Raw genomic sequence first — 57,008 nt, 5'->3', positions numbered from 1 at the left:
CTGGCCGGAGGCGGAGCGGGAGGCGCTGCGGGCCCAGCTGCAGCGAGCCGACCGGGAGCGTCCGGCCGAGGACCTGATCGCCGAGGCCGCGGCGGCCGACGTGGACGGATGGGGCTTCGACTGGCTCACTGGCCGCGCCACCGAGGAGCGTCCCGAGTGGGGCTACGCGCGTCTGCTCGCGCGCGCCGTGGCCGGCGCGGAGGTGGCGATCGACCTCGACACCGGCGGCGGGGAGGTGCTCGGCGGGTGCCCGCGCCTGGCCCGCGATCAGCACGTCACGGAGTCCTGGCCGCCGAACGCGGAGCGCGCGAGGCGACGGCTCGGCCCGCGCGGGGTGATCGTGCACGAGACCGCGCCCGGTGCCCCTATCCCGCTGCCCGACGGCGCCGCGGACCTGGTCACCTCCCGCCATCCCGTCACCCCGGACTGGCCGGAGATCGTCCGCGTGCTCGCACCGGGCGGGCAGTACCTGGCCCAGCATGTCGGCCCCGGCTCCGCCTTCGAGCTGATCGAGGCGGTGCACGGCCCGACCACCGAGGCGCAGCGTCGCGGGCGCCATCCGGACGACGAGGTCGCCGCGGCGGAGGCGGCGGGACTGGAGATCCTCGAGCGGCGCGAGGCGCGGCTGCGGATGGAGTTCTTCGACATCGGCGCGGTCGCCTGGATCCTGCGCAAGTGCCCGTGGTGGGTGCCGGGCTTCGGGGGCGACACCCACCGCGAGCAGCTGCTCGAGGTGGACCGGATCATCCGCCGCGACGGCGCCTTCGTCGCCCACTCGACCAGGCACCTGCTGCGCGCGCGGAGGCGGTGAGTCCCGCCCACCCCGTCGGCCTCAGCGGTTCCTGGCTCCCGCGCCGAGGGTGGACTCCCCCGGGGCGAGCGCGCCGACGACCCTGTGCGGGACGTAGGGCGCCTCGAGCGCGGCGATCTCGTCGGCCGTGAGCTCGAGGTCGAGCGCGCCGAGCGCCCCGTCGATGTGCGAGGTCCTGGTCGCGCCGATGATCGGGGAGACGACCGGGTTCTTCGCGAGCAGCCAGGCCAGCGCCACGTGGACGCGCTCCACGCCGCGGTCTGCGGCGATCTTCGCGACCTGCTCGACGATGGCGCGGTCGGTGTCCTCGGTAGTGTCGTACTTCGACTTCGCCGTCTGGTCGGTGCGGGCCCGCTCGGTGTCCGCGTCCCAGTCGCGGGTGAGGCGGCCGGCGGCGAGCGGGCTGTACGGCGTGGAGGCGACGCCGAGCTCGCGCAGCAGCGGCATCATCTCCCGCTCCTCCTCGCGGTAGAGGAGGTTGTAGTGGTTCTGCATCGAGACGAACTTCGTCCAGCCGTTCACCTCGGCGACGTGCTGCGCCTGCAGGAACTGCCAGGCGAACATGGCCGAGGCCCCGAGGTAGCGGACCTTCCCCGAGCGGACCAGGTCATCCAGCGCCTGCATCGTCTCCTCGATCGGGACGGTGTGGTCCCAGCGATGGATGATGTACAGGTCGATGTAGTCGGTGCCGAGCCGGCGCAGGCTCGCCTCCGCCTCGGCGAGGATCGCCTTGCGGGAGAGCCCGCCGCCGTTGGGCCCCTCGTGCATCGTCCCGTGCACCTTCGTGGCCAGCACGATCTCGTCGCGGTTCGCGTAGTCGACCAGGGCCTTGCCCACGATCTCCTCGCTGCGGCCGATCGAGTACACGTTCGCGGTGTCGAAGAAGTTGATGCCTGCGTCGAGGGCGTGCTTGATGACGGGGCGGGAGTCGTCCTCCTCCAGGACCCACTTGTGGACCCAGCGCTCGGCGCTGCCGAAACCCATCGTGCCCAGGCACAGCCGCGACACGTCCAGTCCGGTGCGGCCCAGCTTCACGTGCTCCATGCGGTGCTCCTCCTGCTGCGATGATGCGGGCGTCGCCCGCCCGACGAGTCCATGCTGGCCTGTGATCCGCCGGGGTGGGAGGACCTGTCAGAGCACCCCTCCCGCGGCCGACGAACAACGCCCCGCTGCCCGCCCGGTCGACGAGACATACCGCAGCCGGCCCAGTTGTTCGACGTCCGGTACCAAAAAAGCGGTACGGGACGTCGAACAACTCCGGATGCGGGCCCGGACAGCGCCGTCGCAGACGCACGGCAGAGCTCCGCTATGGCGATCCCGGAGTTCTTCGACGAAACGTGCCACGGCCTGACCAGTTGTTCGACGGGCGGTACCAGAAAAGCGGTACCGGAGGTCGAACAACTGCGCCACACCGCGTCGCAGGTGGTACCGGAGGTCGGACAAATCCTCTCGACACCCCGCCGTCCGCCGCGCCGCGCTGTCAGCAGCCGGTCAGCTGCACTTGCGGAAGGTCTTGCCGCCGGGCATGCCGTAGCGCTTGCCGGTGTAGCCGCCGTCGTCCGAGTAGGGGATCTCCGGGCCGTAGGGCTCACAGCCGGACTTCCCGCCACCGGACTTCCCGCTGCCCGAGCTGCCGCCGCCGGACGAGTCACCGCCGGAAGCGCCGCCGCCCGAGTTGCCGCCGGAGTTCGAACCGCCAGAGCTCGAGGACCCGCCGCCGGAGCCCGATCCGTCCCTGCTGCGTCCGTCGGACCCCGATCCCGAGCCGCCGGAACTGGACTTCCCGTCGGACCCCGAGCCGCTGCCGCTGCCCGAGCTCGTCGCTCCGGATCCCTCCTCGTCGGACGGCACTGCGGCCGGCGCCGCCTCCCGCTCGCGACGCTCCTGCTCCTCGCGCTCCTGGCGCTCCCGTTCCTCGCGCTCCTTCTGCTCGCGCAGCCGCTGCTGCTCCTCATCCCAGTCGTCCTTGAGGCCCTGCACCCGGTCTCGCCCGTCGACGGCGCGCTCGCGCACCTCATCGGCGGCCTCCCGCTGCCCGTCGAGGAAGGGGGCGGCCAGCGGCAGGGCGAGAACCGCGTTCGGGCCGGTCGCGAGCACGTCCGCGTCGAGGGCGTCGACGAGCGCCTCCGCGTCCTCGACCAGCGTCGTCGCGTCGGCGAGCGCCTGGGCGGGGTCGCCCGCGACCGTCTGCGGGATCTCGTCGGCCGCGGCGCCGAGGGACTCGACCTGTGCGGGGACGGTGCACTCGGTCGCGGCGGAGAAGAGGCCGAGCCCCTCGGACTGCGCGGTCGCCGCGGCCTCCTCGACCTCGGGCAGGAAGCGGTCGTTGGGCTCGAAGTAGACCGGCACGCCGAGTCCCTCCACGGCGATCTCGGCGTTCACCAGCGAGCCCGACTCGTACACACCCGCGAGGGTGCGGTCGTAGCGGTCCAGCCGCTCCTCGTCGTACTCGAGCTCGATCTCGGTGCCGGCCGGTAGCCGCTCGGCGAGGAAATCCGTCGCCTCGGGGCCCAGGCACTGCACGGGCAGGTCGGGGTGCTTCGTCTCGGGGGTGTCGATGTTGAGCAGGCGGATCGTGGTCTCCTCCCCGGCGACGACCGCGACCAGGGTGTCGCCGTCGACCACGCGCACCACGGTCCCCTCGCCGCTGCCGTCGTCGCAGCCGGTGAGCAGGCTCCCCGCGAGCAGGGCGCCGAGGGCGAGGCCCAGGCTCCGCGCACGCAGCGGCCGACGCCCCTCCTCTCCGACGCTCGCGATCCGACCCCGACGCGACCCGCTGGACCTGCCCATGACCACCTGATTCGTTCCTCTCAAGAGCACCTGCTCGTCAATGCTTGAAGCATCTCCGACCGGTGCGAACCGCACCTCGGAAAGACGCCCAGTCACCGAGATCACACGGGGTCGTGCCACCCTGGAGCGAGCCGCGAAGGAGGACCCATGACCACCGCCCCCGACCACCCCGCCGAGCTGGGCCGCGCCCGGCAGCTCGTCGCGATGCTCTCCGCCGAGAAGCTGCGCCGCGGACTCGGACGCCTGCTCACCGGGGACGGACCGGCCGAGGACCCCTCGGCGCGCGGGCCGCTCTCGCGCCTGGACTGGCTCGGCGAGGCCGGCACGGCGGACGTCCCGGCGCTGCGTCGGATCGCGGACTCGCTCGCGCTGATGCGCTCGGACAAGGCGATCCTCGAGGTGCCGCGGCTGGACGGCATCCCGGTGAAGACCGAGGAGTCCCGCGAGGTCAGCGGCCGGATCGCGCGGATCGTGTTCGAGCGGGTCGGGTCGGCGCGCAGCCTCGGCGAGGCGGAGCTGAACGCCGCGATCGCGATGTTCGCGGCCGATGTGGCGCTCGTCCGGCGCGACGCCGTGGACTCGGGCGTGCTGGAGCGCTCGGCCGACGGCGCCTGGTACCGCCTGGCCGGCTGACCTCGCAGCCGTCTGATCCGTCGGCCGCGCAGCCGACCTGCTCAGCGCCGTCCCGGCCCGTCGACCGACCGGCTAGGCGCCGTCCCGGCCCGTCGGCCGACCGACTCTCCGCCCGGCCGGCCGCGGCTACTTCCGGAAGGACTTGATCACGTTGGCCAGCATCGGAACCAGCACCACGAGGGCGATCCACCCGAAGCTGAAGTTGTCGCGGAAGAACCCGTTCCTGGCGAAGAACCCGAAGAAGATGACGAGGAACACGACGATCGGGATCGCCTTGACCAGGGCCTTGCCCACCTCGGCCGCCCGATTGCGGACCTCGGGATCGGGCCGGCCGCCGGACTCCCACTCCTCGTACCGGCGCTCGGCCCTCTCACGAGCGTCGTCCCCGAACTCGCCGAAGCGCGGCCCGGAATGCTGCGGGGCCGGGGAGTTCGGGCCGAAGTCCTGGTCAGCGCGGCGGGACGAGCTGCGCGAGTCGAAGTCCGAGGACCAGGTGCTGTCCCCGCTCGGAAGCGGCCCGGACCTGCTCTCCCCCGTCCCGGCACCGTCCGCCCCCGTGCCCGGTCCCCCGCGGTCCTTGCCCCCGAGCCACGACGGATCCCCGCCCGGCCCGTGCTCGTCGTTCCCCCACCGATTCATCATGTTCACAGGGTAGACATTCTTCGCACGACGGTCGCCCCGGTCCCGCACCCCGAACGCGGCACGGACCCGCCCCGCGATACCGTCGAGGCGTGATCCACCTCGACGACGCCCAGGTCAGCACGCTCCTCCCCACCCCGGCCGATCAGGTCGCACTCATGCGCGAGGCGCTGCTCGCCCTCGCCGACGGCTCCGCCTCGGTGACGCCGAAGACCCAGGTCGTCCACGAGGAGGGCGGCTTCGCCAACGCGATGCCCGCCGCCTGGCAGGAGCGCGGGCTGCTGGGCATCAAGTGGGTGACGGTCACCCCGTCGAACCGCGCGCGGGGCCGGGAGATGATCGGCGGGCTGATGGTGCTCTCCGCGGCCGACGGCTCGACCCGCGCCACGATGGACGCCGCCGAGCTCACCGCCCAGCGCACCGCGGCCGTGACCGGCGCGAGCCTTGCGCTGGACGACCGGCCGATCACCTTCGTCGGCACCGGTGTGCAGACCCGATCCCACGCCCGGGTGATCGAGGCGCTGGGTCGGGGCCCTCTGGCCGTGTGGGGCCGCCGCCCCGAGGCCCTCCGGGAGCTCGCCGCCTGGTGCGCCGAGCACACGCCCGGCCTCGAGCTGCGCACCACGACCAACCGGGCCGAGGCGCTCGCAGGCGCGGGCGTCGTGATCAGCGGCCTGCCGATCGGGCTGACCGATGCGGCGCTGCGCCCGGGCGACGTCGCCGCCGACGCGACGCTGCTGCCGATCGACTACGCCTCTGTCGCGGGCGCCGAGATCTCCCGCACCGGCACGGTCGTCGCCGACGACGCGGAGCAGTTCGAGTCGCTGCGGCCGCTGAAGCACGGCGAGGACTACCCCCGGGCGACCGGGTCGACCGGCGACCTGCTGCGGGACGGTCGCCCGGGCGGCCTGGTCGTCGCGCAGAACCTCGGCTCCGGCCTCGGCGACGTGGTGCTCGCCGACGCCGTCGCCCGCGCCGCCGGGGCCTGACCTCCACGACGCCGGCGGCCCGGTGCGGCGCGACCTCCGGGCATCTCCGATCGACCGCCCCACACTCCCGAGACTTCCCTCGCCTGCTCCTCCCACGTGGAGCGGGCACGTCAGGCCCTCGAGGCCTGAGCGCCCGGTCGCACGCATCCCCGCTGATCCTCCGTGTGCCCGGCTCGCCGAGACGTGGATAAGTGTCGGTACAGCCCCTGATACCGACACCTAGCCACGTCTCGATGCTGCTCCGGGGCGAGCCGTCAGGCGCCCAGGCCCGATGGCCGCCCCGGCGCAGGGTCAGGCGGCGCGGATGTGCTGGGCGCGGCGGAGGTCGAGCTCGGCGGAGGTGGACCAGCCGCTGAACAGCGCCTCGCCCGGTTCGAGGTCGCGGCCGGCGGCGAGGGCGCCGAGGTGCACGGGCTCGTAGCCGAGACGGTGCAGCAGCGCGGTGACGAGCTCTGCGGCCCGGTCGTCGTCGGCGGCGAGCGCGATCGCCCTACGGGACGGGTCGCCGTGATCGCGGCCGTGCTCCTCGACGTCGTGGTACCCGATGTGGTTCAGCGTCTTGACCACGTGCGCACCGGGCAGGCGCGCGGCGAGCAGCTCGCTCGTGGAGAGCTCGCCGACGTGGTCGCCGAGCTCGGCGCGGGCGGCGTCTACGGCGGCCGCATCGGCCTCGCCCCAGGGGTTGGTCGCATCGACCACGACCGCGCCCTGCAGGGCGCCCTCCTCGAGGCTCAGCGCGACGTGCAGCGGCAGGGTCAGGGCGATGACGTCGCTGGTCGCGGCGAGATCTGGGAGGCCGACGTGCAGAGCACCGGGCAGCTTCGCGGCGAGCGCGGGCGGGGCTGAGCGGCCGGCGACGGAGACCTCGACCCCACGGCGCAGCGCCGTGCGGGTCAGCGCCGAGCCGATCTTGCCCGGGCCGAGCACGCCGAGCCGCGGGGTGTGCGGGGCGCGGACGGCGAGATCCGCGGGGAGCCGGAAGGGCGCGACAGCAGTGGCCGACGCATCTGACGCAAGTGCGACCTGTGCCGAAGCGGCGGCGGGCGCGAGCACCGGGATGCCGCCGTCAGCGTCCTCGCCCCCGTGCTGCTCGGCCTCCGGCCGGGGCGCGTGCCCGCGCAGCGCGGTCTCGAGCAGCTCGCGGGCGAGGGCGTCGTTGCGGCGGTGGCAGGGGGCGTTGGTATGGGGCCGGGCGAAGGCGCCGATAGGCAGCTCCGAGGTCCAGGGCCCGATCGCCCACAGCCGCTCGCGCGGCGTGCCGTCGGGGCCGAGCACGCGGTGGCGCGCGTCGACGTCGAGGGTCCCGGGCGAGGAGGCGGACTCTCGACCCACGGCCTCCCCGCCAGCTGTCTCCGCACCACCGGCGACGAGATCGCGCAGCAGCGGGTTCGTGGACTCCTCCAGCGAGGGCTCCGGCAGGAAGGCGTCCACGAGCGCGCCGGTCGCGATCTCGATGCCGGTGGCGCCGCGGGCGCGGAACCGGCCGCTGGCCTCGTCGGCCGTGACCCGCAGGCCCGGTCCGAGGAAGCGGATGATGCCCGCGCGCTCGAGGGCGAGCAGCTGCTGGAGGCGGTGCGGGGGCGGGCCGGAGTCGACGAAGCTGAACAGCGAGTGCCACCAGCGGGGGTAGTCGCCGCGGGCGCCGCCGCGCAGGCGGGTCGCAGGCAGCTGGTCCACCAGCACGCCGTGCAGGCGCAGCAACAGCTGGAAGAGGGTGCGGGCGGCGGTGACCTCGCCGCCGATGCGGTCGCGCAGGTCCGCCTCGATGTGGCCGACGACGGCATCGCGCGTGGCCTGTTCCGCGAACTCGGGCAGCGTGGTCGCGCCGAGATCGGAGAGCGGCTCGTCGAGCCAGGCCAGCGGCTCCTCCCCCTCCTGCGCGAGAGGCGCTCCGGGGACCTGGTGGGCGATCTCGGCGGCGATCAGCGGCAGCACGTCGGCGCGGAAGTCGAGCAGGCCGTGCTCGTCCTCACGGGCGCGGAGACTCGCGGGAGTGACGTGCACGAGCTCGCCGAGCCCGGTCGGGGCGCCCTCGTCGCGGACCTTCGAGTGGTAGGGGACGCCGCGGCGGGAGCCGACCCAGAGTCGGGGCTCCTCGCCGGAGGGGAGGTAGTCCAGGCGGCCGCGCAGCTCGGCGGCCGCGTCCTCGCCCGCGCTCTCCGCCTCGGCGGCGGGCACGAAGCGGCCCCCGCGACCCTCGGTCAGCAGCGCCATGAGGTCCACGAAGGCGAGTCCCATGCCGCGCACGATCACGTCCTGCCCGGCGCCGAGCAGCTCGACCTGCGCGTCGGAGGCCTGGGAGGGGCCGAGATAGGTGCCGCCGTGACGGCGGGCGAAGGCGGCGAGCTCGTGTCGGGCCGCGTTCGGACGGGCGTCGGTGTGGCCGGCGGCCAGCAGCAGCAGGTCGGCGCGCAGAGGAGAGCGGTCCTCGAGATCGACGCTCCAGGTCGCGGGCCCGTCGCCCGCGCGCACGGCGGTCGCGGTGGTGCGGTGCACGGTCACGGACACCGTCGAGGGCAGCGCCGCGAGCACCTGCCCGAAGAACCACTCGAGGTAGAGCGCCTGGACGCGGCGGGAGGCGAAGTCCGTGGGCCCGAGCGCGTGGATCTCGGCGAGGCGGGCGGTGCCGGCCGTCGGCGCGGCGATCGTGCCGCGACGGATCCCGTCGGCCCATTCGGCCAGCGACGGACCGGCGACCACGGGCCCCTCGGCCTCGACGGTCTCGTCGGTGAAGATCGAGACGTCCGCGGCGCGGGAGTTCATCAGCAGCAGGGGGCTCTCCTCGGCCCGCCAGATCCGGCCGGCGCCGGGCATGTGCGGGTCGACGATGTCCACGTGGAGCGGCGTCTCGGCGAGGCGCTCGGCCGTTCCGGGCACGCCGGCGTTCGCGCCGAGCCGCTCGAGCACGCCGATCGCGCGCGGCCCGCCGCCGACCATCACCAGGCGCATCGGGGCGCCGCGGCGGGCGTCGTCCGTGCTGGTGGGGGTCAGTGCGCTGTGCCGAGAGTTCATGCGTGCGGGTCCCTTCCGAGGTTCCTCTGTGTCACAACGTGACGCGTCATAGTCGTCACCTTGCATCTCCATTAGATTCGCTTATAACGTCGAGCCTCGCAAGCCTCGACCGGCCTGCGGTTCACGTTCCGTCACGGAAGGCACACCATGACCTCCTCCGTCGTCACCCACGACACAGCCCGCCGCGCCGACGCGCCCGGCGCCGCCTCGGGGACCGACATCATGTCGTGCCCGCCCGGGACAGGCACCGAGGATCGTGCGTCGCTCGGCCCGATCAGCGATGAGGAGCTCTCCCGCCTGCGCGTCGTCCCCGCCCGACACCCGGGCCGGATCGTGCTCGCGGTGCTGGTGGGCCTGCTCGCGGCCGCAGTGCTGTGGTCCTTCGTGACCAATCCGCGCTGGGAGTGGGGCGTGGTCGCGCAGTGGTTCTTCGCCGAGTCGATCATCCGCGGGCTGCTGGAGACGCTGAAGCTCACCGTGCTCGCCGGCGCCGTCGGCTTCGGGCTGGGGCTCGTCCTCGCCCTGATGCGCCTGTCGAAGTCCTCGCTGATCTCGTCGGTGAGCTGGACGTTCTCCTGGATCTTCCGCTCCACGCCGCTGCTGGTGCAGCTGCTGCTGTGGTACAACCTCGGCTACCTCTACGAGAGCATCACGCTCGGCATCCCGCTGACCGACGTGACCTTCGTCGACACCCGCACCAGCGACCTGATGACCCCGATGCTCGCTGCGATCCTGGGACTCGGCCTGCACCAGGCCGCCTACGCCGCCGAGCTCATCCGCGGCGGGATCCTGTCGGTGGACCAGGGCCAGATCGAGGCCGCCAGCGCCCTGGGCATCCCCGCCCGCGACCGTTCCCTGCGGATCGTGCTGCCCCAGGCGATGCGCGCGATCCTCCCCACCGCGTTCAACGAGATCATCGGGCTGGTGAAGGGCACCTCGATCGTGTACGTCCTCGCGCACGCCGAGCTGTTCTTCACCGTGCAGCTGATCTACGGCCGCACCCAGCAGGTGCTGCCGATGCTGCTGGTCGCGACGGTCTGGTACGTCGTGATCACCTCGCTGCTGTCCATCGGGCAGTACTACATCGAGCGCCACTACTCCAAGGGCGCGGTGCGCACCCTGCCGCCCACCCCGCTGCAGCGGCTCCGCGCCCGCCTCGGCCGCCGCCCCGTCACCGCAGGAGCCGCCGCATGAGCCCGCTGACCTCCCTGCTCCGCCGCCGTTCGGCCGGGGTGCAGTCGACCCTCGACGCCCGTCCGGCTGACGCGACCAGCCCGTCGGCCGCCCTCCCCTCCCCGTCGGCCGACGGTCCCCGCGGCGGTCTCGTCGAGATCCGCGGGGTGCACAAGTCCTTCGGCGACCTCGAGGTGCTGCGCGGCATCGACCTCACGATCGCGCCCGGCGAGGTGACCGCGATCCTGGGCCCCTCGGGCTCCGGCAAGTCCACCCTGCTGCGCTCGATCAATCACCTCGAGCCCGTCACCAGCGGCCTGATCAGCGTGGACGGCGAGGTGATCGGCTACCGCCGCGACGGCGACCTGCTGCACGAGCTGCGCGAGCCCGAGGTGCTGCGCCAGCGCACCGCGATCGGGATGGTGTTCCAGTCCTTCAACCTCTTCGCCCACATGACGGCGCTGGAGAACATCACGGAGGCGCCCCGTCGGGCGCTCGACGTGAAGCGCGCCGAGGCGGAGGCGCATGCCCGGGAGCTGCTCGCGCTGGTGGGCCTGTCCGAGAAGGCGGGCGCCTATCCGCGCCAGCTCTCCGGCGGCCAGCAGCAGCGCGTCGCGATCGCCCGCGCGCTCGCCCTGCGCCCGAAGGTGCTGCTGTTCGACGAGCCGACCAGCGCCCTGGACCCCGAGCTGGTCGACGAGGTGCTCGCGGTGATCCGCTCCCTCGCCAGCGCCGGGACCACGCTCGTGATCGTCACGCATGAGATCTCCTTCGCCCGCGACGTCGCCGACACCGTCGTGTTCATGGACCAGGGTCGAATCGTCGAGCAGGGCCCGCCCGCCCAGGTCATCGACTCCCCCACCCATCAGCGCACCCGCTCCTTCCTGCAGCGGGTCCGCACCGACTCCCCCACCGCCACCACCGACGAGGACCTCTCATGACCCTTCCCCGCCCCGCGCGCCCCACCCGACGAACCGTCGCCGCAGGCGGCCTGCTGCTGCCGCTCGGCCTGCTCGCCGCCTGCTCCGACCCGGCCCCCGCCGCGACCGGCGCGGCCGAGGGCTCCGGCTCCGACGCCTCCGACGGCGGCGGCTCCGGCCCCTCCATCGACACCTCCGGCACGCAGGAGCTGATCCGCGCCGAGGCCGACGAGCAGGTCGCCGCGCTGCTGCCGACGGAGATCGCCGAGTCCGGCGTGCTGCGCGTGGGTATCAACGGCACCTCCTCCGCGCCGCTGAGCTTCCTGGCCGACGACAACCAGACCTACATCGGCTCCGAGATCGACGTGGCCCGGATCGTCGCCGACAAGCTGGGCCTGGATTTCGAGCTGAAGCTCACCACCTGGGAGAACTGGCCGCTGAAGCTCGAGGCCGGGGAGTTCGACGCGGTCCACGCCAACATCGGCATCAACGCCGAGCGCCTGCAGAAGTTCGACTTCGCCTCCTACCGCGCCGCGTACATGTCCTTCCTGGTCAAGAAGGGAGCCGAGGGCTGGCTCGAGGACGCCGACTCGCTGTCCGGGAAGATCATCGCCGTCGGCGCCGCGACCAACCAGGAGCGGATCCTCACCGACTGGAACGCCGAGCTCGAGAAGGCCGGGAAGGCCCCGGCGGAGCTGAAGAACTACTCCACCGAGGCCGACACCCTGCTCGCCCTCGGCTCCGGCCGCGTGGACGGCTACATCGCCCCCTTCGCCTCGCTGAGCTTCATCGCCTCCCGCCGCGACGACGTCGAGCTGCAGGGCCGGGTCAACGCCGGCTGGCCCGACGAGACCCTCGTCGCGGGCACCTTCCCGGCCGGCAGCGGCCTCGCCGAGCCCTATGCCGCCGCGCTCAACGCGCTGATCGCCGACGGCACCTACGCGCAGGTGCTCGAGCGGTGGCAGCTGACCGACGAAGCCCTCACCGAATCGCGCGTCCACACCAAGGAGAACCCGTGAGCACCACCGTCACGCCCGACGAGACCACCTCGTCGAGCACCTCGCCCGCCGCAGGTCCGGTCGACGGGGCAGGCGCGCTGCCCGTCCTCGCCGTCGACCTCGTCACCGCCCCGTCCCTGCTGGAGGGCCTCGCCCCGCTCACCCGCGGCCTCGAGGAGGCCGGGATCGGCGCGCTGACCCTCAGCGACGGCGGCCTGCACCCGATCCACGTCGCCGCGCATCTCGCACCGCTGACCCGCGGGATCGGCCTGCTGCCCCGCACCGACGCGATCTACGTCGAGCCGTTCCACCTGGCCACACAGCTGGTGAGCCTGGACCACATCAGCCACGGCCGGGCCGGCTGGCTGCTGCAGGCCGAGACCGACCCGTCGGCCGCCGAGGCGGTGGGCCGCGAAGTGCTGGGCCTGGAGGCGACCGCCCGCGAGGCCGCCGACGTGCTCGAGGCCGTCCGCACCGTCTGGGGCACCTGGGCGCCGGACGCCGTCGTGCGCGACACCGAGCGCGGCGTGTACGTCGATGCCTCGCGCCTGCAGTACGCGGACGTCGAGGCGGAGACCTTCTCCGTGCGCGGCCCCGCGATCACGCCCCGCTCCCCGCAGGGCCTGCTGCCGGTGTTCGTCGCCGACACCGACCGCGCGGACGCCGGCGAGCGCGTGAGCGGTGAGCTGGCCGACGGACGGGTGCTGGACCTCGACGTCTCCGGCGGCGCCCGCGCCGAGGAGCTCGCCGCGCAGATCGCCTCGGCCCTCGAGCAGGCCGGCGCCGGTCCGTCGGCCGTTGCCCAGCAGGTGCGGCTCGTGCGCCTGGTGGGTCTGGACCTCGAGGCCGACCCGCTGGGCACCGTGCGTCAGCTGGCGGACGAGCTCCGCTCCCGCGGCCTGATCGCCCCCGCCCCGGCCGGTGCCCCGGCCCCGTCCGCCGCGTCGGACGCATCGGGCGCGGCCCCGGCCTCGGTGCCGGCGTCGGGCCGCACTCTCCGCGACCTGCTCGGCCTGCCCGAGACCCCCTTCCGCCTCGATCCTGCCCGGCGCGCCGACCGCGCCCGCCTCACCTCCGAGGAGAACGCATGAGCACCGCCACCACCCCGCTGGCCGACGCGCCGCTGTCCGAGGAGGCCGCCGCGCTCGTGACCGGCCCCGCCGAGCACCCGCTCCACCCCGCGCACACCCCCACCGGACAGCTCTCCTTCGGCGCCTTCTTCCAGGGCGTGAACTCCTCGACGATCTGGCGCCTGCCCGAGAGCGGCGACCAGGTCGCGTGGGAGTCCTTCGAGTCGCTGGTCCGCACCGCCGAGCGCGGCAGGTTCGCGGCGTTCTTCCTCGGCGAGGGCCTGCGGCTGCGCGAGCACCGCGGCGTGCCCTTCGAGCTCGACGTCGCCGGCCGTCCCGACGCCCAGACGCTGCTCGCGGCGCTGGCCGGCGTGACCGAGAAGATCGGCCTGGTCGCCACGCAGAACACCACCTACAACGACCCGGTCGACCTCGCCCGGCGCCTGCAGACCCTCGACCTGCTCTCCGGCGGCCGCGCCGGCTGGAACATCGTCACCACCGACAACGCCTGGACCGGCGAGAACTTCCGCCGCGGCGGCTACCTCGACCACGCCGACCGCTACACCCACGCCGAGGCGTTCCTGCAGGTCGCCGAGCAGTACTGGGCCGGCCAGAAGATCTCGCACGACGGCGCCCACTACACGGTGCGCACCCAGGGCGACCTGCCCCGCTCCACGCAGGGCCGGCCCGTCCTCTTCCAGGCCGGCGCCTCCCCCGCCGGTCAGGACTTCGCCGCCCGCACAGCCGACGTCATCTTCTCCCCCCACGGCTCCCTCGCCGCGGCCGTGGATTTCCGCCGCAGCATCGTCGAACGCACCGTCGCCGCGGGCCGCGACGCGGGCGCCGTGAAGATCCTGCCGGGCGCCGAGATCATCCTCGCCCCCACCGAGGCGGAGGCCGACGAGAAGGTGCGCTGGGTGCGCGACCACCAGATCGGGCCCGAGCAGGCCATCGCCCTGCTCGAGCAGTACTGGGGCCGCGACCTCTCCGAGTTCGACCCCGAGGGGCCGCTGCCGGACGTGCCGCCGGAGGTCGTCGAGTCCGGCGTGACCCGCGGCGCCGGCTTCCAGTTCGAGAAGGCCGAGCAGCTCACCCGCCAGTGGCGCGAGGAGGCGGCCGAGAAGGGCCAGAGCATCCTCGAGTTCGCGCGGGTGAAGTCCGGGGCACGCCGCGGCGAGTTCACCGGCAGCTACGACGCCGTCGCGGACCGGCTGGTGGAGTTCGCGCGGCTCGGGGCGATCGACGGTCTGAACATCACGCCGTGGCTGATCCCCTCCGGGCTCGACGACATCGTCGACCACCTCATCCCGCGCCTGCAGGAGCGCGGCGTCTACCCGGCCGAGTACGCCGGCACCACGCTGCGCGAGAACCTGGGCCTCCCGCCGCTGTGACCCGGTGAACGGGGCGGGGCGGGGCAGCCGATCACGGCCCCTCCCCCGCCCCGTCGCCTTCCCCACCCTGGTCCCTTCCCCGCCGCGTCGCCGCTTGCGCTCACCGTTTGCTGGTGCCACGACTCATCCGGCCCACCACACGAGTCCTGGCGGCAGCAAAACCTGCCGCGCGTCGGCTCATCCGGGCCCAGCACGGCACTGGGTTCGCCCTCTCACCGTCGCCGAGACGTGGCTTCCTGCCGGAATGACCCCTCATACCGACACAAAGCCACGTCTCGCCGCGCTGCCAGGCGTCCGGGACTGCCCCGGGACGGTCCTGGGTCGGTCGAGATGTCCCTCAGCAGAGGTGGGGTTATCAGTACTCGATACGCCCGCCTTTGCTGAGGGATGTCCGACGGCGTCGAGCGGGACCCTGCGCCCTCTCCCTCCGAACCGCCCAGAACGCCGTCGGCGAAGTCATAAGCCAGGCTTGCCACTGCCGGATACCATGACTGTCATGGACCCCCGCAGGCTTCTCATCTTCCGGACCGTCGTGCGCAACGGCTCGATCGGCGCGGGCGCGCGCGAGCTGGGCTGGACCCAGCCGGCCGTCTCCCAGCACCTGGCCGCGCTCGAGAAGGAGGTGGGCACGCAGCTGCTGCTGCGCTCCTCCTCCGGCGTCACGCCCACGGAGGCGGGCTCGCGCCTGGCCCTGCACGCCGAGGCGATCGCCGCGCAGCTGCACGCCGCGGAGGAGGAGCTCGCCGACATCACCGCCCTGCGTCGCGGGACCGTCAAGTTCGGCACCTTCCCGTCGGCCGCGGCGGTGCTGCTGCCACCCGTGCTGGCGCGCCTGAGCGAGAGCGCCCCGGACCTCGACGTCACCTTCGACGAGCTCGAGCCGCCGGACGCGGTGCCGGCCGTGCGCGAGGGCGATCTCGATCTCGCGCTCGTGTTCCGCTATCCCTGCAGCGACATCGGCGACGAGGGGGCCCTGGAGTGGACCCCGCTGATGGAGGACCGCGTGATGGCGGTGCTGCCGGCGGCCCATCCCCGCGCCCAGGACCCCGAGCTCACCCTCGCCGACCTCGCCGAGGAGCCGTGGATCGCGGGCTGCGAGCGCTGCCGGGCGAACCTGCTCTCGAGCGCACGCCGCGCCGGGTTCACGCCGCAGGTGCGCCACTCGACCGACGACTCGATCGTGGTGCAGCGCCTGATCACGCACGGCGGCGGGGTCGCGCTGATGCCCGAGACCACCCTCGAGGCCGCCCCGCCCACCGACGATCTCGTGGTGCGCCACCTGCCCGATCTCGAGGACCGCACGATCGGCCTGATCAACCGTCGCGGTGCGCTGTCGATCCCGGCCGTCGCCGCGCTGAAGGACGCCCTGGTCGCCGAGACCACCGGGCGCCTCGCCACCGCCGCTTTGATCTGACGCCGCGGCGCGGCCCCGCCTGCACAAAAGGGGATTCCCGCAGCACGCCGCGGAGCTGAGCTCCAGCGCGTGCCGCTGGAGTCCCCTTCCTGCAGATCGCTCTCGACGCGGGTCCAGGCGTCGTCCGTACTCTGGTCAGATGCCCGGTCCTGATCCCGCCCCCGCCACCTCCACGACCCACGCCCCTGCCCGGGCGTGGCTGCGGCCTGCGCTGCTGCTCGTCGGCGGTGCTCTGCTCACGCTGCTGATGGTGCTGGCCGATCAGCTCATCGCCGCGCTCGCGGTAGGGGCGTTCTCCCTGTTCATGGCGTCCTGGACGAGTCCGCTGCGCTCCGGCCCGCACACCCCGCTCGCCTCCGCGCAGGAGCGGGCGCGGGGGGCCGACGGCACGGCGCCGACGATCGTGCTCTGGGCACCCGGGGATCCGGCCTCGGCGCGTCTGCAGGCCGCGATCCGTGCCCCGCGCGAGGACCTGATCTGGGTGAACGTGTTCAAGGACCCGGCCGCGCAGCAGCTGCTGGGCCGGTACGGCGGGGAGCGGATGCTACCGCTCGCGCTGCAGGGCGAGGACGCCGCGCGCATCGACAACGTCTCCGAGCTCTTCGCCTTCCAGGACCGGGCCAGGCCGGACGGTGCGCCCGGCGGCGCCGCGGGGGCGGGGCCGACGACGCCTGACCCCGGCGCCGACCCGTCGGGACGCGCCGAGGAGCGGGGCGAGGACGAGCCCGGCTCGCCGCGCGCCTGAGGACGCGCGGCCATCCCCGGCTCACGCGCCGAGGAGCGGGGCGAGGACGAGCCCGGCTCGCCGCGCGCCTGAGGACGCGCGGCCGTGCCCGGCTCAGGCGCCGTGCAGCTCCCCGATCACGACCTTCCACTCGCGCGCGACGCGGTCCGCGATCACGCGCTCGCGCTTGAAGGGGTCGCCGTCGAGCTTGGCGAGCGCTTCCTCGGCGGAGTCCGCGACCACGATCAGCAGCGCCTCCGAGCCGTCGTCCAACGGGCCCGACAGCAGCAGCGTGCCCTCGCGGAGCAGCTCGGCGAGGTGCTCGCGATGCTCGGGCCGGAACGTCGCCAGGCGCTGGGCGTCGTCGATGTAGGTGTACTGGACGGCGAAGACGGCCATGGGATCCCCTCGGTGCGCGACGGCCGACGGCGATGCCGGCCGATGATCTCCCGCCCATCCTGCCGCACCGCACGCCGCGGCCGACGGGACGTCCGGGGCCGGGTGCGCCGCCGACCTCGACAGCACCGGCCCGGGCCCGGTGGTCCTGACCGCACCGCGCCCGCCGTCGCTTCACCGAGCCGCACCACCTCGATCCTTCGCCCCCACTATTCCGCTCCTCCGTAATTCCGGATACCCTGATCGTGATCGACGGCCACCGCCGCCGACCCGTCACCTCAGGAGGTGGGAGATGGCCGAGGATCCGGAGCTGCGGCGGCGGCTCGACGCGCTCGAACGCCGGATCACGCAGCTCGAGGAGCGCGACGAGCCCGGTGCCGCGCCGCCTGCCGACGCTCCTCCCGCGGGCGCCCGATCCCGCTCCACCGCCGACGAGGACCCGTTCTGGGCCCTCACCGCCCTGAAGGCGCAGGTCCCGCCGCCGGGCGCCGTCGTCTACGCAGGCAGTGTCGAGGTCGGGGCGGGGCATGTGGAGTACCAGTGGGGCCGCCCCACCGAACACCTCCTGGCCGCGGACTGGGCCGAGCACGCCGAGACCGTCGCCGCGCTCGGACATCCGCTGCGCCTGGCGATCCTGCGACGGCTGGTCGACGGCGAGCACACCGTCGCGCAGCTCGTGGACGAGTTGGAGCTCGCCTCGACCGGCGTCGCCTACCACCACCTCTCCGCCCTGCAGACCGGCGGCTGGGCCACATCCCCGCGTCGCGGCAGCTGGGCGATCCCGCCGAGCCGCATCGTCCCGCTCCTCGCCATCGTCACCGCCCTCGAGAAAGGCTGACCATGCCGGACCTGCCCGCGACCCCGCCCGACGACGAATCCCCCGACCCCCACCTCGGCACCTCGGGCGCCCCGCCCGTCGACCGTTCCGCTCAGCCCGCCCGAGCCATGCCTGCTTCACGCCGCCGCCATCCCTCTCGGCGCGCCGTGCTGGCCGCGGCCATGCCCGCGGCAGCAGCGGTCGTCGGCCTGACGGCGCTCACCGCGCCGCGACCCGCCTCACTGGGCGAGCCGGCCGGCGATGAGCAGCTCACCGAAGCTCTCGCCCCTCACCTTGGCGGACACCGACGGGTCGCCGCGATCCTGGTCGAGGACGGGCAGGCGCGAGTGGCCGGCTTCGGCACCGGCGACGACGCCGAACTGGAGAGCTCCGAGTTCGAGATCGGCTCGGTCTCCAAGACCTTCACCGGCGCACTGCTGGCCGTCGCGGTCGAGCGCGGGGAGCTCGCCACGGAGACCACCGTCGCCGAGGTGCTCGGCACGGACGCGGAGGGCAGCGCGATCGCGGACGTCACCCTCGCCGAGCTCGCCACCCACAGCTCGGGCCTGCCGCGCCTCGCCTCGGCCGCCGCCGGCGGCGGCGGGAGCATCCTCGCCGGACTGCTGCGGAAGGACCCCTACCGGGGCCGCGATGCGCAGCAGGTCATCGCCGACGCCCTCGCCGAGACGCCGTCGGGCCGCGGCGAGCACGCCTACTCAAACCTCGCCGTCGCCCTCGAGGGGCAGCTGCTCGCGACCGCCGCGAACACCGACTACGCCACGCTGCTCACCGAGAGGATCCTCGAGCCGCTCGGCATGACCAGCACGTACGCACCCATCACCGCCGAGAACCTGCGGGAGACGGCTCGGCGCGGGCACGGCACGAGCGGCCTGCGGCAGGGCATGTGGACCATGGACGGCTCCGCCCCGGCCGGCGGCATCCGCTCCACCCCCGGGGACATGAGCCGGTATCTCACCGCCATGATCGACGGCTCCGCCCCGGGCGCCGAAGCCGCGACGAAGGTGCTGTTCGAGGAGAGCGGGGCGAGCTCCACGGCGATGAACTGGTTCCTCGAGGACTTCGGCAGCGGTCAGCCGATCACCTGGCACAACGGCATGACCGGCGGCTACGCCGCGTTCGTCGGCTGGGAGCCGTCGAGCGGGCGAGGGCTCGCGCTGCTCTCGGACACCGCCCGCTCCCTCGACGAGCTCGCCGTGGGCGTGCTCACCGGGGAGGTGGCGCTGTGAACGCACTGCTGTCGCTGCTGCCGCTGCTGGTGGCGGCGGTCCTCGCGGTCGCGCTGGTGGTGACGATCGTGCAGATATGGGCCCGGTACCAGCATCCGATGCGCCTCGCGCTGCAAGCCGTCGGCGCCGCCTCGCTGATGGGTGTGATCGGCCTGGCGGGGCTCCTCCCGGATGCGCTGTGGTGGGTCAGCTGGGTGCTCGCGCTCGCGATCCTGCTGGGCATCGCCTTCTCCGCCAGACGCCTGCTCGTCGGCGCCCCGCCGTCGGAGCCGAGCCCCCGCAAGGCGAAGCTCCTGGACCCGCCGCCCCGCAGCTCCGCGGTCGTCGAGGTGCTGTTCTGGCTGGCGCTGGTGGTCGTGGCGCTGATCGCCGGCTGACCACGCCTCGTCCCGAGCGGGGTCCTGGGCGCGTCAGGCGCCGATCCCCGGACCGGCCGGCGCCCTGCCTCAGCCCCGGATCGGCAGCCAGTCCAGCACGTCCTGGATGCCCTCGTCCCAGAACTCCCAGGTGTGGGCGCCGGGACGCAGGCGCGAGGCGACCTCGACCCCGGCATCCTCCGCCGCGGCGAGGAAGCGCCGGTTCTGGTCGATCAGCTGGTCCTCGGTGCCGCAATCGAGGAACAGGGCGGGCAGCTCGGCGGGGTCGCCGGCGCCGAGCAGGCCGAGCAGGTCATCGGCGGTGCCGGCGATCTTGCGCCCGCCCCAGACCCGCTCGGCGAGATGCCCGGTGCTCAGCTCGAGCGACAGGCTCGCGGGGTCCAGCGCCCCGGACAGGCTCGCCGCGGCCGCGAAGCGGTCCGGATGGTTCAGCGCCAGCTTGAACGCGCCGAAGCCACCCATCGACAGGCCCGCGACGAAGGTGTCCTCCCGCGCGGTCGAGACGCGGAAGGTGCGCGCCACGATCCGCGGCAGCTCTTCGGCCACGAAGGTCCAGTACGCCTCCCCCACCGCCTCGTCGGTGTAGAAGGAGCGACGCACCTCGGGCATCACCACGGCGATCCCCTTCTCCGTCGCGTAGCGCTCGATCGAGGTGCGGCGCTCCCAGATGGTGCAGTCGTCGCTGAGGCCGTGCAGGAGGTAGAGCACCGGCACGCCGGACTCGTCGGCCGCGGACCCGCTGGTCGCGTCGGCCCCTTCCATCCCGATCCCGGAGGCGGCCTGCGGCATCAGCACCACCATCGAGGTGCCCATGCCGAGGGACTCGGCGAAGAAGTCGGTGCGCAGGCGGATCATGTCTCTCCTCGATGAGCGGGCGGGCGTCGGCCCCAGCATCCCACCCCGCCCCTCACCTTGTGCTGCCGTGACGACTCATGTCCGTCGGCACATGAGTCGTGGCGGTGGCAGAACCTCGCGGCGCCGGAGGCGCCGCGGCACGCGCACCGCCCTCCCCCGGGTGCCCCGGCGCCCCGCGATGCCTACGATGGCGGCATGACCGAGACCGCTCCCGCCGCCCCCGCACCGCACGCCGCCCCCGCCTGGGCCCGCGACGCGATCTGCTGGCAGGTGTACCCGCTGGGCTTCTGCGGCGCGCCCCGCCACCGCGAGGACCTCACCGGCGAGACCTACGGCGGGGCCGACGGGGAGAACGTCGTGCACCGCCTGCGCCGGCTGGCCGGCTGGCTCGACCATCTCGTCGCCCTCGGCGCGAACGTGCTGCTGCTGAACCCGATCTTCGACTCGGTCTCCCACGGCTACGACACCCTCGATCACCGCCGGATCGACCCGCGCCTCGGCGACGAGGAGGACTTCGACGCACTGGTCGCAGGCTGCCGCGAGCGCGGGATCCGCCTCGTGCTCGACGGGGTCTTCAACCACATCTCCCACCTCCACCCCACCGCGCGTCGCGCGATCGCCGCCGGCCCCGGCACCGAGGAGGGCGACCGGATCCGCTGGTCGGGCACGAGCCCCTACGGCTTCGAAGGCAACGACGACCTGGTCGAGGTGGACCTCTCCGACCCCGTCATCCAGGACCGGATCGTGGAGATCATGAGCCGCTGGCTCGAGCGCGGGGTCGACGGCTGGCGGCTGGACGCGATGTACGCCGCGGGGGCCGAGGCGTGGGCGCCGATCCTCGAGCGGGTCCGAGCCGCGCATCCCGAGGCGTGGATCCTCGGCGAGGTCATCCATGGTGAGTACCCGGCCTTCGCCGCCGCCTCCGGCGCGGACTCGATCACCCAGTACGAGCTGTGGAAGGCGATCTGGTCCTCGCTGCGCGACGGGAACCTCTTCGAGCTCGCGCACGCGCTCGGCCGTCACCAGGGCTTCCTCGACCAGTTCCGGGAGGCCGGCTCGGGCGCTCTGCCGCTGACCTTCGTGGGCAACCACGACACCACCCGCATCGCCTCCCAGCTGGAGGACGGCCGCGACCTCGCCGCCGCGACCGCGCTGCTCGCCCTGCTGCCCGGCATCCCGGCCGTCTACGCCGGGGACGAGTTCGGCGCCGCCGCCGTGAAGGAGGAGCGCGAGGGCGGGGACGACGCGATCCGACCCTGGTTCCCCGGCTCGCCCGACGAGGTGGTCGCCGCGCACGAGGCCGCCGACGCGGGCGACGAGTCGCCCCGCTCCCTGCAGCTGCTCGCCCCCGAGGCGGCGGGGCGGATCCTCGAGGCCCATCAGCGCCTGCTCTCCCTGCGCCGACGCGAACGGTGGCTCGTCACCGCCTCGGTCGCCGTGGACGAGGCGACGCTGACGAACACCTGGGCCCAGATCGTGCTGACCCCGACGGCCGGCGGGCACGACGCGGGGGCGAATGAGCTCGACACGACGGCCGACGGGGAGCCCGCGGCGGCCGACCGCGCGGCCGACGCGACGGACCCCTCCGGCGAGCGCCCCGCCCCTCTCACGCTGGTGCTGAACCTCGGCGACGAGGCCCTGCCCGCCCCTGGCGCGGTGCTCGAGGCGGTCAGCGGCGCGGACATGCTCGACGCCGTCGGCCCCGCCGCCGAGGGGACGGTCCCCGCCCACGGCATCGCGGTGGTGCGCTGAGCGGGCGTCGCGCTGCCCTCCAGCCCCTCCCAGCCCGGTGCCGTGCAAGTCCTGGAGAGGGTGCACGCAAGTGTTCGCCTGCCTCAGGACAGCCTGATGCCCTCATGACCTGGCACGACGGATCCGCCCACGCAAGTAGTGCTGCGGCGTCCGGCAGATGCCGGGTGCTCACCACACAGGTCGCTCGTCGTAGGCTCGAGGCATGAGCACCGCGATCAAGCCCGCCGAGTCCGTGAACACCGCCCCCGTCGTCGCCGCCGGGCTGATCGGCGGCTGGCTGACCGCGCGGGAGACCGGCATCCGCCCGCTCGGCGGTGTGGTCCTCGCCGCGGCCGGGATCTACGCGGGCCGCACCTGGCTGGCCCGTCGTGGGCCCGCGACCACCGCCGTGCTCGGCGCGACCTACGTGCTCGGCTTCGGCCTCTCCCACCCGCTGGCGAAGAAGATCGGGGCCTGGCCCGCGGTCCTCACGGTGACCGCCGCCTCGGCCGGCGCCGCGGCGCTGCTGTCCGACGCCGCCTACGGCGAGTGGCTGCCCGCCGACGCCTGACCCGCCGGCCGGGTGCCTGACCCGCCGGCCGACCGGCTGACCCATCGGCCGGACGCCCGACCTGCCAGCCGGACCACTGCCCCGTCGGCCGGAAGCCTGACCCGCCAGCCGGACGACTGCCCCGTCGGCCGGGTGTCTACCCCGTCGGCCGGGCGGCGCCGGACGCCTGCCCCGCCGACATCCCCTCCCGCCTGCCGGGCACTGGCGGGCGCTCCACGGCGCGTCGTGGCGATATCGCCACGTCGCGTCACCACGCGCCTGTCGACGACGCCGCAGGGGGCAGCCTGCCTCCCCACCCACACCGAGTCCATCCCCTCTGAGCTGTCGGCATCCGGCCCCACACCGACAGCTCGGAGGGGATGGAGCGCGTCCAGGGCAGACGAGACGAGAGACCTGTCGGAGCGGCCGCCCCCCGGAATGCGCTGTCACCCGTCGGGATCGTTGACTAGGCTAAGTCCTCGTCCCCGACCGCCGGGGCGCACTCCCCTCTGAGGAACTCTCTCCCCATGCTCGGCACCATGCGCCGCCTCTGGCAGACGGTCCGCCCCATCAGAATCCGCCTCTTCCTCGGCCTGCTGAGCGCCATGACGGCCTCGCTCGTGGCGCTGATGATCCCGCAGGTCCTCGAGGTCATCGTCAACCGGCTCGGCAGCGACGCCACCGCCATCACCATCTGGACCGGCGGCGCGATCGTGCTGGGCCTCGGCATCGTCGAGGCCACCCTGATCTGGCTGCGCCGCACCTTCGCCGTCGCCCCCTCGACCACCGTCGAGAAGCAGATCCGCGTGGGCTTCTACCAGAAGGTCCAGCACCTGCCCGTCACCTTCCACGACGGCTGGGGTTCGGGCCAGCTGCTCTCGCGCATGATGAGCGACATCAACCAGATCCGCCGCTGGATCGCCTTCGGCATGATCATGGCCGTCACCAACGCAGTGACGATCGCGGTGGGCATGGTGCTGCTGGTCCGCTCCAGCGCGCTGCTGGCGCTGATCTTCTTCATCGCCGCGGTGCCCGTGACGATCATCGCCTACCGCTTCAACCGCACCTTCTCGGTCCTCTCCCGCCGCTCGCAGGACCAGAACGGCGACCTGGCCACCACCATCGAGCAGTCGGTGCAGGGCATCCGCGTGCTGAAGGCCTTCGGGCGCGGGCCGACGGCACTGGCGGGCTTCACCGAGCAGGCCGAGGAGCTGCGCCGCACCGAGGTGAAGAAGGCGACCGCCATCGCCCGCTTCGACATGTTCATGTTCATGCTTCCCGAGCTCGCGCTCGGCGTCGCACTGCTGGTGGGCCTGCACCTGACCGCGGACGGGTCCATCACCACCGGCCAGCTCGCCTCCTACTTCGCGACCGCCACGCTGGTGGTCGGCCCGGTGCGGATGCTCGGCATGCTGCTGGGCCAGGCCGTGAACGCGAGCACAGCGCTGGACCGCCACTACGAGGTGATGGACACCGAGAACACGATCGTCTCGCCCGAGCGCCCGGCGCCGGTGGACCCGGCCGCGGCGATCGGGGCGGTGCGCCTGGACGGCGTGCACTTCCGCTATGCCGATGCGCCCGAGCACGTCGACGACGTGCTGGACGGGGTGGACCTCGAGGTCCGCCCCGGGGAGACGATGGCGCTGGTCGGCGTCACCGGCAGCGGCAAGTCGACGCTGCTGCAGCTGGTGCCGCGGCTGTACGACACGACCGCCGGCGCGATCACGATCGACGGCGTGGACATCCGCGACATGGACCTCACCACGCTGCGCACCCTCACCGCCGTCGCCTTCGAGGACGCGACCCTGTTCTCCGACTCGGTGCGGGACAACGTGCTGCTCGGCGCGGACCCGGCCCTGTCCGCGCAGGAGGCGGAGGATCTGCTGCACCTCGCGCTGCGCACGGCGGATGCGACCTATGCCTACGAGCTGCCGGACGGGGTCGACACCCGCATCGGCGAGGAGGGCATGAGCCTGTCGGGCGGGCAGCGCCAGCGCCTGGCCCTGGCCCGCGCGATCGCGGCGAAGCCCGCCGTGCTGCTGCTCGACGACCCGCTCTCGGCGCTGGACACCAAGACCGAGGAGACCGTCACCGCGCGCCTGCGGGAGGTGCTCGCCGGGACCACCACCCTGATCGTCGCCCACCGCACCTCGACCGTGGCGCTGGCCGACCGGGTCGCGCTGCTGGACGACGGGCGAGTGGTCGCCGTCGGCACCCACACCGAGCTGATGGCGAGCTCGGCCCGCTACCGCTGGGTGATCGCGAACCAGGAGGAGGAGCGGCGCCGCGACCAGGACATCGAGACGCTCACCGGCGAGCTCGAGCTCCGCGCCATCCAGGAGGAGGGACGATGACCGCCACCGCACCCACGGACCGCGACGACGCCGACAGCGGCGCGCTCACCGCCGAGGAGGCCCGCACCTCCCGCAAGCGCTCCTTCGCCCTGCTCGGCGAGCTGATCTCCCCGGTCAAGGGACAGTTCGCGATCATGGCCGTGATGGTCGTGATCGCGCAGCTCGCCGTCGTGGCGGGCCCCGCGATCATCGCCCGGGGCATCGACCACGGCCTTCCTGCGCTGCTGGACGGCGATCCGTGGCCCGCGACCCAGGCGGCGGCCCTCGCCGTCGCCGCCGCAATCGTCGGGGGCGTGCTGACCTTCGGGTACGTGCGCCAGTCCGTCGTCGTCGGCCAGCGGATGCTGCTCTCCCTGCGGCGGAAGGTCTTCCGCTTCACCCAGAAGCAGGACCTCGAGTTCCACGAGTCCTACACCTCCGGCCGGATCGTCTCGCGGCAGACCTCCGACATGGAGGCGCTGCGGGAGCTGCTGGACTCGGGCGTGAACGTCATGGTCGGCGCGTCGCTGTCGATGGTGTTCACGATCGTGCTGATCGTGACCATGGATCCGGTGACGGGCCTGGTCATGCTGCTGATGCTGATCCCCTGCGTGGCGCTGACGGTGTGGTTCCAGAAGCGCTCGAGCGTCGAGTACCGCGCGATCCGCACCCACTCGGCACGGCTGATCGTCCACTTCGTCGAGGCGATGGCCGGGATCCGCGCCGTGAAGGCGTTCCGCAAGGAGGACCGCAACCAGGCCGAGTTCGACCGCCTCGCCCAGGACTACCGCGACGCGTCGCTGCGCTCGATCAATGTGTTCGGCATCTACCAGCCGGCGCTGCGCGTGCTCGCGAACGTCACCATCGCCGCGGTGCTGGTCGTCGGCGGGTTCCGGGTGCTCAGCGGCGACCTGCAGGTCGGCGTGCTGGTCGCGCTCGTGCTCTACTCGCGCCGCTTCTTCCAGCCGATCGACGAGATCGCGAACTTCTACAACGCCTTCCAGTCCGCCGTCGCGGCGCTCGAGAAGATCGCGAACCTGCTGGCCGTGCAGCCCCACGTGAAGGAGGCGCAGACCCCGACGCCGCTGCCCAGCTCGGACGGGCAGATCGACTTCGAGGACGTCTCCTTCCGCTACTCGGACGACGGGCCGCTCGTGCTCAAGCCGATGGACCTGCACATCCCCGCCGGGCAGACGGTGGCGCTGGTGGGCCAGACCGGCGCCGGGAAGTCGACGGTCGCGAAGCTCATCGCCCGCTTCTACGACGCGACCGAGGGGGCGGTGAGGCTCGACGGGGTGGACCTGCGGGATGTGTCCATGGAGGACCTCACCCGCAACATCGTCATGGTCACGCAGGAGGCGTACCTGTTCTCCGGCACCGTCGCGGACAACATCGCGCTCGGCCGGCCGGGCGCGCCCCGTGAGGAGATCGAGGCGGCGGCCCGTGCGATCGGGGCCGACGAGTTCATCGAGAAGCTCCCCTACGGCTACGACACCGACGTGAACAAGCGCGGCGGCCGCGTCTCGGCCGGTCAGCGGCAGCTGATCTCCTTCGCCCGCGCCTTCCTCGCCGACCCGCGGGTGCTGATCCTCGACGAGGCGACCAGCTCGCTGGACATCCCCTCCGAGCGGATGGTGCAGGAGGGCCTGACCAAGCTGCTGGGCCGCCGCACCTCGCTGATCATCGCCCATCGCCTGACCACCGTGATGATCGCGGACCGCGTGCTGGTGGTGCACGACGGGCAGGTCGTCGAGGACGGCTCCCCCGCCGAGCTCGTCGCCGCCGGCGGCCGCTTCGCGGCGCTGTACCAGGCGTGGCAGGAGTCGATGTAGCGCGCCGGGATCGCCCCTCTCACCGGGAGCGCGCGGCACGGGCCCCGCGCCCGGCAGCCGATGTGGCGGAGTTCCCACGACAGTTGTGCGGGAACGCTGGCGCAGGCGGTCGGCGCCGGTCATCTTCCTGCTGTCGCACCGGTTCCGATCCTGAGGAGAGCCGACGAGAGTCGGCCGTCACCCGCGGATCCCCTGCTCCTCAGAGGTCACCCCATGCACCTGCCCCTGCTCTCGCGCGCCCGATTCCTGGCGCTGCTGCTCGCCGCGCTCGTGGTCGCGGTCCCGCTCGCGGTCGCCCCGCCCGCCGATGCCGCGGTGAAGAAGCCGCTGGACATCGTGAAGGTGTACTACGACCCGCCCGGCCGGGACCACTCGAAGAACTCCGAGTACGTGAAGGAGTACATCCAGGTCAAGAACACCGGGAAGACCACGCTGACCCTCACCGGCTACGTGATCCGCGACAACGGCCCCCAGAAGTACACCTTCCCCAAGGGCTTCAAGATCGCCCCCGGCAAGACCGTCACGATCCGCTCCGGCACCGGGAAGAACACCTCCACCACCCTGTACTGGGGCAAGGCGAGCTTTATCTGGAACAACACCGGCGACACCGCGCGCCTGTACAGCTCCAAGGGCGCTCTGCTCGAGTCGTGCAAGTTCGCCGGCGGCGTCAAGAAGGCGACGAAGACGAGGGTCCGCACCGACGCGACGACCGCCTACTGCTGATCCGGCGCGGGGCCGACGGCTGCCCGTCGGCCGCGCAGGCGTTCCCGCGGGAACGTCGTCGGCGCCCGATCTGTCAGATCCCGCGTCGGCTCCCCGTCGGACGCCCGACGGAGCGTTCCCGCGGGAACGTCATCACCCTCCGACCCGTCAGAATCCTGTGGCTGAGCCGCCCGACGCGTTCCCGCGGGAACGTCACATCGGGCGGTTCTGTCATCTCCCGCCGCCCGGTCAGGCGCCGAGCATCTCCCGCAGCGCGGGGGTGACCCCCTCGACCTCCACCGGCACGTCGGGCCGACGCAGCAGCTCGGGCGTGACGAGGAAGCGCTGCTGCTCCTCGCTGGAGCCGGGGATCGTGGAGATCTCGGTGCCGTTGTCGATGTAGCCGCAGGCGCGGGAGACCCCGTAGGAGGGGGCGTTGCCGACCACGGCGGCGGACTCGGCCCGCAATGCGCCGAGGTGGTCGAAGGCGAGCACGAGCATCGCCTGGCGCATGAGCCTGCCGTACCCGTTCCCGTGGGCGTCGAGGGTCAGCCAGGAGCCGGAGGTGACGGTGCGCCGCTCGGCGAAGCGGTGGGCGGAGACGTCCTGCGCACCGATCAGCCGGCCTCCCGCCCACACGCCGAAGGCGAGTGTCCAGCGCTCGGGAGAGATCCCGCTGCGCAGCGTCCACTGGAAGCGCAGCGCCTCGCGCACGCGCGTCTCCGGCTCGGCGCGGTACCAGGGGAACACCTGCGGGGAGGCCGGGTCCTCGAAGATCGGCCGGCGGATCAGCGCGGCGTACTCGGGCAGGTCCTCACCGGCCAGCGGCCGCAGGGTCAGGTCCCCGGCGCGGACGACGAGCCCGAGGGAGGGGTAGAGCGCGGACAGCGCGGGGAACGGCTCAGCACGGGTCTGCTCGGACATCGCCCCAGATTAGTCGCGGGCGACGGGGGCGATGTCGCGACGGACGCAGCGCTGGTCGACGCCAGCGAGAGCATCGTCGTGGCGCGCAGCCCGTCGGCGGGCGGCCCGCCGTACCCTGTACCGATGGCCATCGACGTTCTGCTCTCCGGTTTCGCGCCCTTCGACGGTGCGGCGACCAACGAGTCCTGGGAGGCCGTCCGGGAGGCGGTCCCGGCCCTCGTCGCGCGCGGCGTGGACGCGGAGGCGGTCGAGCTGCCCGTCGAGTTCGGCACCGCCTCGGAGCGCCTGGCGGAGGCTGTGCGGGGTCTGCGTCCGCGGCTCGTGGTGGCCGTCGGCCTCGCCGCCGGACGCACCGCGATCACCCCGGAACGGGTCGCGATCAACATCCGCGACGCCCGGATCCCCGACAATGCGGGCGCGAGCCCGGTCGACGAGCCGGTGGTGCCGGGCGCGCCCGTCGGCCGCTTCTCGACCCTGCCGGTCAAGGCGATGGTCGCCTCGCTCGCGGCCGACGGAGTGCCTGCGGCGGTGTCGCAGACCGCCGGGACCTATGTGTGCAATGACGTCTTCTACGCGCTGCAGCACCTGCTGGCGACCGACCCTGCGCTCGAGGGGATCCGGGGCGGGTTCGTCCACGTCCCCTCGGCCGACGTCGTCGACTCCCCCGCCACCGCACGGGCGCTGGTGCGGATGGTCGAGGTGGCGCTCTCCACGGAGGCCGACGTGCGCCTCGCCGGCGGCGCCGAGCACTGAGCGGCGGGCGCCGAAAGGCGGGGGCTGAGCGGGAGGCTCCCGGCAGCTGGCGCCTCCCTGCCCCGCCACCGCCGTGCCGCGATGCCGCGATGCCGCGAACGGGGGTGCACAGCGCCGCGGCCGTCCACCGACGGGGCCGGTGACTCGGTGGAAACGAGGCTCCGCACGGGTGTGCGCATCCTCGCCGTCCACCTCCACAAGAAGTTATCCACAGCGTTCTCCACAGAGGTGGAGAAATGACATCCCTGTAGTTCCGCACGTACGAGCGTCGTCCCGGGCGTGTCGCGGCATTGCGCCGGCGCGACGACCAGTCCTCGCAGCGCCCCTCCGCAGCCCGCGGCGACCTTCGCGCTCCATAGAATCACTGCAGGTCATGAGGCTTCCGTCGGGCGCCCGAATCGGACATTGCGCGCGCGTCTCAGCTCTGGATCATCTCCGCGCAGTGGTCGAGAACGTCTGCGCACCCCGCATCCACGGTGTATGGACCTGCGCTGTCCCCACTGTCCGTCCACAGCACATCGGCAGTTGTCCACAGCCAGAACGCGTCATCCCCAATGCAGCAGCGGGTTATCCACATCGCGATCCACAGCTGGGGAAAACCACACCGGTGTAGTTCCGTCCGTGTCGTGACAGGGCTCTCGCGCACGGTTCGGAGGACGCGGAACGGGGCGGCCCCGAGGGACCGCCCCGCCGTGCGGGAGGAGTGCGCCGTCGACCCTCGAACGGGCCGCGCGCAGCCTCGGTCAGACGCCGGGGAGGAGCACCGTCTTGACCGCCACGAGCACCGCGCACAGCACCACGGCGGCGACCACCAGCGCGCCGTGCGTGATCGCGGAGCGGCGGGCGAGCGCCTGCCGGTCCTGCCCGGCCACCGCCTTGGGGCGCAGCGCGTACATCCCCGCGGTGAGCGCCGCGCCGAGCAGGAGTCCGCCGAGGTGGCCCTGCCAGGAGATGTTGGGGACGGTGAAGGTGATCACCAGGTTCAGGGCGATCAGCACCCCGATCTGCGCGACCTGCCCGCCCATGCGCCGGTTGACGATGAACGCCGCGGCGAACAGGCCGAACACGCCGCCGCTCGCGCCGACGGTGCCGGTCAGCCAGGAGTACCCCATCGGGTCGGCCAGGACGTACACCGCCGTGTGCCCGCCGAGTATCGAGACGAAGTAGACGGCGGCGAAGCGCGCGGGGCCGAGGGACCGCTCGAGGAACTGACCCATCGCCCACAGCGCGTACATGTTCAGCGCCAGGTGCATGATCCCGCCGTGCAGGAAGCCCGCGGTGAGGAAGGTCCACGGCATCGCGAGCGCTCGGAAGGGGGCGAATATGCCCAGCTGCTCGACGATCTGCGGAGCGAGCATCTGCCCGAGATACGCGAGCACGCACAGCGCGATCAGCGTGTAGGTGACGACCGGGGCGCCGGAGCGCATGCGCCCGCCCATCGCGGTGCGGGGACGGGTCGAGGCCTGCGCCCGTGCCAGCTCCCGCTCGCAGTCCACGCACAGCACGCCCACATCCGTGGGGCGCTGGCAGCCGGGGCAGGCCGGACGATCGCAGCGCTTGCAGCGCACGTAGCTGACGCGATCCGGGTGGCGCGGGCACACCGGCTGCTCCTGCGGCCCGCCGCCCACGGGGCCCTGCGGCGGTGGGGCGTCGGCGGCGCTGTAGCCGTAGCTGGGTCTGTCCATGGGTCTCATTCCACCACGGGCGGCTGGAGGGAGCCGGGGCACTCCGGCGGGGCGCAGCGCGGTGCGGTGGAAGACGCCGTTGCTGCCCGGGGTGATCGCGTCGTGGCGCGCCTCGTCCATGAGGTAGAGCCGGCCGCGATAGCCGAGCACGAGCTCGTCGAAGCCGGGCAGCAGCAGCTCCTTCATCGCCTCCTTCTCGAGCGCCGCGCGCTCCTCGCGCAGGCCGGGCCGCCAGAACAGCCGCTCCCCGAGGCCCTGGGCGACGAGGCGATGGCCTGCGAGGTCGCGCGGGATCATGGGACGAGGGTAGGGCGGGGGCGCTGCGAGGAGGAGGGGCGAGGCGGGAGACCCTGTCGGGGGAGCCGATGCGGACCGGTTCGGAGAGGCTATCCTCACTGCATTCTTGCAGGTCAGGCGAGGCTCACCTTGCTTGATTGGACTTAGTCCAAAGACTAGGCTCGGGGCATGAGCCTCCTCGACATGCCCCCTCGCCGCCCGCCCGTCGCCGGTTCCCCCGACACCCCCGCCGCGTCGCACGGCGGCGCGCCGTCCGCCGAGCGCCCAGCGCCCTCCGTCGGGCGGGCCACCGGGCCCGCCGATGCGTATGCCCCGTCGGCCGACCGGGACCCGCGCACCTCCGTCTCACGTGACCACGCCGAGGACCGCACCACGCGCTCGGACCGCATCAACCAGCTGCGCGCCGGGGTGCTCGGCGCGAACGACGGCATCGTCTCGGTCGCGGGCCTCGCTGTCGGCGTCGCCGGCGCCACCACCGACATCCGCTGGCTGCTGATCGCGGGACTCGCCTCGCTGGTCGCAGGCGCGCTGTCCATGGCGATGGGCGAGTACGTCTCCGTCTCCACCCAGCGCGACACCGACCGCGCCCTCATCGCCCGCACCCGCGCCGACCTCGCCGCCGACCCTGCCGGCGAGCACCGGCACCTGCTCGCGGCGCTCACCGAGTCAGGGATCCCGGGCGACGTGGTGGGTGAGGTCGCCGACTCGATGGAGCGCCACGACGCGCTCACCGCCCACACCCGCTTCCGCCACGGCGTGGAGCAGGGCACCGTCGTCTCGCCGCTGTCGGCGGCGCTCGCCTCGCTGCTCTCCTTCACCCTCGGCGGGATCATCCCGCTGCTCGCGATCCTCGCCAGCCCGCCCGTGCTGCGCCTGCCCGCGACGCTCGTCGCCGTCGTGGTCGCGCTCGCGCTGCTGGGCGTGGTCAGCGCCCGCCTCGGCCAGGCCGACGCCCGCACCGCCACCGTGCGCACGATCATCGGCGGGGTGCTCGCGCTCCTGGTCACCTACGGGATCGGCGCGGCGCTCGGGGTCGCGATCGGCTGACCGCGCGGTGCGCTCTGCGACGCTCACCCTCTCCTGAGACGCACGACGCCGCCGGATCGCCGCACATGCGGCGACGCAGGCGGCGTCGGGGTCCGGTGGGCGCGGGGCGCCCGCCAGATCACTTCTCGATCGAGACCTTCTCGATGACGACGTCCTCGAGGGGACGGTCGCGCATGTCGGTCTTGACCGCTGCGATCTCGTCGACGATCTTCTTGGACTCCTCGTCCGCGACCTCGCCGAACACGGTGTGCTTGCCCTGCAGGTGCGGGGTGGGGCCGACGGTGATGAAGAACTGCGAGCCGTTGGTGCCGGAGGGGCGACCGGTCAGCGCGTTGCGGCGAGTGCCGGCGTTGGCCATGGCGAGGACATAGGGCTCGTTGAAGTTCTTCTCGGAGATCTCGTCGTCGAAGGTGTAGCCGGGGCCGCCGGTGCCGGTGCCCAGCGGGTCACCGCCCTGGATCATGAAGCCGGAGATGATGCGGTGGAAGACGACGCCGTCGTAGAACGGACGGGTGACCTTCTCGCCGGTCTCCGGATCGGAGAACTCCTTGGAGCCCTCGGCGAGGCCCACGAAGTTCTCGACCGTCTTGGGGGCGTGGTTCGGGAACAGCTCGATGCGGATGTCCCCGTGGTTGGTGTGCAGAGTTGCGAACATGGCGCAATCCTCCCACAGACCGTGCGTGCGGGCCGTGCGCACGGACGCTGCGCGGACCGGACCAATCCTCCACATCGCCGCGGCCTGGCACATCCTCCGCGACTCCGCATCCGCTGTGAACGCCGCGGGGTGGTCGCGTTAAGGTTGTGCCACACGGGTCGTGGCAGTCGTCGGCTGCCCCGGCCCAGGGACCACCGTCGGCCCGACCCGACGGATTCGACCGAAAGGGGAACCCCATGGCGCTTGGAACCAAGGCCGAGGCGAAGAAGGCCAAGAAGAAGGCCTCGAAGGCCCTCGAGGCCGCTGGCGCGTCCAGCCAGAACGCCCAGAAGGCCGTCGAGGAGCTGCAGAAGCTCGCAGCCCAGGTGGGTCCGGTGGTGTCCGAGGGCGCCCGCGAGGCCCGCTCGAAGGCGACCGACCTGTACGGCCAGTACGTCCCCGAGGCGCAGCAGAAGCTGCGCGAGCAGGGCGACAAGCTCTCGCAGAACCTCGGTCCGCGTGCGGACAAGCTCCGTCACGACCTCGAGGACGACTACCTCCCCCGCGCCCGCAAGACCGCCGAGACCACCGGCACGGTGCTCAAGGCTGCCGTCGACGCGGCGCGCAAGGAGCTCGACAAGGGCCAGGGCGACATCCGCTCCGCGATCGTGGAGCCCACCCCGCAGAAGAAGAAGGGCCGCGCCGGCAAGGTGCTGCTCATCCTGGGCCTGGCCGCCGCCGGTGCCGCCGCGGGCTACATCGCCTGGCAGAAGACCCGCCCGGTCGAGGACCCGTGGGCACCGCCCGCGGACTTCGCCCGCGCGCACTACCCCGCCTCGGCGGGCACCGAGTCCGACTCCTCGACCGTTTCCGACACCGTCGGCTCGGCCGACGCCGGCGACGTCGCCTCCGCCCTGAAGGGCGACTCCCACGGCGGGAACACCACCCCCAAGGAGGTCAAGGTGGACTCGGATCCCGAGGCCACCACGGCCGACGAGGAGAAGCGCGGCAACCACCGCGGCGACGCCTGATCCCAGGCCCTCCGCAGCGCGAACGACTCGCGTGACGCACGTGCCCGACGGCGCGGCGGTCCCGTCCCCGGACGAGGAGCGCCGCGCCGTCGGCGCGTCCGGGGGCGCCGACGAGCACAGTGGTGCGTGCGGAGTCGGCGGACCGAGCGGTCGCGACGTCGGCAGGATCCTGACGGAGCGTCTGCGGCTCGCGCCGGTCACGGAGGCCGACGAAGCGGAGCTCTACGTCCTCCACTCGGATCCGCGCGCCTTCGTCGAGGACTCCACGGACCCGCTCACCGACCCGGCGCAGATGCGCTGGGTGCTCGCGCAGTGGCGGCAGGGCTGGGAGCGCCACGGGGCAGGCCACCTGACCGTACGGGCACGGGAGGGCGCCGACCTTCCGGTCGGTCTGCTGGGTGTGGTGGGTCTCGCCCGGCTCGCGCGCGACGTGGACCGGGCGACGGACGCACGCCGGACCCACGGCCCCGCTCCGGGCGCCGACGACGACTCCGGCGCCACGACCACCGCCGCTGCCAGGACCATGCTGAGCGCGTACTGGCGGCTCTCGCCCGAGGTGACCGGTCGCGGCGTCGCGACCGAGGCGATGCGCGCGGTGCTCGAGGCGCTGCCCGCAGGGGCACGGCGCGGCCCCCACGCGGCAGGCAGCGACACGGGCACGCACGACGGCAGAGCCCTGGACGACGCCACAGCCCTGGACGACAGCACAGCCCAGGATGACCGCACGGTCCCGTTCGAGATCGTCGCGATCACGGACCGCGGGAACACGGCCTCGCTCGCCCTCGCCTCCCGACTCGGCTTCCAGCCGGCTCCGCCGGACCGCTCTGTGCCCGGCGGGCGCGCCGACGACGTGCTCCTGCTGCTGGACCCGTCGGCCACCAGCTGATCACGCCGGCACCCGCACCCTCCGGCCCTCCTCCCTAGACTGACGCGCATGCCTGCTGCCACGCCCGGCCCCGGGGCGGGCCGCTACGCCCCCTCCCCCAGCGGCGACCTGCACCTGGGGAACCTCCGCACCGCGATCCTGGCCTGGGTGCTCGCGCGCCGCACCGGCCGCGCCTTCCACCTGCGGGTCGAGGACCTCGATCGAGTGCAGGAGGGCGCCGCGCAGCGCCAGCTGGAGGACCTTGCGGCGCTGGGCCTGGACTGGGACGGCGAGGTCGTCCGCCAGTCGGAGCGCGGCGCGGACCACGAGGCCGCGATCGGCTCCCTGACGGCGCAGGGCCTCGTCTACGAGTGCTACTGCACCCGGCGGGAGATCCTCGAGGCGCCGAGCGCCCCGCACGCCCCGCCCGGCGCCTATCCCGGCACCTGCCGCGACCTCTCCTCCCCCGAGCGCGAGGCCGGTCGCGAGCGGATGCGGGAGCTGCGACGCGAACCCGCGCTGCGGCTGCGCGCCGAGGTGACGGAGTGGAGCGTGCAGGACCTCTGGGAGGGCGAGGTCCGCGGCGCGGTCGACGACCTCGTGCTGCGCCGCGGCGACGGCGTGGTCGCCTACAACCTCGCCGTCGTGGTCGACGACGCCGCGGCCGGGGTCGACCAGGTAGTCCGCGGCGACGACCTGCTCAGCTCCGCCCCGCGCCAGGCCCATCTCGCGCACCTGCTGGGCCTGCCCGAGCCGACCTACGCGCACGTCCCGCTCGCCCTGAACACCGCGGGCGCGCGCCTGGCCAAGCGCGACGGCGCGGTGACGCTGCGGGACCGGCTCGCCGCCGGGGAGAGCGCGGCCGACGTCGTCGAGCGGATCGGGGACTCGCTGGGAGTGCCGGACTGCCGCTCCGCGGCCGATCTGCTGGAGGCCTGGGACCCGGCAGGGATGTCCCGTCGGCCGTGGGTGGTGGATCTGCCGGCCTGAGCCGCCCGGGCCGGGCCCCGTCGGCCGATCGGAGCCGGGGGGAGCGGCCGGGTTCCTCCCGCCACACTTCATCACAGACGGGGTCACAAAACTCAATACACGGATGTATCGTCACCCTGTGATGCGATACCTCCGTGCTCTCCTCACCGCGCTCTCCTCCGCGCTGCGCGCCGTCCTGTCCGCTCTCGGCACCGCCGGTGCCGCCCTCGGGCGGGGCGCGTCCGCCGCGGGACGGGGCGCGGTCGCCCTGCTGCCCCGGGAGTGGAAGAAGCCGATCGCGGCTCTGTTCGTGACCGGACTGGCCCTCGTGCCGCTGGTCTACTCCGGCAACATGACCTGGTCGTTCATCGACCCGAGCAACAACCTGAACCACATCACCGCAGCCGTGGTGAACGAGGACACCGGCGCGGACGCGGAGAGTCCGGACGGGGAGGTCTCCCACATCGACGTGGGCGAGGAGTTCACGGAAACCCTGCTGGAGAAGGACCAGGAGAACCTCTACCACTTCGTGGAGGCCTCCCCCGCCGAGGCGCAGCGCGGCCTGGCCGACGGCACCTTCGGCGCCACCATCACGATCCCCGCCGACTTCTCCGAGAACATCGCCTCGCTCGGCGGCGACGCGATGGAAGCGGCCCCCGCGATGATCACCGTGAGCACGAACGACTCGGTGAACTACGTCGGCGGCAACTTCTCCAAGTCCGTCGGCACCGCGCTCACCGACGCGCTGCGCGCCTCGGTGCTCGAGGAGTACCTCGACAAGATCTACGTCGGCTTCACGACGATCCATGACGGGATCGTCGACGCGGCCGACGGCGCCGCCGAGCTCTCTGACGGAGCGAGCGATCTCCACGACGGCACCGGCGACCTGGTCGACGGCACGGCTGAACTCACCGACGGCACCGGCCAGCTCGCGGACGGGTCCGCCGAGCTCGCCGCGGGCGCGGTCGACCTGCACTCCGGCAGCCTCGACCTCGTGGTCGGGCTGGATCAGCTCACCTCCGGCGCGGTCACGCTGCGCAACGGCGTCGCGACCCTCGACGCCGGTGCGCAGCAGCTCTCCGGCGGGCTGGCGACCCTCGACGAGAAGGGGCGGCCGCTGCGCAGCGGCGCGGACGAGCTCGCCGGCGGCGCCGAGCAGCTCGCGACCGGGGCGAGCGATCTCGCCGGCGGGGCGGGACAGGTCGCCGACGGCACCCAGCAGCTGGACGAGACCGTCACCGACGCCGCCGAGCGCGCCCGCGAGCTGGGCGTGACCGAAGAGAGCGTCCAGGCCACGAGCGAGGACCTGGTCACCGCGATCGACGACCTCGAGCGCACGATCGACGGGATGCCGGAGCTGCTGGACGCCCCGGGCGAGGCCGCCGCCACCATCGCGGCCACCACCGAGAGTCTCGACGAGAAGGCCGGCGAGCTCGCCGAGACCGCCCGGAACCTCGATGAGTCCACGGGCGATCGCGCCCAGGACGCCCGCACCCTGCGCGAGGGCGCCGAGTCGATCGCCGGTGAGGTCGAGACGCTCGACCAGGCCGTGCAGGACGCGGCCGAGGCCACCTCCACCTCGGCGCAGTCCGCCGAGACCTCCGAGGGCTCCGCCGGGGAGCTCGCCGACGGCGTCGACGAGCTCGCAGGACTCTGCGCCGAGGCCGGCGGAGGCTCCGGCGAGGCGTCCGACGGGGGCGGCGAGGGGTCCGAGCAGCCTTCCGCGGCCGAGTCAGCCGTCTGCCAGAAGGCGGAGGAGCTCGCCGGCACCACGCAGAAGGTCCGCGAGGACGCCGAGACCTCCACCGCCGACGCGGCCGAGGCCGACCGCCTGGCCCGGACCGCCGCGGAGACCTCCACCGACGTCGCCGACACCGCCGAGGGCATGAGCGACGCCGCCTCCGGTATCGAGGAGTACATCGAGACCCTCTCCACCACCACCACGGCACTCGCCGAGGGCGCCGCCGCTCTCGAGGGCACCACCTCGACCCTCGCCGAGGACACCTCGACCCTCAGCAGCGACCTCGGCACGGCGCGGGACGACCTCGCCTCCGCCGTCCCGTCGGCCGAGCCCGGCCAGAGCGCCTCCGACCTCGCCGCGGAACTCGCCGACCAGGCCCGCACCGCCGCCCTCGCGCTGCCCGAGGCGTACCGCACCCTGGACCAGGGCGTGCAGGACATCCACCGTCTGAACTCCGGCGCCCGCGAGGTCGCCTCCGGCGCGGACCAGCTCGCCGCCGCGACGGGCACCGCCCGCGACGGCGCCCAGGACCTCGCCTCCGGCGTCACCCAGTACACCGACGGCGTCGGCTCGGCCCGCGACGGCGCGGATCAGCTCGCCGACGGCACCGGAACCCTCAGGGACGGCGCCGGCACGCTCGCCGACAAGACGGGCGAGGCCCGCGACGGGGCGCAGCAGCTCGCCGACGGCACCGGCACCCTCGCGGACGGCTCGGCCGAGCTCGCCGACGGCGCCCGCCAGGTGGACGACGGCGCGACGCAGCTCGCCGACGGCGCGACCGACCTCGACGACGGCGCCGAGAAGCTCGACGACGGCTCGACCGAGCTCGCCGACAGCCTCTCCGACGCGAAGGACGACGTCCCCTCGTACACCGACGAGGAGAGCAGCGAGCTCGCCGGGACCGCCTCGGACCCGGTGCAGATGAGCTTCGAGCGCCAGAACGATCTGGGCCGCTTCGGCGAGGGCCTCGCTCCGCTGTTCCTCGCGATCAGCCTGTGGGTCGGCGGCATGGCGATCTTCCTGATGATGCCGCCGTTCTCCTCCGAAGCGATGGCGCGCGGGACGGGGCCGGTGCGACTGCTGGCAGGCGGGCTCATCCCCGCCTTCCTGCTGGGTCTCGTCCAGACGCTGATCGCCGTCGGGGCTCTGCACTGGCTGATCGGCCTCACCATCGACGACCTGCCGCTGATGTTCGGGCTCGCGGGGCTGACCTCGCTGGTGTTCGTCGCGCTGAACCACGGCTTCGGCGCCCTGTTCGGGCCGGTCGGGAAGTTCGTCGCCCTGGTGCTGATCGCGCTGCAGATCTCCGGGGCGGGCGGCACCTACCCGGTCCCGACCCTGCCGGGCTTCTTCCAGATGCTCCACCCGTACCTGCCGATGACCCATGCGGTCGACGCCTTCCGCGGAGCGATCGGCGGGGGCTGGATCGACCCGGCCGGGGACCTCGCCTGGCTGTCGGGCTGGCTGGTGGTCGGCGTCGTCCTGGGGCTGCTCGGCGCGGTCGTCCAGCGGCGCCGCACGCTGCGCACGCTCGGCACGGACGAGGGCGGACCGGACGGCGTGGACGAGGAGGAGCCCGAGACCTCCACGGGCTCCGCCGCCCGCGCCTGAGGCGCCGGCGCTTCGCCTTGACAGCCGCGCCGGGTCGGTCCCGACAGGCCAGGCACTGCACCCAAGCGCCCGGCGGCCCGGTGCCCCGGTGCCCCGGTGCCCCGCGAGGCCCGAGGCCCGGTGCCCGGGGCCCCGGTGCCCCGGTGCCCCGGTGCCCCGGCGGGAGCGTGGTCAGGTCATGGCGCAGGGCGTACCACTATGCCTATATAGGCGTAGTGGTACGCCCTGCGCCAATACCCGTCACCTCAGCACCTGCCCTCACTGGTCCTCTTGCCCCCCGGTCGCCCCCATCCGCCCGGTCACCCACGGCGCCGCACTATCGGTCGACAACCTCCGTCGAGGCTCGGCGACGTCGGTCCGAGCCCTGAGTCCCCTTCGGCCCGGCCGCCCCTGCCGGTTCCCTGCTCCTCGGTCTGTCCGGCTCCGCCCCTGCCGGTTCACCGCACCTCCCCTCCACAGCCCTCCCTCGTCCACATCGCCGCCCTCGCGCCGCAACAGCGGTCATGTCGTGGCTGTACTGATGCGATGCAGATTCCAGGGATCATCCATCGCTCAGACCTGCGCACTGTCGGCATCGACGAGGCGGCGCGCCGACGATTCCTCCGGCGCGGTCTCATGCAGAGGGTGGACTGCTGGTACGTCCGGAGCACGGCGCCGGCGAATCTTGTCGCACTTCTGGAGCAGGGAGTGCGGCCGACCTGCGTCAACGCTGCGCGGCACCACGGCCTGTGGATCCCTCTCCACGCCGGCGAGCACGTCTACCGTCCTCGCGTCCTTCCGGAGTCCGGCCGGCCGACGTCGCTCGTCCTGCACGGCAGTGAGATGCGGAGCTGGCCGGATCGCGATCCGGTCGCCGAGCTCGAGCTGACGCTCGAGCACGCCGGCAGGTGCCTCCCCGTTCGGGACGCGGCGATCCTGTTCGAATCGGCGCTGAACAAGGGGCTGCTGACCTGGCATGTGGCGCAGCGGATCGTCTCCGGTCTCCCCTCCTCCCGACGGAGGCAGCTCGCCCGTGTCTCCCCGCTCGCCGAGTCCGGTACCGAGACGGCCGTGCGCTGGTGGCTCGAGTCGCTGCACGTGCCGGTCACGCCTCAGGTCGTCGTCCCGGGCGTGGGACGAGTGGACCTGAAGCTCGGCCAGAACTGGATCATCGAGTGCGACAGCGTCCAGTTCCACGACAACCCCCGCCAGTACCACCTGGACCGGGCACGGGATCTGCAGCAGCAGGCCCGCCGCTACACCGTGACGAGGCTGACCTGGGAACAGGTCTTCCTCGACTGGGAGCGGACCTCCGAGCTGCTGCTCACGATCCTCCGCCGACGGGAGCACCGCCGCCCTCTCGCCTCCTGAACGTGCCGTCTCATGGGGTGTGGCTGCGGGCGTGGTCGGGTCATGGCGCAGCGCGTGCCTCTATGCCTATATAGGCGTACCGGCACGCTGCACGCCAATACCCGTCCATCCTCCTCAGGTCAGACGAACCGGACGCGACGGGTCAGGCGGGGATCGGCAGGTCCGGACGGACGGCGGGGCCGCCGACGGTGGAGGTCCCGGTCGCGGGTCCCGTCCCGCGGCCCAGCGAGCGGATATCCCAGCCCGCGTCCTGCCACGCCCGCGGGTCCAGGACGTTGCGGCCGTCGATCATGCGCTGCGCGGCGACCAGGTTCCGCACGCGCACCGGGTCCAGGCCCTTGTACTCGCTCCATTCGGTCAGCAGCAGCACCAGCTCGGCGCCGGCGAGCGCCTGCTCGGTGTCGGCCTCGCCGACCAGGCCGGGGACGCGCTTCGCGGCGTTGTCCAGGGCCTCGGGGTCGGTGACCGTGACATGGGCGCCCGCGGACATCAGGCGGGAGACGACCTCGAGGGCCGGGGAGTCGCGCACGTCGTCGCTGTCGGGCTTGAACGCGGCGCCGAGCACGGTGATGCGTCGGCCGGCGAGGTCGCCGAGCAGCTCGCGGGCGAGCTCGACCACGCGCACCCGTCGGCGCTGGTTGACGGCGTCGACCTCGCGGAGGAAGCCGAGCGCCTCGCCCACGCCGAGGTCCTCGGCGGAGGCGATGAAGGCGCGGATGTCCTTGGGCAGGCAGCCGCCGCCGAAGCCGATCCCGGCGCGCAGGAACTTCGACCCGATGCGGTCGTCCATGCCGATCGCGCGGGCGACGTCGGTGACGTCGCCGCCGGTGGCCTCGCACAGCTCCGCGATCGCGTTGATGAAGGAGATCTTGGTGGCGAGGAAGGCGTTGGCGGAGACCTTCACCAGCTCCGCGGTCTCGAAGCCCATCACCAGGCGCGGCACCTCGGCGGCGATCAGCCGCGCGTAGACCGCGTCCAGCAGCGCGATCTGCGCGTCGGCCGCGGGGGTGCCGGGCGCGGCGACGCCGTAGACGAGACGGTCGGGGGCGAGGGTGTCCTGGACGGCGAAGCCCTCACGCAGGAACTCGGGGTTCCACATCAGGTCCGCGCCGGGCACCGCGGTGAGCTGGGCGCGCAGGCGGCGGGCGGTGCCGGCGGGGACGGTGGACTTGCCGACGACGAGGGTCGGCGCGCCGCCGCGGGCGGGCAGCACTGCGGCGAGGGAGGCGACGGCGGCCTCGAGGGAGCGCAGGTCGGCGCCGAATCCGTCGGCCCGCTGCGGGGTGCCGAGGCCCAGGAAGTGCACGTCGGCGTGGGCGATCTCGGCGTAGTCGGTGGTGAAGCGGAGACGTCCGGCGGCCAGGCCGCGGCGGAGGATCTCCTCGAAGCCGGGCTCGTGGAAGGGGGCACGGCCCGCCTGCATGGCCGCGACGCGGCCCGAGTCCACGTCCAGGCCGATCACGTCGTGGCCGAGCTCGGCCATCGCGGCGGCGTGCACCGCTCCCAGATATCCCACACCGATGACGGAGACGATCATTGCGCTTCCCTCCCACTGGCGGCCGCAGCCGGTCCCGGACGAGTCCCTGTCACCGTGACAGGCGCAGGTGTCATCGAGGTGTCGCGGGCATGGAGGGCAGGAGAGGAGCAGGTGCCCGGCGGGGCGCGGGTCAGGCCTCGGGGTCGTCGGCCTCCAGCAGCCAGGTCGCCAGGCGGCTGTCGGGGTCGTCGGCGAGGCGGTCGGGGTGGCCGTCCTCGACCAGGCGGCCGTCCTCGAACCACAGCACCCGGTCGGCGCCGCGCACGGTCTCGGGGTCGCGGCTGTGGATCAGGACGGTGCGGCCCTCCCCCAGCGCATCGAGCGCGGCGAGCACCTCCGCGCGCTCGCGCGGGGCGAGCTCGGCGTCGGCGCGGTCCAGCAGCACCACGGGCGCATCGCGCAGCAGGGCGCGGGCGATGGCGATGCGCCGCCGGCGCCCGTCGGTGAGCGCGGCGCCGCGGCGCACCAGCAGCGTCTCGTACCCGCTGGGCAGCTCGGAGTGGAGGACGTCGGCGCCGCTGCGGCGTGCGGCCTCGGCGACCTCCAGGTCGTCCGCCTCGGGCCGGCCGGCGCGGATGTTCTCGCGCACGGTCTCGGAGAACAGCGCGGGCTCGCGCTGGACGACGGCGAGGGCGCCGCGCAGGTCCGCCAGCGACAGGGAGCGGGTGTCGTAGCGGTCCAGCAGCACCCGCCCGGTCTCGGGCTGGTCGAAGCGGAGCAGGTAGGACAGCAGGGCGGAGGCCTCGGCGCCGCTGCGGTCCATGAGTGCGACGCGCTGACCGGCGGGGATGACGACGGAGATGCCGTCGAAGCGGGGGCCGCGCTCGGAGTGCGCGGTGATCGCGGAGAACACGACCTCGCCGCGCAGTCGGCCGACGCCGAGGGTGCGGGGCGGCTCACCGATCGCGGCGGTGCGGGAGAGGAGGTCGGAGAGGCCGGACGCGGCGGTGACGGCGGCGGAGATCTCGGCGCGGGAGCGGACGATCGCGTCGGCCAGGGGGACCGCGGCGAGGGTCGCGGCGAGCAGAACGACGAGGTCCCCGGCGCTCTCGCCGCCGCCGAGCAAGAGCACGGCGACCGCACCGGCCGCGCCGATGAGGGCGTGTGCGGCCAGGCCCAGCACCCGGCCGCGGCGGGCGGCGGAGCGGGAGCGGGCGGCACGGGCCCCGACCTCGGCGAGGGTGCCGGCGGCGCGGTCCTCGAGGCCGTAGGACTGCACGGTGCGGGTCGCGGCGAGGAGCTCCTGGGCGGTGTCCGCGAGGGCGGCGGCGTCCGTCCTGGCGGCGGTCTCGCGGCGTGCCCCGCTGCGTCCGGTCAGGATGCTGACCAGGGTGGCTAGGACCGCGGCCAGGATCGGCACGGGAGCCAGGGACGGGGCGATCACGAGCACCGTGATCAGCAGCGTGACCAGTGCGATCACGGCGCCGAGGAGACGCGGTCCGGCACGGCCGACGAGGTCGCGCAGGCTCGCCACGTCCTCGAGCAGTGGGGTCGCGGCGCCCTCGAGGTCCTCGATGTCCCGGCCGGGGCTGAGGCGATGGAGGTGGTGCAGCAGGCGGGAGCGCAGCCCGGTCGCGGCGCGGGAGCCGGCGCCGTCCAGGGATGTGGACGCGAGCGCGCGCAGTCCCACCCCGATCAGGGCGGCCGCGGCGAGCCCGAACGCGGCGGGGAGGGCGGAGGCCGCGCCGGTGCTGCTCGCGGCGTCGAGGCCGCTGCGCAGGGCGAGGGGCGACATTGCCAGGGCGATCGTGCCGAGGACCAGGGTGATCCCGCCCGTGGCCAGGGCGGGCCGCTGGGGGCGCAGGTGCGGGGCGAGCAGCTCGAGCGTCGCGGCGAGGGTGCCGCCGGGCCGTGCGGGCGGAGTGGGAGCGGACTCGGAAGCGGGTTTGGGGGCGGGCTCGGTCGGTCGCTGCGGTGCGGGCTGCGCCTTGTCGTGGCGGGCCGCGGCCGCGCCGGGCTGCGAGGGGCGGTGCGGCGGGCGGTGCGGGGCGCGCGTCGACCCGGCGGCGCTGTCATTCTCGGAGGCCGCGCGCTGCAGGTCCGCTCCTGCCGTGCCGAGGGGAGCGCCCGCGACGGGCGGAACGTCGGACGATGCGGCAGCGACCTGCGCGGCGCCGTCCTGCGGGGCGGGATCCTGCGACGCGGCGGTCTGCGGGTCGGCGCCGAGCGGCTGGTCCACCACGTGCCAGTGCTCCCCGGACTCGGGGTCGCGGTCGGGATCGGCCTCGGGCGCGGTCGGGGCGTCGACGAAGGCCTCGTCCGAGGAGAGCTCGGCCGGGGCCTGCTCCGCGGGGGCCGGGCCGTCCGCGGCGGTCGCGACGGAGGGATCAGCGAGGACGGGCTCGGCCGGGACGGGCTCGGCCGGGGAGGGGTCGGTGGCGGGCAGCTCGTCGGTGGGCGGCTCGGCCCCGACGGCGGGATGCTGCGGAAGTGGTTCGTGGCCGGCGCGCGACTCCACCGGGCCCTGCAGCCACTCCTCCGCGCTCGAGCCGCCGTCCGGCCGCTCCCCCGAGGGATCGTCGACGCCCTGCACGGCCCAGGCGTCCTCCGCCTCGGCCGCGGACCACACGGGGTGCGAGGGCCGCTCCGAGACGGTCCCGGCTGCGGGGCCGGGCGGGTCCGGCGCGTCGGCCGGCTCGGGGCCCGGCTGCTCGGGGGTGGCATGCGCGGTCATCGGCTCGTCTCCTGCTCCTCTGGTGCGCCCCGCGCTGCCGCGGGCGTCCTCCAGTGTGGCATCACGACGCCGTCGCGCCGTCGGCCGCGCCTCGCGGCCGGGTCCCGCCCCCGGAGCGCCACGCCCCGCATCGCCTCCCCTGCACCCTCTCCCCTGCGCCGCACAGCAAGGGGCAGCGCACGGTCTCTCAGCAGCTCCATCGTGAGCGGATTCTGGACGTGGCGGACCTCGGCGCGCTCCCCAAGGGGCGCGCCGTCGTGCTGGCCTCGGGATCGCGGCCGACGCTGGTCACGACGCAGCCGTGGATGGCCGGTCCGCACCGGGAAGCGGTTGAGGCCTCGATCCGGGCGCATGATCCGCTGGCTGAGCGGACCATCGCGGACGCGGAGAGCGAGCGGGCGACGGTGGAGGCGGAGCTGGCGACGAAGGAGCGAGCATGAGCGAGAACGATTGGGGAGAGGAGACGTGGGAGGTGCCCCCGCCTCCCGTGCCCGCCCCGAAGCCGCCGGCCTCGGCGGCTGCTGGCGTTCCGGCGGGTCTGGACGTGGCCGGCGCGGCGGTTGAGGCTGTCGATGCCGCGGTGAAGAAGGCGGTCCGTGGTGAGGTCGACGCGATCGCGACGGAGGCGGTCGCGGGTGCTCTGACCGAGGAGCTGGTGGAGAGGCTGCGCGAGCAGGCGCAGGCTTCGGCGGCCGCGGCGGTCGAGGAGCAGCTGTCTCCCGCGGAGCCCGAACCGGAGACGGAGGCTGATCCGGAGGAGGAGGAGCGGTCGCCGGAGCTGGTCTACGGATCGGTCGACGAGTTCGTGCGGGAGTATCTGCGGCACGTATATCGCGGGGCAACCTCCGATTACCGGGTCTGGTCGGCGCGCTGGTGGGAGTATGACGAAGCGGGGATCCGGCTCGAGGCGCTGTGGAGGGCGTGGGAGCACCTGCGGTTGGACCCGTCCACGGGCATGAGCGTGTGGTGGCGCGATCACGCCGACCACCACATGGCCGTGCTGATGGACCCTGAGGGGCCGTTCGCGTCGTCCAAGCGATTCGACGCGGCGAACGGAGCTGGCAAGGGCGAGCCGCTGCCCTATGAGGCGCCGCCGGAAGGCCTGTTCCCGGACGTACGGAAGCAGCAGAACAGCACGCGGCCTGCAGCGCGATCGGAGCCGCAGCTGCTGGCGCCCCCTCCTCCGGAGGACTAAGACGCGGCCAGTCCCACAGTCCGTGAGGCTCACTCCGATGGGCGCAGCACGGCTACTTTCTAGGTCACACGAAACACGTGCCGGTGACCACTGAGAACACGCGGCGGGATGGGACACCAGACCGCGAGGGCCGCACCTAATGGGCACGGCCCTCCTTCGTATCCGGGGTCAGCCCGAGAGCCCGCGCTCGTCTTGCCAGCTCGCCCCGGCGACGCTATGGCCCATGCGCGCGGCGCGCCCGCCCCGCGTGGCCTCGGTGGCACGCGCCGCGTAACTATTGGGTAACAATCAAGCGAAATCGAGTGAAATGTACACCATGGGTTGCGATTATGGAATCCCACTCAGCGCAAACTCAAAGAGGAGACAATAATGCGCATTCACCTCGCTTCATTTGCGAAGCTACTTGTTGCACTAGCCTTTGCACTTGCTCTACTCACAACTGTAGCATCCCCCTCCGCGCGAGCGGAGGAGGAGCAATCCGCCCAAGGCTCTAATGAAGTCGTGGCGACATGGATTCCCTATGACTACGTCAACTACAAGACGAACACCTCCTGCAACAATCGCCTGAAGTACCTCCGCTCCGTATACCCCGACATGAACCTCTCAAACACGAAGTGCACCGCCAAGACCCTGCCGCAGTGCCCACCTAAGACCGTGTACTGGATTTACATTATCGACCGGGGTACGGCCAGGACTTCGCTGGATGCCGCCGAAGGCCTACAGAGCACGATCAGCCCCAGCGACCTCGCCCTCGCCTGCTGACCCCAACCACGAGTGGGCCGAACCTGACCCTAAAAGTCATGGCTAACGGCGCATAGCGACAGCCCCAACCGGACCAAGGAGCGGTAGAGCGCATTGCTGATCATTACAGGCTCAGGACAAGTACTGTCGGCAAGCCTACTCCCGGAAGGCCCTGACGAAATGGCCGGAGTGAGGTTCGAAGTTCTTGGCAGAACCGACGTAGACGACGAGGATACGCAGTTTCTTGCAATCGTCGATTCGCTAGTCGACCGCGACAGAACGCGACAGTGGAAGAGACTTGTCGACGCTAAGACCCAGGCGAACGAAGTGGTCAACTGTCACTTCTCTGGATTCGCCTCGATCATGGCCCGTGCGGACACCTCAGCGCCGCAGTATCACATTCGAACCTTCTTCATGGCTCCGGATATATCCGCTGTGACGACGTAAGCATGAGAGAGGGCCGCACCTAATGGGTGCGGCCCTTCCTCATGTCAGGGCTCAGCGGGTGAGCCCGCCGCGCTCACGCTGCCGATTCGCTCCGCTGCGGCCGCGGCTCTTGCGTGCCCGCGGGGCTCGGCTGTCCTTGGTGGCCTCGGTGGCGGGCGCTCTGGGAGACTTCGGCGCGCATCTGTCGAGCCACGGTCTCGTGATCGTGGCCCTGGTTTTCAGGGTCGGCGGCGGTGGACGCACGGCGCTCCGCGCTGTCGTACTTGGTGACGGCCTCCTCGCGTGCGCTCTCGGCGCGCTGCTCGTGCTCGTCAGCGAGAGCCGGAAGGTCCGGCCTGTCCTCGTGGCGCTCCTGCGCGCGGTTCTCCTCGGCGGTGGCCTCTGCCATGAGCGCGGCCGCCTCGGCGCGGTCGCGCTGTTCGGCCTGTCGCTGGCGCTCGGCCTCGGCGCGTTCGATCGTGGCCAACTGCTCCTCGGTGAGGAGCTGAGGGTGTGTCTGAGCCAGCGCACGGTCGACGTCGGGGTCCTTGCCCCCCACTGGCGCATGTCGTTGCCAAGCTGACGTGACTCGGTGCCCGGCTGCGTGCCGGCGGTCTTCTCGATCATCTCAAGCGCGCCGGCCTTGCCGAGGTCGCGGCTGCTGTCGTGCTCCTGGACCATCTGATAGACCTCGAACCGGGGCTCTGATGAGCGCTGCTGCTCCACCTCGGCGCGACGGACCGCGGCCTGCTGCTCCTCGGTCATGATCTGCGGGAACTTCGCCGCAATCGCGAGGTCCACGTCTCGGTCCTGGCCAATCCAGCCGCGCATATCCTCGAACTGCTGCCGGCGGGTGGGAGTGAGGTCACCAGCTCGCGGAGTGCGGTCGACGAGAGCGAGGGCATCGTCACGGGAGATGTCGCGCGTGGTCTTCCGATCGTCGTAGCCCTCGGTGAGGACGTACCTGGCGGGTCCGCGCTCTCCTCGCTCGGCGGCGACCTGGGCGCGCAGCTGGTCGGGGGTGATGCCGTGCCGGGTGCGCAGCTCGTCGATGATGCGCTGTTCGGCCCGGGCCGCTTCGGGTTCCTCGTCCCGCCATGCCACGGCGGACTCGTAGGCCTGGGCGATGCGTTCGGGTGATGCGTTCTCCCACCATTCGGCGCGCTGGACCCCGGAGAGGTCCGCCCGGACGGCGCGTTGCTCGCCGGCGAGGCGAGATTGCAGCTCGCGGGCTTCTCGCTCACTGGTGGCCTGGGCGCGGCGCAGGGCGTCCTCGCGCATCCGGGCTATCCGGTCGCCTGCCTGGGCTGCCGCGGTGATCAAGAGCCGCGTCTGGCCCTCGATCGCTTCTTCAATGCCGTCAGATTCGTCGACCATGGCAGGTCTCCTCTCTCATCGCTCGGCGCCGTGCTCGGGGCCGGGCTGGCTTTGTTGACGGGTCTTGCGGGGCTCGATGGGGCGCGGGAGCGGATCAACGGCCGCGGGGGCGTCGTGCGCGTTGCCGGCACGGAGTCGATCGAGCATCGCCTGGGCCTCGGGGTCGAGGGTCGCCGGTCGCTCGAGCGTCGCGGTTGCGCCGGCGGGGCGAGCAGCCGCCGCGGGGGCTGGCAGGGCCTCGCGGACGCGCACGAGACGGGCGCGTGTCTCGGTGGCGAGGAGCTGGGCCTGGCGGTGCTGTTCGGCGGCTTTCGCGGCGTCGTGCACTGACTGTGTGAGCCGGAGGAGTTGCCGGATCATGACGGCCTGGCCGACGGTGCCGCGGCCGCCCCGGGCGGCGGCGGCCAGGAGCATGGCGCTGCCGGAGAGGGCGCTGGTGCCGATCTTCTGCGGTGGCGGGGTGGAGCGGTACGTCTGTGCGGAACGGGACAGGGCTTCGGCGGCCGCGGCGAGGTCGCCGGGCTTCTCCTCGGTGGCGTTGGACCATGCGGCGAAGGCGCCGGCGGTCTGCCGGGCCACGGTGGCCCACGTGTCGCGGTCCTCGAGAGGGACGGTGCGCAGCTTCTCGACGAGCTGGCCAAGCTCACGGTTTCGCTGCTCCCACTGTGCGGGGTCGGGCTCGCGGGCCTCGCGACCGGGCGCGACAACGCGCCGGCCGCGCTTGGCCGCTGTCCATTCGTCGACGGCCTCGCTGGCGCCGGCTGGGGTGTCGGGCCAAGCCTCGCGTAGCCGGGGCAGACGGAGGTCCTTACCGAGGTGTCCGCCGCCGTACCAGATGGGCCGCTCCCCTGCCGTGGGTCGCTCGGCTACGCTGTAGCCCGTCACGACGTCGGTTCGGCCGTCTGCGAAGCGGGGCCGGACCAGGAGGCCGGAGCGGCGCATCCGGCGCACGAACTCGGCCTCGTCGCCGGCGGCTGCCGCGCAGCCGCGGACCTTCACGGCGAGGAGGTAGCGGGGCTGCTCGGTGCGCATCTCGGCGGCGATACGTGCGCGCCGGTGCTCGGCCTCGAGGTGATCCCACGCGGGGCGCTGCTGCTGACGGTCGCTCTTGCGGGCGCGCTCGTACTTGGCGCGGGCGCGGGCGGTCGCCTGGGCCTCGCGCTCGGCCGGCTTGTAGCCGCGGGTGGCGCGCTCTACCTTGGCGGACTCTAGGGGCTCCAGGCCGTGCTTCACCTCGAGCGCGCGGCTGACCTTCTGAGCGCGGTGGTGATCGTTGTGGATGCTGGCCTTGGTGCCATCCTCGCGCACCAAGTCGACGACGATGTGAACGTGGTCGTTGCCGTTCTTCGACAAGCCGTGGCGGACGGCAACCCAGCGGCATGGGTCCTTCGGAGAGTCGGGATCGTCGAACTCCATGGCGCGCACAAAGTCGTTGGCGATCGCCTGCCACTTCTCGTCGGTCTGCACGCCTTCGTCGGCGCGCAAAGACAGAGAGCAGTGCCAGACATGGCCGCCCTTGACGTCGACCTTGAGAGCCGTTTTCGGGCGATCCAGGTGACGGGCGATCGCGGGGCATGTCAGATGGTCTGTGTAAGCCGTACCGAGAGGAACGGTAAGAATCATGACCATGACGGACGAGAAGACGCCGGGTGGGCCCTCGGGCCAGGACCTGGTCGAGCAGTTGATGGCCGCCGGGCAGCTGGACGCGCTGTTCGCTCAGATCGACGCCGGGAACGTAGAGCTGACCGGGGACGGTGGGTTCGTGCCCGCGCTGGTCAAGGCCGCGCTCCAACGGGGCCTGCAGGCGGAGCTGAGCAGCCATCTCGGCTACGAGAAGGGCTCCGAGGACGCATCGAAGCACGCCAACTCCCGTAACGGGACGACGCCGAAGACGGTTCAGTCCGAAGTCGGGCCGATCGCGCTGGACGTCCCCAGGGACCGTGCCGGTTCATTCACGCCGCGCCTTGTCCCCAAGGGCCAGCGACGCCTGGGAGGGCTCGATGACATGATCATCAGCCTCTACGCGGGCGGGATGACGATCCGGGACATCCAGCACCACCTGGCCTCCACGCTCGGCACGGACCTGTCGCACGAGACGATCTCGAACGTCACCGACGCCGTGCTCGAAGAGGTCGCCGCGTGGCAGGCGCGGCCGCTGGAGGAGTTCTACCCCGTCCTCTACCTCGACGCGATCCGGATCAAGATCCGGGAGAACAACCAGGTCATCAACCGCGCCGCCTATATCGCGGTCGGCGTGGATCTTGACGGGGTCAAGCACGTGCTGGGGATCTGGGTGCAGGACACCGAGGGGTCGGCGTTCTGGGCCCACGTCTGCGCCGACCTCGCCAACCGCGGAGTGAGGGACGTGCTGATCATGTGCTGCGACGGGCTGAAGGGCCTGCCGGAGGCGATCGAGGCGACGTCGCCGGACTCGATGGTCCAGACCTGCGTGGTCCACCTGATCCGGGCCGCGACGCGGTTCGTGGCCTACCAGGACCGCAAGAAGGTCGCCGCCGCGCTCAAACCGATCTACACCGCCGCCAGCGAAGACGCGGCGCGGGCGGCGCTGGTCGAGTTCGAGACCTCGCCGCTGGGGCAGAAGTACCCCTCGACCGTGATGACCTGGAAGAACTCGTGGGACCGCTTCGTGCCGTTCCTCCAGTTCCCGCCGATGCTGAGGAAGGTCATCTACACGACCAACGCGATCGAGTCGCTGAACTACCAGCTGCGGAAGGTCACGAAGAACCGCGGCCACTTCCCCTCGACGGACGCGGCCGTGAAGCTGCTCTGGCTCGCGATCTGCAACATCGAGGACAAGCGCGCCGCGGACCGAGCCCGCGACCGTGGCAAGCCCGCGAACGAGCGGAAGGCCCAGGGCCGACTCGTCGACGGCCAGGTCGTCACGAACTGGAAGCAGGCCCTCGCCCAGCTCGCCGCCGCCTACCCCGACCGGATCACCCCCTACCTGTGAACACCCCGCTTACACAGACAAATTGACAGGCCCACCGTCGGCCGAGCGCAGCGAGCCGGGCTTGCCTCGCCCCCACCAGTGCGTCAAGATCCCCCGGTCCAGCACCCCCAGCGGAGCCGAGATGGGGTCACGTGATCGCCGGCGACCCACCCACCTCGCTCGTCACCGCACCCAGGACCCGAGCCAGCCACGCGCCCCGGCCCGCAACACCAGCACTCGACAGCAGGGGCGGGCGCCGTCCTACCGTCGTACGTTCAGCACCGGAGGTGCCGCGCGCGCCTGCCGCGACCTCCTGGTGTCGCCTCAGCGCCGACCGGGGTTCGCGCGGCGAATCGCCTCGTACCAGAACGGCTCCACGCGGCCGCGTCCGGCGCGGTCCTTCGCTCCCTCGAGGTGTACCCGGGCGGAGACCCAGGACATCACGTAGGACTCGACGAGCTCGAGGCAGCCCAGCCACTCCTCAACGGTAAGGAGCAGCTGTTCGTCGCTGACGGTGACCTGGACGGATTCGTCAGGAAGATCGGGGTCCCGCGAGCTGTGGGTCAGGGACACCGGGGTGCCGCCGGCGACGGCGCGGTGGTAGCCGGCAACGACCGACTCGGCCGCGTCGAGCAAGTCCTTCTGCGCGTAGTACCGCGGGTACCGCGCGCGCATCGCGCTCGACCTCCCGGAGGGCGGAGCGGGATAGGGAGTGAAGGGCTGGAGCCTCATGGGCTCGGTGTGCGCTCAGGCCCGGACAGCCAGGCGCCAGCAGGCGCAGTCGGCGTCGAGCGGGGCGAGGAGCGAGGGGTCCGTGCGGTCGAGGGTGCGGACGCTGTTCGCCTGGCTGCCCACCGCCACGGTCACTAACCCAGGTGTCACGCCCATGAAGGGTTGATCTCAATCAACAGTCCATTCTGGACAGTTGCCATCAAATAATGGAGGGCCCACCGACTGGTGGGCCCTCCATCTGAAACGTGCAGGCTTAGGCTTAGTTCCCGGCCGACGTTACGCTAAGAATCTGTCCCGTTTCCGAGTCGTACAGCACGTTAGCAGGCTCGCCGGAATCAATCAGCTCACGCTCTTCTTGAGAGAGCTCCATGGGCACCCCATCACTCGGGGCTTCGGCAGTGCTGGGCTGAGTGCCGACAAATAGAGCGGAGGACCCAACGAAGCAGAGGGCGACCGTTCGAGCAAGCCGAGCAGTTTTTGTCATGAGTTAAACTCCCCTGAACACATCGTTCCGATCGGTCTTTCCGCCGAGGACCTACCCCTGCAACCTACCAGGTGCTGCTCTTAGCTGAGGTACACCCTGGTGCCGTTCACAGCGGCATTGAAGCCGATGCTGCTGTTGGGCCCGAATGATGCGGTGCACAACTGGTTAGGGGACGCGACGGGGAGCCAGCACACGCGAGCGGTGAACTTCTTAGTGAGGAACGTCCCCCGCTCCGGCCAGGAACCAGAAGCTCCGGTCCCATCGAAGCCGTATGGCACCAATGGAGATGCGTAGCCGTACCAGCACGCTCGAGCACTGGTGCAGCCGTTACGAACCGCACCCAAAGGCTGCACAGAGGTTCCCTCTGTGACGCTGATGATTTCTCCTGTCTCGGCATCAAGGAGGACGTTCACAGGTCCACCTGTTTCCAGGAGGCGAAGTTCGGTTACAGAGAGGCCATCGCCATCCTCCGCGTGCGCAGGCTGCAGGCCCCAGAGCGCTGCCACTGACATGAGTGCGAAGAGCATCGTGAGTGTTGAGCGGGCAAGCCGGGACGTGTGGTGCATGATCTCCCCTTCGTTGGTGGCTGTGATCTACACCATAGAGGACGGAGTCCGATTCGGGCTCCTGAGAGCCCAAGATCAAGTGATCTCGGCGCGGTCCAAGAACTCGGACCTGATCGCAGCGCGCGGACACAGCGTGATCCCAGACCCCGACGGAGCGCTACTTGCAGAGTCAGCTAGCGCCGAGCGACTCGATGAGCGAGGGGTCCGTGCGGTCGAGCGTGCGGACGTTGTTCACCTGACGATCCACCGGCACGGTCACCAGCTCGCCAGCCATGGTGGTGGAGACCTGGTCGAGCTGCGCGAGCAGAGGTTCCTTCTGCTCGGGCTCGAGCATCCTGGGGACGAGCCAGTCGGCGACGGCGTCCTCGGCGAGGAAGACGGGCATGCGGTCGTGGACCTCGCCGCCGGCGTCCCGCGCCTCGCGCGTGACGATGGTGAAGGTGACGTCCCAGCCGTCGCCGTCCTCGGCCTTGCGGGCAGCGGTGAGGCCGGCGGCGTGCAGCAGCTGCCCGTCGGGGTGGTGGATGAAGAAGGGGTCCTTGCCGCCGTCGTCGGCCTCGACCCACTCGTAGTAGCCCGTCATCGGTACGACGGCGCGGCCGCTCGAGAACGCTCCGCGGAACATGCCGTTGGTCGCGATCGTCTCCAGGCGCGCGTTGATCGGGCGGGGCCCCTTGTCCTTCGCCCACGCGGGATGCAACCCCCAGCGCGCCAGCTCAAGACTCCGCTGCACCTCACCGTCGTCGTCGACGAACTCGCGCACCACCGGCGCCTTGGTGCGCGGAGCGATGCTGTAGACCGCCTCCCACTGCGCCGCGCGGTCCTGCCCGATGGCCACATAGCTGTGCAGCAGCCCGTCTCCATCGATCTCAAGAACGTATCTGCCGCACATCACGCAACTCTTCCACCATCGGTGAAGCCGATCATAGTCACAGCCTTTTGGGTATTCTCAGAATCTCTTGCTTCACTGTGCATGCAGTTCAGTACCCCAGCACCGGAAGGTCGATCATGGCGCGCAAGACTCAGGTAATCCTCACCGACGATGTTGATGGCAGCGAGGCCACCCAGACGGTGTCGTTCGCTCTTGACGGCGTGGCCTACGAGATCGATCTGAACGACTCCCACGCCGGGCAGCTCCGAGAGCAGCTCGGGACCTGGATCGCCAGCGGCCGACGCATCGGAGGACGCCGCACCGCCGGCACTCGGCGCACCAGCGAGAGCAACCCGGAGCGGACGGCGCGGATCCGTGAGTGGGCGCGCGAGAACGGCCACGACGTCAGCGACCGCGGACGCCTCGCCGCCACCATCATCGAGGCCTACGACGCGGCCCACTGACCCCTCTCCCGAGTCTCGCGGTCGAGGGGTTCAAGGCTCCTCCGGTGTTGATGTAGTAATCATCCCGGCGGAACTGGTCCCGCCCATCCCCGACCGTCACGCTGGGGCAATCGACGTGCTCAGCACTCGAGGCTCTCGATGCGATCGACTGCGAAAGCTCCCCACCCACCTCCGGGTGCATGGGGAGCTTTCGTCGTCATTGCGTAGCGCAACGTCGGAGGTCCTCTTCTAGATCGTGTTGCGAGGATGGCCCTATGCCTCCCCGACCCAGCTACCACGTCTTCCGTGCTGCGTAGATCATGGCCCGCGCCTTCACCCCACACGCTCTCCTCGCACCGCTCGCGCTGCCGTGGACGCTCCTGTCGGTCATTCCTGGCACGCTCCGGCGGGGCCTCTACCTCGACCCCACGCGCACGGGCATGGTGATGCTCTACCGCTCCAGCCCCGTCCTGGACGTGCTCGTGCTGATCCCGATCATCCTGATCGTGTTCGGCGCCTACTTCGTCGCGGCGGCAGCGCTGGTGAACATCGCCGGGTGGCTGGCCTTGGCGCTCCCGGTGGCGACGGTGGTGTTCATGATCGGGCTGCTGTTCCTCCTGCCCCGCGGCGGCGGGTCCCTGTTTCCCTGGGGCCTGGAGACACCGGCCGGGCCGCGCTGGGAGATCGCCGGCCTCACCCAGCTCCCCGGCACCCGCCTCACCGGCATCCAGCTCGCTCTCCGCGCCCTCGACACCGTCCCGCCGCCAGGGTCCGTGATCGTCGCGACCGCGAACTCGGAAGACCTGTACAGGCAGTACCAGGCCTTCGGCTTCATCGGCGGGCCGCAGCATCGCGTCCACCGCGTCGCCACCTGACCACGTGAGCCCCGGCGACAACACTGCAGAACATTAAACGCCTCTTCCCAGGTGATTACTAACATTACTCACCGACAGCGGTGCATCGAGCGATTACTCTACGGAGATTGCCCCCGAAGACTCCTCCATGGGAGGCACATTTAATAGCCGAAAAGCCGGCCGGGTTGACCATACTTTGACATGGTGATACCGTGTCTTGCGAATCGGGTCACAACTGATTCGCCCGCACTCCGCGCACGAAAGCTATTGCGGGGATAGGTATGACACGTGGAAGATTGACAATGCTTCTGATCGTCGGAGTTATTGTCGTCCTGGCGGGGCTGTCACAGTTGCTTACTGAGTCCGGAATAGTCTGGCTGGGGGTGTTACTACTGCTTTCTGCGGTTCCACTGTTCGTAGTGTCAGCGAGAGCAGTCAGCAATCTTAAGAAGCAATAACCACCCGCCTCCCCACCCAGAGGAGACTGCACGTGCTAAAGGAAGCAAGAAACACAGATAAGACTCAACTTGTCCTTGGCTTTGACGGCTCTTCGCATTTAAGGGTGTAGGAGGGGTCTGAAGCCGCCGGCTTCGAGGAGGCTGCGAGCGATGTAGTGGACGAGGTTGCGGAAGCCCAGTGCGGAGCCGCGGAGGTGCTCGAGCCGGCCGTTGATCGCCTCTGTCGGGCCGTTGCTGGTGCCGGGCCGATCGAAGAACGCGAGCACGTCCGTGGCTCGTTTCGTGAGGGTGCGGCCGAGCTTGGCGAGCTCGGGCAGTGCGTCTGGGACGTTTTTGCCCAGCGCAGCGATGATCTTCTCCATCCGCTGCCTCGCTCGGGTCCGGTCGGGTTCTCGGTAGGCCTCGACCGTGGCCTGGTAGACCTCCCACGCCGCTTCGACCGCGATGTGCTGCTCGGCGGTGAACAGGGCGGAGAGCCGGTCGCACTGCCGATCGGTGAGCAAGCTCGTCCCGGTGTGGAGCGTCCGTCGGGTCTTGTAGAGAGGGTCGTCCTTGCGGCCTCTGCGCTTGTGGAGCTGCTGCTGGACGCGTCGGCGGCAGTCGTCCAGGGCGTCGCCGGCCAGGCGGACGACGTGGAACGGGTCCATCACGGTGATCGCGTGCGGGAGAGCGTCCTGGGTCGCGGTCTTGAACCCGGTGAACCCGTCCATCGCGACGACCTCGACGCCCTTCTTCCAGGCCTCGGGGCGGGCCTCCAGCCACGCCTTGAACGACGCTTTCGAGGCTCTTCACAGATGACGGTGTAGTTCGGTTCTGAATCCTCCGGTGTCCAGTAGGGCGCGGATGACGTAGTGGGCAAGGTTGCGGAAGCCCAGCGCGGTGCCGCGGAGGTGCTCGAGTCGGCCGTTGATCGCCTCGGTCGGGCCGTTGCTGGTGCCGGGGTGGTCGAAGTAGGCCAGCACATCGAGGGCTCGGCGTTTCAGTGTCCGGCCGAGGGTGATGAGTTCTTTGAGCTGCTTGGGCACCCCGTCGGTGAGGTCGTCGATCACTGCCTGCAGTTCTCGCTTCCCGGCAGCGCGGTCGGGATGGCGGTAGGCGGCGACGATCCGCTGGTAGACGCCCCAGGTCGCCTCGACCTCGACGTGCTCATCGCTGGCGAACACGGCCTTCAGGCGGGTGATCTGCTTGTCGGTGAGCAGGTCAGCGCCGGTGTGCAGCACGCGGCGGATCCCGTAGAGCGGGTCCCCGGACCGGCCACGATGGCCGAGGGTGGCCTGCTGGACGCGTTGGCGGCACTGATCGACCTTCTCGCCGGCCAGGGCAACGACGTGGAAGGGATCCATCACCGCTGTCGCCTCGGGCAGCTCCTCGGCGGTCGCGGTCTTGAAA

The 57,008-nt window shown here is 72.1% G+C and carries 48 protein-coding genes and 1 pseudogene (1 of these 49 running past the window's edge); 31 read left to right on the top strand and 18 right to left on the bottom strand.

Features of this window, described 5'->3' with window-relative positions; genetic code table 11:
* Positions 1-811: the 3' portion of a hypothetical protein gene (locus tag Y09_RS18200; RefSeq protein WP_371440344.1), read on the top strand. 644 nt of this gene lie to the left of the window's left edge; 811 of the gene's 1,455 nt are visible here — the last part of the coding sequence; its start codon lies off the left edge, out of view; it ends in the stop codon at positions 809-811.
* A gap of 21 nt (positions 812-832) precedes the next feature.
* Here Y09_RS18200 and Y09_RS03735 read toward each other — a convergent pair whose 3' ends face one another.
* Both Y09_RS03735 and Y09_RS03730 read right to left on the bottom strand, forming a co-directional pair.
* Entirely contained in the window at positions 833-1,855 is a 1,023-nt protein-coding gene (locus Y09_RS03735) for an aldo/keto reductase (RefSeq protein ID WP_053916300.1), read from the bottom strand.
* Between the two features lie 447 nt (positions 1,856-2,302).
* Complete coding sequence (locus Y09_RS03730) at positions 2,303-3,601, bottom strand: thermonuclease family protein (protein WP_053916383.1); 1,299 nt, start codon at positions 3,599-3,601, stop codon at positions 2,303-2,305.
* Positions 3,602-3,748: 147 nt separating this feature from the next.
* On the opposite strand from Y09_RS03730, the gene Y09_RS03725 reads away from it, so the two are divergent.
* Positions 3,749-4,234 carry a DUF2087 domain-containing protein gene (locus Y09_RS03725; RefSeq protein ID WP_053916299.1) on the top strand — a complete coding sequence of 162 codons (486 nt, stop codon included), beginning with the start codon at positions 3,749-3,751 and terminating at the stop codon, positions 4,232-4,234.
* Positions 4,235-4,360: 126 nt separating this feature from the next.
* Here Y09_RS03725 and Y09_RS17430 read toward each other — a convergent pair whose 3' ends face one another.
* Positions 4,361-4,876, bottom strand: a complete 516-nt coding sequence (locus Y09_RS17430; RefSeq protein WP_159419631.1) for a hypothetical protein — start codon at positions 4,874-4,876, stop codon at positions 4,361-4,363.
* Positions 4,877-4,965: 89 nt separating this feature from the next.
* Between Y09_RS17430 and Y09_RS03715 the strand changes: the two genes are divergently transcribed.
* Entirely contained in the window at positions 4,966-5,862 is an 897-nt protein-coding gene (locus Y09_RS03715) for an ornithine cyclodeaminase (RefSeq protein ID WP_053916297.1), read from the top strand.
* A gap of 291 nt (positions 5,863-6,153) precedes the next feature.
* On the opposite strand, the gene Y09_RS03710 is transcribed toward Y09_RS03715, so the two are convergent.
* Positions 6,154-8,874 carry an FAD/NAD(P)-binding protein gene (locus Y09_RS03710; RefSeq protein WP_053916296.1) on the bottom strand — a complete coding sequence of 907 codons (2,721 nt, stop codon included), beginning with the start codon at positions 8,872-8,874 and terminating at the stop codon, positions 6,154-6,156.
* 147 nt (positions 8,875-9,021) lie between these two features.
* On the opposite strand from Y09_RS03710, the gene Y09_RS03705 reads away from it, so the two are divergent.
* The 7 genes from Y09_RS03705 (at position 9,022) to Y09_RS03675 (ending at position 16,585) form a co-directional block, all read left to right on the top strand.
* Positions 9,022-10,068: an amino acid ABC transporter permease gene (locus tag Y09_RS03705; RefSeq protein WP_148639509.1), complete on the top strand. Its 1,047-nt coding sequence runs from the start codon at positions 9,022-9,024 to the stop codon at positions 10,066-10,068.
* A complete protein-coding gene (locus Y09_RS03700) occupies positions 10,065-10,988 on the top strand; it encodes an amino acid ABC transporter ATP-binding protein (RefSeq protein WP_234695617.1) in 924 nt (307 codons plus the stop codon). Before Y09_RS03705 ends, Y09_RS03700 begins: the two co-directional genes overlap by 4 nt.
* On the top strand, positions 10,985-11,986 hold the full coding sequence (locus Y09_RS03695; RefSeq protein ID WP_053916295.1) for a transporter substrate-binding domain-containing protein: 1,002 nt from the start codon (positions 10,985-10,987) through the stop codon (positions 11,984-11,986). Before Y09_RS03700 ends, Y09_RS03695 begins: the two co-directional genes overlap by 4 nt.
* A complete protein-coding gene (locus Y09_RS03690; protein WP_053916294.1) occupies positions 11,983-13,056 on the top strand; it encodes an LLM class flavin-dependent oxidoreductase in 1,074 nt (357 codons plus the stop codon). Before Y09_RS03695 ends, Y09_RS03690 begins: the two co-directional genes overlap by 4 nt.
* Entirely contained in the window at positions 13,053-14,426 is a 1,374-nt protein-coding gene (locus Y09_RS03685; protein WP_148639508.1) for an LLM class flavin-dependent oxidoreductase, read from the top strand. The genes Y09_RS03690 and Y09_RS03685 overlap by 4 nt, the downstream gene beginning before the upstream one ends.
* Before the next feature lie 496 nt (positions 14,427-14,922).
* Positions 14,923-15,840 (top strand): LysR family transcriptional regulator, encoded by a 918-nt coding sequence (locus Y09_RS03680; RefSeq protein WP_053916293.1) that lies wholly within the window; start codon positions 14,923-14,925, stop codon positions 15,838-15,840.
* Positions 15,841-15,979: 139 nt separating this feature from the next.
* A complete protein-coding gene (locus Y09_RS03675; RefSeq protein ID WP_234695616.1) occupies positions 15,980-16,585 on the top strand; it encodes a hypothetical protein in 606 nt (201 codons plus the stop codon).
* A gap of 93 nt (positions 16,586-16,678) precedes the next feature.
* On the opposite strand, the gene Y09_RS03670 is transcribed toward Y09_RS03675, so the two are convergent.
* Positions 16,679-16,963, bottom strand: a complete 285-nt coding sequence (locus tag Y09_RS03670; protein WP_053916292.1) for a YciI family protein — start codon at positions 16,961-16,963, stop codon at positions 16,679-16,681.
* Between the two features lie 289 nt (positions 16,964-17,252).
* Between Y09_RS03670 and Y09_RS03665 the strand changes: the two genes are divergently transcribed.
* The 3 genes from Y09_RS03665 to Y09_RS03655 are packed head-to-tail and all read left to right on the top strand — an operon-like array spanning position 17,253 to position 19,401.
* Positions 17,253-17,798 carry a helix-turn-helix transcriptional regulator gene (locus tag Y09_RS03665; RefSeq protein ID WP_053916291.1) on the top strand — a complete coding sequence of 182 codons (546 nt, stop codon included), beginning with the start codon at positions 17,253-17,255 and terminating at the stop codon, positions 17,796-17,798.
* A 2-nt stretch (positions 17,799-17,800) separates the two neighbouring features.
* Positions 17,801-19,024 (top strand): serine hydrolase, encoded by a 1,224-nt coding sequence (locus tag Y09_RS03660; protein WP_053916290.1) that lies wholly within the window; start codon positions 17,801-17,803, stop codon positions 19,022-19,024.
* Positions 19,021-19,401, top strand: a complete 381-nt coding sequence (locus Y09_RS03655) for a hypothetical protein (protein WP_053916289.1) — start codon at positions 19,021-19,023, stop codon at positions 19,399-19,401. Before Y09_RS03660 ends, Y09_RS03655 begins: the two co-directional genes overlap by 4 nt.
* Before the next feature lie 69 nt (positions 19,402-19,470).
* On the opposite strand, the gene Y09_RS03650 is transcribed toward Y09_RS03655, so the two are convergent.
* Positions 19,471-20,256, bottom strand: a complete 786-nt coding sequence (locus Y09_RS03650; protein ID WP_053916288.1) for an alpha/beta hydrolase family protein — start codon at positions 20,254-20,256, stop codon at positions 19,471-19,473.
* A gap of 195 nt (positions 20,257-20,451) precedes the next feature.
* Between Y09_RS03650 and Y09_RS03645 the strand changes: the two genes are divergently transcribed.
* The 5 genes from Y09_RS03645 (at position 20,452) to Y09_RS03625 (ending at position 27,425) form a co-directional block, all read left to right on the top strand.
* Positions 20,452-22,008 (top strand): alpha-amylase family glycosyl hydrolase, encoded by a 1,557-nt coding sequence (locus Y09_RS03645; RefSeq protein WP_053916287.1) that lies wholly within the window; start codon positions 20,452-20,454, stop codon positions 22,006-22,008.
* Positions 22,009-22,210: 202 nt separating this feature from the next.
* Entirely contained in the window at positions 22,211-22,558 is a 348-nt protein-coding gene (locus Y09_RS03640; protein WP_010551825.1) for a hypothetical protein, read from the top strand.
* A 506-nt stretch (positions 22,559-23,064) separates the two neighbouring features.
* A complete protein-coding gene (locus Y09_RS03635) occupies positions 23,065-24,891 on the top strand; it encodes an ABC transporter ATP-binding protein (protein WP_053916286.1) in 1,827 nt (608 codons plus the stop codon).
* Positions 24,888-26,702 (top strand): ABC transporter ATP-binding protein, encoded by a 1,815-nt coding sequence (locus Y09_RS03630; protein ID WP_053916285.1) that lies wholly within the window; start codon positions 24,888-24,890, stop codon positions 26,700-26,702. Before Y09_RS03635 ends, Y09_RS03630 begins: the two co-directional genes overlap by 4 nt.
* Positions 26,703-26,915: 213 nt before the next feature.
* Positions 26,916-27,425 (top strand): lamin tail domain-containing protein, encoded by a 510-nt coding sequence (locus Y09_RS03625; protein WP_053916284.1) that lies wholly within the window; start codon positions 26,916-26,918, stop codon positions 27,423-27,425.
* A gap of 228 nt (positions 27,426-27,653) precedes the next feature.
* On the opposite strand, the gene Y09_RS03620 is transcribed toward Y09_RS03625, so the two are convergent.
* A complete protein-coding gene (locus Y09_RS03620) occupies positions 27,654-28,328 on the bottom strand; it encodes a GNAT family N-acetyltransferase (RefSeq protein ID WP_053916283.1) in 675 nt (224 codons plus the stop codon).
* Between the two features lie 123 nt (positions 28,329-28,451).
* On the opposite strand from Y09_RS03620, the gene Y09_RS03615 reads away from it, so the two are divergent.
* Positions 28,452-29,081, top strand: a complete 630-nt coding sequence (locus Y09_RS03615; RefSeq protein WP_053916282.1) for a pyroglutamyl-peptidase I — start codon at positions 28,452-28,454, stop codon at positions 29,079-29,081.
* A 743-nt stretch (positions 29,082-29,824) separates the two neighbouring features.
* Here Y09_RS03615 and Y09_RS03610 read toward each other — a convergent pair.
* Entirely contained in the window at positions 29,825-31,063 is a 1,239-nt protein-coding gene (locus tag Y09_RS03610) for a rhomboid family intramembrane serine protease (RefSeq protein ID WP_234695615.1), read from the bottom strand.
* Positions 31,064-31,231: 168 nt separating this feature from the next.
* Here Y09_RS03610 and Y09_RS03605 point away from each other — a divergent pair, with 168 nt between their 5' ends.
* Positions 31,232-32,110: a VIT family protein gene (locus Y09_RS03605; protein ID WP_053916281.1), complete on the top strand. Its 879-nt coding sequence runs from the start codon at positions 31,232-31,234 to the stop codon at positions 32,108-32,110.
* Between the two features lie 118 nt (positions 32,111-32,228).
* On the opposite strand, the gene Y09_RS03600 is transcribed toward Y09_RS03605, so the two are convergent.
* Positions 32,229-32,765 carry a peptidylprolyl isomerase gene (locus Y09_RS03600; RefSeq protein WP_053916280.1) on the bottom strand — a complete coding sequence of 179 codons (537 nt, stop codon included), beginning with the start codon at positions 32,763-32,765 and terminating at the stop codon, positions 32,229-32,231.
* Between the two features lie 236 nt (positions 32,766-33,001).
* On the opposite strand from Y09_RS03600, the gene Y09_RS03595 reads away from it, so the two are divergent.
* From Y09_RS03595 to Y09_RS03575, 5 genes are all read left to right on the top strand, one after another.
* Complete coding sequence (locus Y09_RS03595) at positions 33,002-33,775, top strand: hypothetical protein (RefSeq protein WP_053916279.1); 774 nt, start codon at positions 33,002-33,004, stop codon at positions 33,773-33,775.
* Positions 33,776-33,806: 31 nt separating this feature from the next.
* The gene (locus Y09_RS03590; protein WP_053916278.1) at positions 33,807-34,661 is read left to right on the top strand and encodes a GNAT family N-acetyltransferase; all 855 of its coding nucleotides are present in this window, start codon (positions 33,807-33,809) and stop codon (positions 34,659-34,661) included.
* A 48-nt stretch (positions 34,662-34,709) separates the two neighbouring features.
* Positions 34,710-35,630, top strand: a complete 921-nt coding sequence (gluQRS, locus tag Y09_RS03585; RefSeq protein ID WP_053916277.1) for a tRNA glutamyl-Q(34) synthetase GluQRS — start codon at positions 34,710-34,712, stop codon at positions 35,628-35,630.
* A 121-nt stretch (positions 35,631-35,751) separates the two neighbouring features.
* Complete coding sequence (locus tag Y09_RS03580; protein ID WP_053916276.1) at positions 35,752-38,961, top strand: YhgE/Pip domain-containing protein; 3,210 nt, start codon at positions 35,752-35,754, stop codon at positions 38,959-38,961.
* Between the two features lie 822 nt (positions 38,962-39,783).
* On the top strand, positions 39,784-40,311 hold the full coding sequence (locus tag Y09_RS03575; RefSeq protein ID WP_234695614.1) for an endonuclease domain-containing protein: 528 nt from the start codon (positions 39,784-39,786) through the stop codon (positions 40,309-40,311).
* 142 nt (positions 40,312-40,453) lie between these two features.
* Here the strand turns inward: Y09_RS03575 and Y09_RS03570 are convergent, their stop codons facing one another.
* Positions 40,454-41,848, bottom strand: a complete 1,395-nt coding sequence (locus Y09_RS03570; RefSeq protein ID WP_053916274.1) for a UDP-glucose/GDP-mannose dehydrogenase family protein — start codon at positions 41,846-41,848, stop codon at positions 40,454-40,456.
* A gap of 130 nt (positions 41,849-41,978) precedes the next feature.
* On the bottom strand, positions 41,979-44,522 hold the full coding sequence (locus tag Y09_RS03565; RefSeq protein WP_053916273.1) for an ATP-binding cassette domain-containing protein: 2,544 nt from the start codon (positions 44,520-44,522) through the stop codon (positions 41,979-41,981).
* A gap of 218 nt (positions 44,523-44,740) precedes the next feature.
* Between Y09_RS03565 and Y09_RS03560 the strand changes: the two genes are divergently transcribed.
* From Y09_RS03560 to Y09_RS03550, 3 genes are all read left to right on the top strand, one after another.
* Positions 44,741-44,962, top strand: a complete 222-nt coding sequence (locus tag Y09_RS03560) for a hypothetical protein (protein ID WP_053916272.1) — start codon at positions 44,741-44,743, stop codon at positions 44,960-44,962.
* The gene (locus Y09_RS16760; protein ID WP_082358610.1) at positions 44,959-45,717 is read left to right on the top strand and encodes a DUF4913 domain-containing protein; all 759 of its coding nucleotides are present in this window, start codon (positions 44,959-44,961) and stop codon (positions 45,715-45,717) included. Before Y09_RS03560 ends, Y09_RS16760 begins: the two co-directional genes overlap by 4 nt.
* 369 nt (positions 45,718-46,086) lie before the next feature.
* Complete coding sequence (locus Y09_RS03550; RefSeq protein WP_148639507.1) at positions 46,087-46,479, top strand: hypothetical protein; 393 nt, start codon at positions 46,087-46,089, stop codon at positions 46,477-46,479.
* 477 nt (positions 46,480-46,956) lie between these two features.
* On the opposite strand, the gene Y09_RS03540 is transcribed toward Y09_RS03550, so the two are convergent.
* The gene (locus Y09_RS03540; protein ID WP_053916269.1) at positions 46,957-48,261 is read right to left on the bottom strand and encodes a hypothetical protein; all 1,305 of its coding nucleotides are present in this window, start codon (positions 48,259-48,261) and stop codon (positions 46,957-46,959) included.
* Between the two features lie 15 nt (positions 48,262-48,276).
* Positions 48,277-49,884 (bottom strand): relaxase/mobilization nuclease domain-containing protein, encoded by a 1,608-nt coding sequence (locus tag Y09_RS03535; RefSeq protein ID WP_234695613.1) that lies wholly within the window; start codon positions 49,882-49,884, stop codon positions 48,277-48,279.
* A 4-nt stretch (positions 49,885-49,888) separates the two neighbouring features.
* On the opposite strand from Y09_RS03535, the gene Y09_RS03530 reads away from it, so the two are divergent.
* On the top strand, positions 49,889-51,232 hold the full coding sequence (locus Y09_RS03530; RefSeq protein WP_053916377.1) for an IS256 family transposase: 1,344 nt from the start codon (positions 49,889-49,891) through the stop codon (positions 51,230-51,232).
* 303 nt (positions 51,233-51,535) lie between these two features.
* Here Y09_RS03530 and Y09_RS03525 read toward each other — a convergent pair whose 3' ends face one another.
* The 3 genes from Y09_RS03525 to Y09_RS03520 all read right to left on the bottom strand — a co-directional run bounded on the left by Y09_RS03525 (position 51,536) and on the right by Y09_RS03520 (position 53,885).
* Positions 51,536-51,886, bottom strand: a complete 351-nt coding sequence (locus Y09_RS03525; protein ID WP_053916268.1) for a hypothetical protein — start codon at positions 51,884-51,886, stop codon at positions 51,536-51,538.
* A 72-nt stretch (positions 51,887-51,958) separates the two neighbouring features.
* Positions 51,959-52,093 carry a hypothetical protein gene (locus Y09_RS18065; protein WP_255351634.1) on the bottom strand — a complete coding sequence of 45 codons (135 nt, stop codon included), beginning with the start codon at positions 52,091-52,093 and terminating at the stop codon, positions 51,959-51,961.
* Between the two features lie 1,069 nt (positions 52,094-53,162).
* Entirely contained in the window at positions 53,163-53,885 is a 723-nt protein-coding gene (locus tag Y09_RS03520) for an SOS response-associated peptidase (RefSeq protein ID WP_053916267.1), read from the bottom strand.
* Positions 53,886-54,001: 116 nt separating this feature from the next.
* Here Y09_RS03520 and Y09_RS03515 point away from each other — a divergent pair, with 116 nt between their 5' ends.
* The gene (locus tag Y09_RS03515; RefSeq protein WP_053916266.1) at positions 54,002-54,328 is read left to right on the top strand and encodes an Lsr2 family protein; all 327 of its coding nucleotides are present in this window, start codon (positions 54,002-54,004) and stop codon (positions 54,326-54,328) included.
* A 419-nt stretch (positions 54,329-54,747) separates the two neighbouring features.
* Entirely contained in the window at positions 54,748-55,182 is a 435-nt protein-coding gene (locus Y09_RS03510; protein WP_148639506.1) for a hypothetical protein, read from the top strand.
* A gap of 535 nt (positions 55,183-55,717) precedes the next feature.
* On the opposite strand, the pseudogene Y09_RS03505 reads toward Y09_RS03510, so the two are convergent.
* Positions 55,718-56,401: pseudogene (locus tag Y09_RS03505) on the bottom strand (ISL3 family transposase); the annotation flags it as partial.
* Between the two features lie 6 nt (positions 56,402-56,407).
* Positions 56,408-57,008: transposase (locus tag Y09_RS03500; protein WP_148639505.1), on the bottom strand; the 601-nt coding region annotated here is incomplete at its 5' end.

The organism is Brachybacterium sp. SW0106-09 (assembly GCF_001293905.1).
Taxonomy (GTDB): Bacteria; Actinomycetota; Actinomycetes; order Actinomycetales; family Dermabacteraceae; genus Brachybacterium; species Brachybacterium conglomeratum.
The sequence above is the reverse complement of the archived record's forward strand: the minus strand, read 5'-3'. Positions and strand labels throughout refer to the sequence as shown.

Excerpts from the sequence above, each read along its gene's own strand:
- Y09_RS03735 (WP_053916300.1), bottom strand. The coding sequence starts at position 1,855 with ATGGAGCACGTGAAGCTGGGCCGCACCGGACTGGACGTGTCGCGGCTG.
- Y09_RS03730 (WP_053916383.1), bottom strand. The coding sequence starts at position 3,601 with ATGGGCAGGTCCAGCGGGTCGCGTCGGGGTCGGATCGCGAGCGTCGGA.
- Y09_RS03725 (WP_053916299.1), top strand. The coding sequence starts at position 3,749 with ATGACCACCGCCCCCGACCACCCCGCCGAGCTGGGCCGCGCCCGGCAG.
- Y09_RS17430 (WP_159419631.1), bottom strand. The coding sequence starts at position 4,876 with ATGATGAATCGGTGGGGGAACGACGAGCACGGGCCGGGCGGGGATCCG.
- Y09_RS03710 (WP_053916296.1), bottom strand. The coding sequence starts at position 8,874 with ATGAACTCTCGGCACAGCGCACTGACCCCCACCAGCACGGACGACGCC.
- Y09_RS03705 (WP_148639509.1), top strand. The coding sequence starts at position 9,022 with ATGACCTCCTCCGTCGTCACCCACGACACAGCCCGCCGCGCCGACGCG.
- Y09_RS03700 (WP_234695617.1), top strand. The coding sequence starts at position 10,065 with ATGAGCCCGCTGACCTCCCTGCTCCGCCGCCGTTCGGCCGGGGTGCAG.
- Y09_RS03695 (WP_053916295.1), top strand. The coding sequence starts at position 10,985 with ATGACCCTTCCCCGCCCCGCGCGCCCCACCCGACGAACCGTCGCCGCA.
- Y09_RS03685 (WP_148639508.1), top strand. The coding sequence starts at position 13,053 with ATGAGCACCGCCACCACCCCGCTGGCCGACGCGCCGCTGTCCGAGGAG.
- Y09_RS03680 (WP_053916293.1), top strand. The coding sequence starts at position 14,923 with ATGGACCCCCGCAGGCTTCTCATCTTCCGGACCGTCGTGCGCAACGGC.
- Y09_RS03675 (WP_234695616.1), top strand. The coding sequence starts at position 15,980 with ATGCCCGGTCCTGATCCCGCCCCCGCCACCTCCACGACCCACGCCCCT.
- Y09_RS03670 (WP_053916292.1), bottom strand. The coding sequence starts at position 16,963 with ATGGCCGTCTTCGCCGTCCAGTACACCTACATCGACGACGCCCAGCGC.
- Y09_RS03665 (WP_053916291.1), top strand. The coding sequence starts at position 17,253 with ATGGCCGAGGATCCGGAGCTGCGGCGGCGGCTCGACGCGCTCGAACGC.
- Y09_RS03660 (WP_053916290.1), top strand. The coding sequence starts at position 17,801 with ATGCCGGACCTGCCCGCGACCCCGCCCGACGACGAATCCCCCGACCCC.
- Y09_RS03650 (WP_053916288.1), bottom strand. The coding sequence starts at position 20,256 with ATGATCCGCCTGCGCACCGACTTCTTCGCCGAGTCCCTCGGCATGGGC.
- Y09_RS03645 (WP_053916287.1), top strand. The coding sequence starts at position 20,452 with ATGACCGAGACCGCTCCCGCCGCCCCCGCACCGCACGCCGCCCCCGCC.
- Y09_RS03640 (WP_010551825.1), top strand. The coding sequence starts at position 22,211 with ATGAGCACCGCGATCAAGCCCGCCGAGTCCGTGAACACCGCCCCCGTC.
- Y09_RS03635 (WP_053916286.1), top strand. The coding sequence starts at position 23,065 with ATGCTCGGCACCATGCGCCGCCTCTGGCAGACGGTCCGCCCCATCAGA.
- Y09_RS03630 (WP_053916285.1), top strand. The coding sequence starts at position 24,888 with ATGACCGCCACCGCACCCACGGACCGCGACGACGCCGACAGCGGCGCG.
- Y09_RS03625 (WP_053916284.1), top strand. The coding sequence starts at position 26,916 with ATGCACCTGCCCCTGCTCTCGCGCGCCCGATTCCTGGCGCTGCTGCTC.
- Y09_RS03620 (WP_053916283.1), bottom strand. The coding sequence starts at position 28,328 with ATGTCCGAGCAGACCCGTGCTGAGCCGTTCCCCGCGCTGTCCGCGCTC.
- Y09_RS03615 (WP_053916282.1), top strand. The coding sequence starts at position 28,452 with ATGGCCATCGACGTTCTGCTCTCCGGTTTCGCGCCCTTCGACGGTGCG.
- Y09_RS03610 (WP_234695615.1), bottom strand. The coding sequence starts at position 31,063 with ATGATCCCGCGCGACCTCGCAGGCCATCGCCTCGTCGCCCAGGGCCTC.
- Y09_RS03605 (WP_053916281.1), top strand. The coding sequence starts at position 31,232 with ATGAGCCTCCTCGACATGCCCCCTCGCCGCCCGCCCGTCGCCGGTTCC.
- Y09_RS03600 (WP_053916280.1), bottom strand. The coding sequence starts at position 32,765 with ATGTTCGCAACTCTGCACACCAACCACGGGGACATCCGCATCGAGCTG.
- Y09_RS03595 (WP_053916279.1), top strand. The coding sequence starts at position 33,002 with ATGGCGCTTGGAACCAAGGCCGAGGCGAAGAAGGCCAAGAAGAAGGCC.
- gluQRS (WP_053916277.1), top strand. The coding sequence starts at position 34,710 with ATGCCTGCTGCCACGCCCGGCCCCGGGGCGGGCCGCTACGCCCCCTCC.
- Y09_RS03580 (WP_053916276.1), top strand. The coding sequence starts at position 35,752 with ATGCGATACCTCCGTGCTCTCCTCACCGCGCTCTCCTCCGCGCTGCGC.
- Y09_RS03575 (WP_234695614.1), top strand. The coding sequence starts at position 39,784 with ATGCGGAGCTGGCCGGATCGCGATCCGGTCGCCGAGCTCGAGCTGACG.
- Y09_RS03570 (WP_053916274.1), bottom strand. The coding sequence starts at position 41,848 with ATGATCGTCTCCGTCATCGGTGTGGGATATCTGGGAGCGGTGCACGCC.
- Y09_RS03565 (WP_053916273.1), bottom strand. The coding sequence starts at position 44,522 with ATGACCGCGCATGCCACCCCCGAGCAGCCGGGCCCCGAGCCGGCCGAC.
- Y09_RS16760 (WP_082358610.1), top strand. The coding sequence starts at position 44,959 with ATGAGCGAGAACGATTGGGGAGAGGAGACGTGGGAGGTGCCCCCGCCT.
- Y09_RS03550 (WP_148639507.1), top strand. The coding sequence starts at position 46,087 with ATGCGCATTCACCTCGCTTCATTTGCGAAGCTACTTGTTGCACTAGCC.
- Y09_RS03540 (WP_053916269.1), bottom strand. The coding sequence starts at position 48,261 with ATGGTCGACGAATCTGACGGCATTGAAGAAGCGATCGAGGGCCAGACG.
- Y09_RS03535 (WP_234695613.1), bottom strand. The coding sequence starts at position 49,884 with ATGATTCTTACCGTTCCTCTCGGTACGGCTTACACAGACCATCTGACA.
- Y09_RS03530 (WP_053916377.1), top strand. The coding sequence starts at position 49,889 with ATGACGGACGAGAAGACGCCGGGTGGGCCCTCGGGCCAGGACCTGGTC.
- Y09_RS03525 (WP_053916268.1), bottom strand. The coding sequence starts at position 51,886 with ATGCGCGCGCGGTACCCGCGGTACTACGCGCAGAAGGACTTGCTCGAC.
- Y09_RS03520 (WP_053916267.1), bottom strand. The coding sequence starts at position 53,885 with ATGTGCGGCAGATACGTTCTTGAGATCGATGGAGACGGGCTGCTGCAC.
- Y09_RS03515 (WP_053916266.1), top strand. The coding sequence starts at position 54,002 with ATGGCGCGCAAGACTCAGGTAATCCTCACCGACGATGTTGATGGCAGC.
- Y09_RS03510 (WP_148639506.1), top strand. The coding sequence starts at position 54,748 with ATGGTGATGCTCTACCGCTCCAGCCCCGTCCTGGACGTGCTCGTGCTG.